48 protein-coding genes, 1 rRNA gene and 1 other RNA gene (1 of these 50 running past the window's edge) are annotated in these 57,671 nt (G+C 54.1%); 13 read left to right on the top strand and 37 right to left on the bottom strand.

The window, feature by feature from the left end; genetic code table 11:
* From FNT36_RS18870 to asnB, 13 genes are all read right to left on the bottom strand, one after another.
* On the bottom strand, nucleotides 1–767 hold the 5' portion of the coding sequence (locus FNT36_RS18870; protein ID WP_144850895.1) for a glycosyltransferase. 763 nt of this gene lie to the left of the window's left edge; the window shows 767 of its 1,530 coding nt (coding positions 1–767); it begins with the start codon at nucleotides 765–767; the stop codon falls past the left edge of the window.
* Nucleotides 768–875: 108 nt separating this feature from the next.
* A complete protein-coding gene (locus tag FNT36_RS18865) occupies nucleotides 876–1,880 on the bottom strand; it encodes a glycosyltransferase family 2 protein (protein WP_233636061.1) in 1,005 nt (334 codons plus the stop codon).
* A 36-nt stretch (nucleotides 1,881–1,916) separates the two neighbouring features.
* On the bottom strand, nucleotides 1,917–2,528 hold the full coding sequence (locus FNT36_RS18860; protein WP_144850892.1) for a DapH/DapD/GlmU-related protein: 612 nt from the start codon (nucleotides 2,526–2,528) through the stop codon (nucleotides 1,917–1,919).
* Between the two features lies 1 nt (nucleotide 2,529).
* Nucleotides 2,530–3,801 carry an ABC transporter ATP-binding protein gene (locus FNT36_RS18855; RefSeq protein ID WP_144850890.1) on the bottom strand — a complete coding sequence of 424 codons (1,272 nt, stop codon included), beginning with the start codon at nucleotides 3,799–3,801 and terminating at the stop codon, nucleotides 2,530–2,532.
* A 129-nt stretch (nucleotides 3,802–3,930) separates the two neighbouring features.
* Nucleotides 3,931–4,827: an ABC transporter permease gene (locus tag FNT36_RS18850; RefSeq protein ID WP_233636060.1), complete on the bottom strand. Its 897-nt coding sequence runs from the start codon at nucleotides 4,825–4,827 to the stop codon at nucleotides 3,931–3,933.
* Between the two features lie 149 nt (nucleotides 4,828–4,976).
* Entirely contained in the window at nucleotides 4,977–5,912 is a 936-nt protein-coding gene (locus FNT36_RS18845; protein ID WP_144850888.1) for a GDP-L-fucose synthase family protein, read from the bottom strand.
* Between the two features lie 86 nt (nucleotides 5,913–5,998).
* Nucleotides 5,999–6,967, bottom strand: a complete 969-nt coding sequence (locus FNT36_RS18840; protein WP_144850886.1) for a glycosyltransferase family 2 protein — start codon at nucleotides 6,965–6,967, stop codon at nucleotides 5,999–6,001.
* Between the two features lie 10 nt (nucleotides 6,968–6,977).
* Nucleotides 6,978–7,976, bottom strand: a complete 999-nt coding sequence (locus FNT36_RS18835; protein WP_144850884.1) for an STELLO glycosyltransferase family protein — start codon at nucleotides 7,974–7,976, stop codon at nucleotides 6,978–6,980.
* A gap of 149 nt (nucleotides 7,977–8,125) precedes the next feature.
* The gene (locus FNT36_RS18830) at nucleotides 8,126–9,241 is read right to left on the bottom strand and encodes a DegT/DnrJ/EryC1/StrS family aminotransferase (protein WP_233636059.1); all 1,116 of its coding nucleotides are present in this window, start codon (nucleotides 9,239–9,241) and stop codon (nucleotides 8,126–8,128) included.
* 605 nt (nucleotides 9,242–9,846) lie between these two features.
* The gene (locus tag FNT36_RS18825) at nucleotides 9,847–10,269 is read right to left on the bottom strand and encodes a sugar 3,4-ketoisomerase (protein ID WP_144850882.1); all 423 of its coding nucleotides are present in this window, start codon (nucleotides 10,267–10,269) and stop codon (nucleotides 9,847–9,849) included.
* A 60-nt stretch (nucleotides 10,270–10,329) separates the two neighbouring features.
* Nucleotides 10,330–11,277 (bottom strand): UDP-glucuronic acid decarboxylase family protein, encoded by a 948-nt coding sequence (locus FNT36_RS18820; protein ID WP_144850880.1) that lies wholly within the window; start codon nucleotides 11,275–11,277, stop codon nucleotides 10,330–10,332.
* Nucleotides 11,278–11,363: 86 nt separating this feature from the next.
* Nucleotides 11,364–12,704 (bottom strand): UDP-glucose dehydrogenase family protein, encoded by a 1,341-nt coding sequence (locus tag FNT36_RS18815; RefSeq protein WP_144850878.1) that lies wholly within the window; start codon nucleotides 12,702–12,704, stop codon nucleotides 11,364–11,366.
* A gap of 119 nt (nucleotides 12,705–12,823) precedes the next feature.
* Nucleotides 12,824–14,728: an asparagine synthase (glutamine-hydrolyzing) gene (gene asnB, locus FNT36_RS18810; protein WP_144850876.1), complete on the bottom strand. Its 1,905-nt coding sequence runs from the start codon at nucleotides 14,726–14,728 to the stop codon at nucleotides 12,824–12,826.
* Between the two features lie 162 nt (nucleotides 14,729–14,890).
* Here asnB and FNT36_RS18805 point away from each other — a divergent pair, with 162 nt between their 5' ends.
* The gene (locus FNT36_RS18805) at nucleotides 14,891–15,391 is read left to right on the top strand and encodes an acyl-CoA-binding protein (protein ID WP_144850874.1); all 501 of its coding nucleotides are present in this window, start codon (nucleotides 14,891–14,893) and stop codon (nucleotides 15,389–15,391) included.
* A 68-nt stretch (nucleotides 15,392–15,459) separates the two neighbouring features.
* Here the strand turns inward: FNT36_RS18805 and FNT36_RS18800 are convergent, their stop codons facing one another.
* The 7 genes from FNT36_RS18800 to pheT form a co-directional block, all read right to left on the bottom strand.
* Nucleotides 15,460–16,320, bottom strand: coding sequence for an N-acetylmuramoyl-L-alanine amidase (locus FNT36_RS18800; protein WP_144850872.1), 861 nt, complete (start codon nucleotides 16,318–16,320; stop codon nucleotides 15,460–15,462).
* Between the two features lie 157 nt (nucleotides 16,321–16,477).
* Complete coding sequence (rny, locus tag FNT36_RS18795) at nucleotides 16,478–18,178, bottom strand: ribonuclease Y (protein ID WP_144850870.1); 1,701 nt, start codon at nucleotides 18,176–18,178, stop codon at nucleotides 16,478–16,480.
* A gap of 124 nt (nucleotides 18,179–18,302) precedes the next feature.
* Complete coding sequence (locus FNT36_RS18790; RefSeq protein ID WP_144850868.1) at nucleotides 18,303–18,596, bottom strand: cell division protein ZapA; 294 nt, start codon at nucleotides 18,594–18,596, stop codon at nucleotides 18,303–18,305.
* Nucleotides 18,597–18,633: 37 nt separating this feature from the next.
* Nucleotides 18,634–18,933, bottom strand: a complete 300-nt coding sequence (locus FNT36_RS18785; protein WP_144850866.1) for a hypothetical protein — start codon at nucleotides 18,931–18,933, stop codon at nucleotides 18,634–18,636.
* A 233-nt stretch (nucleotides 18,934–19,166) separates the two neighbouring features.
* Nucleotides 19,167–21,710, bottom strand: coding sequence for a zinc-dependent metalloprotease (locus FNT36_RS18780; protein WP_144850864.1), 2,544 nt, complete (start codon nucleotides 21,708–21,710; stop codon nucleotides 19,167–19,169).
* A gap of 204 nt (nucleotides 21,711–21,914) precedes the next feature.
* Nucleotides 21,915–24,968, bottom strand: a complete 3,054-nt coding sequence (locus FNT36_RS18775) for a M16 family metallopeptidase (protein ID WP_144850862.1) — start codon at nucleotides 24,966–24,968, stop codon at nucleotides 21,915–21,917.
* Between the two features lie 246 nt (nucleotides 24,969–25,214).
* Nucleotides 25,215–27,632, bottom strand: a complete 2,418-nt coding sequence (pheT, locus tag FNT36_RS18770) for a phenylalanine--tRNA ligase subunit beta (protein WP_144850860.1) — start codon at nucleotides 27,630–27,632, stop codon at nucleotides 25,215–25,217.
* A gap of 359 nt (nucleotides 27,633–27,991) precedes the next feature.
* On the opposite strand from pheT, the gene FNT36_RS25650 reads away from it, so the two are divergent.
* Nucleotides 27,992–28,153 (top strand): hypothetical protein, encoded by a 162-nt coding sequence (locus FNT36_RS25650; protein ID WP_233636058.1) that lies wholly within the window; start codon nucleotides 27,992–27,994, stop codon nucleotides 28,151–28,153.
* A 15-nt stretch (nucleotides 28,154–28,168) separates the two neighbouring features.
* Here FNT36_RS25650 and FNT36_RS18765 read toward each other — a convergent pair whose 3' ends face one another.
* Together FNT36_RS18765 and radC are read right to left on the bottom strand one after the other, a co-directional pair.
* Nucleotides 28,169–28,789 carry a DUF1684 domain-containing protein gene (locus FNT36_RS18765; RefSeq protein ID WP_144850857.1) on the bottom strand — a complete coding sequence of 207 codons (621 nt, stop codon included), beginning with the start codon at nucleotides 28,787–28,789 and terminating at the stop codon, nucleotides 28,169–28,171.
* 131 nt (nucleotides 28,790–28,920) lie between these two features.
* Entirely contained in the window at nucleotides 28,921–29,664 is a 744-nt protein-coding gene (radC, locus tag FNT36_RS18760) for a RadC family protein (protein ID WP_144850854.1), read from the bottom strand.
* 115 nt (nucleotides 29,665–29,779) lie between these two features.
* Here radC and FNT36_RS18755 point away from each other — a divergent pair, with 115 nt between their 5' ends.
* The 5 genes from FNT36_RS18755 (at nucleotide 29,780) to FNT36_RS18735 (ending at nucleotide 34,198) form a co-directional block, all read left to right on the top strand.
* Nucleotides 29,780–31,024 carry a metallophosphoesterase gene (locus tag FNT36_RS18755; protein ID WP_144850852.1) on the top strand — a complete coding sequence of 415 codons (1,245 nt, stop codon included), beginning with the start codon at nucleotides 29,780–29,782 and terminating at the stop codon, nucleotides 31,022–31,024.
* 90 nt (nucleotides 31,025–31,114) lie between these two features.
* Nucleotides 31,115–31,834, top strand: a complete 720-nt coding sequence (locus tag FNT36_RS18750; protein ID WP_144850851.1) for a hypothetical protein — start codon at nucleotides 31,115–31,117, stop codon at nucleotides 31,832–31,834.
* A gap of 114 nt (nucleotides 31,835–31,948) precedes the next feature.
* On the top strand, nucleotides 31,949–32,647 hold the full coding sequence (locus FNT36_RS18745; RefSeq protein WP_144850849.1) for a carboxypeptidase-like regulatory domain-containing protein: 699 nt from the start codon (nucleotides 31,949–31,951) through the stop codon (nucleotides 32,645–32,647).
* A 111-nt stretch (nucleotides 32,648–32,758) separates the two neighbouring features.
* The gene (uvsE, locus tag FNT36_RS18740) at nucleotides 32,759–33,823 is read left to right on the top strand and encodes a UV DNA damage repair endonuclease UvsE (protein ID WP_144850846.1); all 1,065 of its coding nucleotides are present in this window, start codon (nucleotides 32,759–32,761) and stop codon (nucleotides 33,821–33,823) included.
* A 33-nt stretch (nucleotides 33,824–33,856) separates the two neighbouring features.
* Complete coding sequence (locus FNT36_RS18735; RefSeq protein ID WP_144850844.1) at nucleotides 33,857–34,198, top strand: hypothetical protein; 342 nt, start codon at nucleotides 33,857–33,859, stop codon at nucleotides 34,196–34,198.
* A 77-nt stretch (nucleotides 34,199–34,275) separates the two neighbouring features.
* Here the strand turns inward: FNT36_RS18735 and FNT36_RS18730 are convergent, their stop codons facing one another.
* From FNT36_RS18730 to FNT36_RS18715, 4 genes are all read right to left on the bottom strand, one after another.
* Nucleotides 34,276–34,701 carry a hypothetical protein gene (locus FNT36_RS18730; RefSeq protein ID WP_144850842.1) on the bottom strand — a complete coding sequence of 142 codons (426 nt, stop codon included), beginning with the start codon at nucleotides 34,699–34,701 and terminating at the stop codon, nucleotides 34,276–34,278.
* Between the two features lie 192 nt (nucleotides 34,702–34,893).
* Nucleotides 34,894–35,274 (bottom strand): hypothetical protein, encoded by a 381-nt coding sequence (locus tag FNT36_RS18725; protein ID WP_144850840.1) that lies wholly within the window; start codon nucleotides 35,272–35,274, stop codon nucleotides 34,894–34,896.
* A 226-nt stretch (nucleotides 35,275–35,500) separates the two neighbouring features.
* The gene (locus FNT36_RS18720) at nucleotides 35,501–35,905 is read right to left on the bottom strand and encodes a hypothetical protein (protein WP_144850838.1); all 405 of its coding nucleotides are present in this window, start codon (nucleotides 35,903–35,905) and stop codon (nucleotides 35,501–35,503) included.
* Between the two features lie 340 nt (nucleotides 35,906–36,245).
* Nucleotides 36,246–38,804, bottom strand: coding sequence for a T9SS type B sorting domain-containing protein (locus FNT36_RS18715; RefSeq protein WP_233636057.1), 2,559 nt, complete (start codon nucleotides 38,802–38,804; stop codon nucleotides 36,246–36,248).
* A gap of 69 nt (nucleotides 38,805–38,873) precedes the next feature.
* Between FNT36_RS18715 and FNT36_RS25645 the strand changes: the two genes are divergently transcribed.
* A complete protein-coding gene (locus tag FNT36_RS25645; RefSeq protein ID WP_233636056.1) occupies nucleotides 38,874–39,098 on the top strand; it encodes a hypothetical protein in 225 nt (74 codons plus the stop codon).
* Nucleotides 39,099–39,587: 489 nt separating this feature from the next.
* Here the strand turns inward: FNT36_RS25645 and ssrA are convergent.
* Nucleotides 39,588–39,959, bottom strand: a transfer-messenger RNA (tmRNA) gene (gene ssrA, locus FNT36_RS18710).
* Between the two features lie 280 nt (nucleotides 39,960–40,239).
* Between ssrA and FNT36_RS18705 the strand changes: the two genes are divergently transcribed.
* Nucleotides 40,240–42,291 (top strand): DNA polymerase III subunit gamma/tau, encoded by a 2,052-nt coding sequence (locus tag FNT36_RS18705; protein ID WP_144850834.1) that lies wholly within the window; start codon nucleotides 40,240–40,242, stop codon nucleotides 42,289–42,291.
* A 78-nt stretch (nucleotides 42,292–42,369) separates the two neighbouring features.
* Here FNT36_RS18705 and FNT36_RS18700 read toward each other — a convergent pair whose 3' ends face one another.
* The 3 genes from FNT36_RS18700 to FNT36_RS18690 form a co-directional block, all read right to left on the bottom strand.
* Nucleotides 42,370–43,263, bottom strand: a complete 894-nt coding sequence (locus FNT36_RS18700) for a 1,4-dihydroxy-2-naphthoate polyprenyltransferase (protein ID WP_144850833.1) — start codon at nucleotides 43,261–43,263, stop codon at nucleotides 42,370–42,372.
* A gap of 162 nt (nucleotides 43,264–43,425) precedes the next feature.
* Nucleotides 43,426–44,001 carry a glutathione peroxidase gene (locus FNT36_RS18695; protein WP_144850831.1) on the bottom strand — a complete coding sequence of 192 codons (576 nt, stop codon included), beginning with the start codon at nucleotides 43,999–44,001 and terminating at the stop codon, nucleotides 43,426–43,428.
* Nucleotides 44,002–44,068: 67 nt separating this feature from the next.
* Complete coding sequence (locus tag FNT36_RS18690) at nucleotides 44,069–46,243, bottom strand: biosynthetic peptidoglycan transglycosylase (protein ID WP_233636055.1); 2,175 nt, start codon at nucleotides 46,241–46,243, stop codon at nucleotides 44,069–44,071.
* Between the two features lie 151 nt (nucleotides 46,244–46,394).
* Between FNT36_RS18690 and purB the strand changes: the two genes are divergently transcribed.
* The gene (purB, locus tag FNT36_RS18685; RefSeq protein WP_144850827.1) at nucleotides 46,395–47,726 is read left to right on the top strand and encodes an adenylosuccinate lyase; all 1,332 of its coding nucleotides are present in this window, start codon (nucleotides 46,395–46,397) and stop codon (nucleotides 47,724–47,726) included.
* Nucleotides 47,727–47,762: 36 nt separating this feature from the next.
* On the opposite strand, the gene FNT36_RS18680 is transcribed toward purB, so the two are convergent.
* Nucleotides 47,763–48,494 carry a helix-turn-helix domain-containing protein gene (locus FNT36_RS18680; protein WP_144850825.1) on the bottom strand — a complete coding sequence of 244 codons (732 nt, stop codon included), beginning with the start codon at nucleotides 48,492–48,494 and terminating at the stop codon, nucleotides 47,763–47,765.
* A gap of 328 nt (nucleotides 48,495–48,822) precedes the next feature.
* Between FNT36_RS18680 and FNT36_RS18675 the strand changes: the two genes are divergently transcribed.
* The 3 genes from FNT36_RS18675 to FNT36_RS18665 all read left to right on the top strand — a co-directional run bounded on the left by FNT36_RS18675 (nucleotide 48,823) and on the right by FNT36_RS18665 (nucleotide 52,006).
* Nucleotides 48,823–49,104: a hypothetical protein gene (locus FNT36_RS18675; RefSeq protein WP_144850823.1), complete on the top strand. Its 282-nt coding sequence runs from the start codon at nucleotides 48,823–48,825 to the stop codon at nucleotides 49,102–49,104.
* 30 nt (nucleotides 49,105–49,134) lie between these two features.
* Nucleotides 49,135–50,742, top strand: coding sequence for a DUF5723 family protein (locus FNT36_RS18670; protein WP_144850821.1), 1,608 nt, complete (start codon nucleotides 49,135–49,137; stop codon nucleotides 50,740–50,742).
* Between the two features lie 136 nt (nucleotides 50,743–50,878).
* On the top strand, nucleotides 50,879–52,006 hold the full coding sequence (locus tag FNT36_RS18665; protein ID WP_144850819.1) for a glycosyltransferase family 9 protein: 1,128 nt from the start codon (nucleotides 50,879–50,881) through the stop codon (nucleotides 52,004–52,006).
* Between the two features lie 2 nt (nucleotides 52,007–52,008).
* On the opposite strand, the gene FNT36_RS18660 is transcribed toward FNT36_RS18665, so the two are convergent.
* The 6 genes from FNT36_RS18660 to rrf all read right to left on the bottom strand — a co-directional run.
* Nucleotides 52,009–53,145, bottom strand: coding sequence for a glycosyltransferase (locus FNT36_RS18660; RefSeq protein ID WP_144850817.1), 1,137 nt, complete (start codon nucleotides 53,143–53,145; stop codon nucleotides 52,009–52,011).
* Nucleotides 53,142–54,116 (bottom strand): glycosyltransferase family 2 protein, encoded by a 975-nt coding sequence (locus tag FNT36_RS18655; RefSeq protein WP_233636054.1) that lies wholly within the window; start codon nucleotides 54,114–54,116, stop codon nucleotides 53,142–53,144. The genes FNT36_RS18660 and FNT36_RS18655 overlap by 4 nt, the downstream gene beginning before the upstream one ends.
* Nucleotides 54,109–54,639 (bottom strand): DUF4199 domain-containing protein, encoded by a 531-nt coding sequence (locus tag FNT36_RS18650; protein ID WP_144850815.1) that lies wholly within the window; start codon nucleotides 54,637–54,639, stop codon nucleotides 54,109–54,111. The genes FNT36_RS18655 and FNT36_RS18650 overlap by 8 nt, the downstream gene beginning before the upstream one ends.
* 42 nt (nucleotides 54,640–54,681) lie before the next feature.
* On the bottom strand, nucleotides 54,682–55,239 hold the full coding sequence (locus tag FNT36_RS18645; protein ID WP_144850813.1) for a DUF4199 domain-containing protein: 558 nt from the start codon (nucleotides 55,237–55,239) through the stop codon (nucleotides 54,682–54,684).
* A 51-nt stretch (nucleotides 55,240–55,290) separates the two neighbouring features.
* The gene (locus FNT36_RS18640; protein ID WP_233636052.1) at nucleotides 55,291–57,357 is read right to left on the bottom strand and encodes a BatA domain-containing protein; all 2,067 of its coding nucleotides are present in this window, start codon (nucleotides 57,355–57,357) and stop codon (nucleotides 55,291–55,293) included.
* Between the two features lie 223 nt (nucleotides 57,358–57,580).
* Nucleotides 57,581–57,671 (bottom strand): 5S ribosomal RNA (gene rrf, locus FNT36_RS26100); the annotation flags it as partial.

The following is a 57,671-nucleotide window of genomic DNA, read 5'->3' as shown; positions in this document are numbered from 1 at the left end:
CTAAGTAACCCCTTGCCTCCAGCTGTGGCAACACTAGTAGCAGATGTATCTGACTGTTGGTTTTCTACTGATATAATTGATGGAAATTCGTTTTTTATTTTAAAGTGCTCAGTTCCCATAAGGTGAATATTGGATAACTTATACCAATTACCACTTCTGTTGACCGAAATAATTGCTACACAAACATCTTTATGTATGTATTTTTCTTTACCAACTAATACAGCTCTAGCTATGAATGCCCATGCATGCAAGTAGTTTATATTATTATCGAAAAAATTATACTCAATCAATAAATTTTTGCGAACTAAAGCAGCTAGCAAAATATTGAGATTTATATATGTAAATAAATCAGGAGTTAATGCAGAAGGCAATTGTTCTGTATCCTGCTTTCCATCCGGAAATAGGCGAGCTATGTTTCCATAAATTATTCCATATTCCGAAAGCCCTGGACTCATCAACTGTGTTATACTATCAACACTGTATAATGTATCCCCAGCAGTTAATAATAGAATATAGTCACCGGTAGCCTCTAGTACTCCCTTCTGTACGAGAGCAACGCCACTTGTATCGCTAATCAACAACTTAATTTTATCATCACCCAATTGCTCAAATGAATTGATATTACTATCTAATTCATTGTTACTTACTACTAAGCACTCTAAATTAGTGTAGGTCTGTCTTAAGACTGATTGTACAGTAGACAATAGTTGATTGGTGTTACCATCAGCTGTAATAACGACAGAAATTTTAACTTCAGCTGGCTTCATAATTGTTTTTGTTTGCTTATTAGTTGACAATCTAATGCTGGTGCGTAGCTAAAATTATAGTTAGCACTCACTAAACATACCAGACTGACATCTTAAAATTTTAGCGCTCTAGCCCTTATAACTATCTCTTAATGACCGCATCTTATTCCATAATTTAGTTACCCTAATAATACCATACTGTACTTTTATATAGTAAGCAGGGCTGATTTTAATTATTTCAGATATCATATGCAGCATTTTACCAGGCTGCTTTATATTATTAAATAAATGATATTGCAACTCTTTAAGCTCAATGCTCGCATAATACAACATAGTGTCAGTCGAGACTTTATCTAATGCACTTGATTTATAAACGTAAGCAAAACATTTTTGCCGCTCAAATAATTGGCTTCCATCACTAAAGGATTTCTTACTAGCATTCACTTCGTGTTCACGGTAATTATTAAGACATTCGGCTCTATAAGCTATATTACCTATCAAACTTAATTTAATATACATCATCCAATCACCCGTGTACCTAAAGTTGGTATCAACTCCTCCTACTTCGTCGATACTACTACGACGAAACAAGACAGCGCTGGCATTGTTGACTGTGCATTGTAATGATAGGTACTGACTTAATTCCTGTTTACCATCAGAAACAAAATCATGATGCCAATGCTCTGTATTAAATATTCTTTTTTTTAATTCAGATATTGGCTCTTTAGCACTACCTTCACTATCTACTACTAGTGAATTTGAATAAGCAAAAGCCAGTGTGCTATCTTGCTCTAAGATTGGTACGAGTGTAGATAGAAAATTAGGTTCTGCAAAATCATCGCTCTCAGCAATCCAGACATATTTTCCTTTGGCAAAGGATAAGCCTTTTGCCCATTGTTTGAAGACACTACCACTATTACTACTATTGAATACTGGTCTAATTCTAGAATCGATTTTCGAATATGTTTGGATTATTTCAGAGCTATTATCCTTTGAAAAATCGTCTAATAAAATAACCTCGATATCGGAAAAAGTTTGTACGAGAACGCTATTTATCCTTTGTGCTAAATAAGTAGCATGATTATAATTAGGTATTATAACAGAAACTTTAGGTACAGTTTCGTCTCTAAGCACACTACTCATAAAGGTCATTCATTATATTTTTATAAACTACTGTAATTTCCTCAATAACTTGGCAGGGCTACCTGCCAAAATTGAATTTTCCTCAAAGCTTTTGGTTACAACCGAATTAGCCCCAATAACTGAATTGGCCCCAATTGTAACACCCGGCATAATACAAACTCCCTCCCCTATCCAAACGTTATTCATCAATATAACTGGTCCCTTAGAAAACAATTTTCTTTCTGTTGGTGCAATTCCAATATCATCTTTTGTAAGATTTCCATGATAATGGTCAGTTATGAATACTCTACCTGCAATCAATACATTATCACCTATAGTAATGTGATTAATACACCCAACATGAAAATCAGCTCCTATACTTACATTGTTACCTATTACAATACTTGGGGAAAACTTTTGGCCCATATATTCATCAATAGCCTCCATCCTTAAATTATGCCAACTAGCAAAATTATCACCAATGGAAATATATTTAGGATTTCCAATATAAGCTGAAGGGGGAATAAAGCAATTTGAGCCTGCTTTTCTAAATTGCACAATTATGTCATTGTCTTTATGACTTTCTTTATGCAATAGTTTTGCAAACAACTCAAGACGAGTTAATTTTTTTATAAAAAATTTATAGCTTTTCTTTAACATATTATAAACTCCCAGTTTTTACTTTACTAAAATGTGACAGCTCTCTTAATATTCCCGTAACTGATTCAGAAAGGACTGTGTCCTTTTCTTTTGATAATAATTCAAGCCGTGTTTTAGAAATCCAATGGTCTACTATTGTATCATTTTCGGCAATTGCGACATCAATTTCATAATTCCCGTCTCTTATTGGCAGTCTAACATCAAAAACAAATTTATGTATTCCTGGCGTCAATTCGAAATACAACCCATTTCTATCTCTACTATTGGTTCCATATACAATTTCTCCATCATTACCCCTAATTTGAAATCCTACTTCAGCCTTATTTAATTTGACTTTGTTAACAAATTCAAAGCAAAAAGATAACTCCTGCCGAGGTTCACAATAATGTCTCTGTTCATCTCCTACCTGCAAATACCATTTTAAGAAATAATTATCCTTTTTATTCTTATTTATTTCTCTACCTCCATCCACTTCATCATTAGGAGTAGAGAAATAGTCATTTAAAACAGTAGAGATATCAGCAAAGGATTCAACCCTACCTTGATTTAAGAGAAGTCCGTTAGTGCACAATCCTCTAACAGCTGCTATGTTGTGACTTACAAATAGTACTGTGCGGCCATCATTGACACTTACATCTTTCATCCGCCCTAAACACTTCTTTTGAAACTCGGCATCACCAACAGCCAATACTTCATCTACGATTAGAATTTCCGGTTCTAAAAAAGCGGAGACAGCAAAGGCTAAGCGTACATACATGCCACTGCTGTAGCGTTTTACGGGTGTGTCAATATAGCGCTCTACACCTGAGAAATCCACAATTTCATCAAATTTATTGCGTATTTCTATCTTAGTCATACCCAAGATTGCCCCGTTGAGAAAAATATTTTCCCTACCTGTCAACTCTGGGTGGAAGCCTGTACCTACTTCAAGTAGCGAAGCAATCCGCCCTTTTATATTAATACGACCGGTAGTAGGAGCCGTAACTTTCGACAGAATTTTGAGTAGTGTTGATTTACCAGCCCCATTGCGGCCGATAATGCCAAGCACTTCGCCAGCGCGCACCTCAAAATTGATGTCTTTGAGCGACCACACGAAGTCACTACTGCCTTTAGTAGTGCGGTCATTAGTATCGCCAATTTTAGCAAATGGGTCTTCTTTACCTCGCAATCGTGCCCAGGCCCGATTTAAATCGTGGCTAAGAGTGCCAGTTCCAATTTCACCTAAGCGGTATTGCTTGCCTAGGTTCTCTACCTTAATAACAGTATTACTCATAATTTTTAACTAAGCTTTTTTGTTATCATTTTTCAATGATAAGTTCATCGAGCATTATCTTAGGTTACAATAAGCTCTAATCAATTATTCTCTATTTGCCAAAAAAAGGGACAATTGGAAAATCAATTGTTAAACTGTATCAGTAAAGCTTTTTTCAACTTTGTTAAATATGACAATTCCAATAAATAATATAATAAAACTAGTAACAATACTATAACTTAAATAAGCACCGTTGAGTGTACCAGAACCCAAAAAGCCATAACGAAAGGTTTCGACAATAGCGCTCATTGGGTTAGCCACCATAATCCATCGGTACTTAGGTGACACATTGGCTAGGGGAATAATAACGGGGGTAGCATACATGAGGAGTTGCACCCCAAAAGTGAGCAACATAGCTAAGTCTCGGTATTTAGTAGTCAAGGCACTAAATATCATGCCCAGCCCCAATGATAGCAATCCCATTAATACTACCAGCAATGGTGTGAGCATGAGCAACCAGTTGGGGTGTAAGGCAGAGCTAGTAGTAAGGTAATACGCCCATACTATTAAAAATAAGCCAAATTGAATGCCAAAACGCACCAAATTGGAAAGTACAATAGACAGCGGCATAGTGAGGCGTGGGAAGTATACTTTGCTGAACATAGCCGCATTAGTCACGAACACGGTGGATACGGCCGTCAAACTTTGCGAGAAGTAACTCCATACAGTAATACCGGCCAGATAAAATACAAACGGCGGCAAACCACTAGTATCAAGTTTGGCCACGCGGCCAAAAATGATGTAAAACGTGATAGTGGTAAGTAGAGGTTGAATAAAGAGCCAGATGGGACCTAGGATAGTCTGCTTGTAATTGGAAACGAAATCACGCCGCACAAACAGCATCACCAAGTCGCGATAGCGCCACACATCGCCAAGACGTAGGTCGAGCAAATTGGTGCGGGGCTCTATGATTTCAGTCCAATGCTCTTGGTCAGGAGCAGTTAACCTAGCGGACTCGGCCGACTTAATAGCTTCTACAGTTTGCACAGAATAAAATTCTAATTATCAGATTAGTTAATGAAGAGTAGCTATCGAGCACTAATAGCAAATAGCCGTGCTTTATAGCTACGCAAAGATAAGGCGAACCGAAGTGCGGCCTCGGCTGCTTATCATACTGAAGCTTGTTGCCGGAACTTTTAAGCTGGCTGCTGGTCTTTGAAAGCACTAGCATACACGCCAGCAACGCCTTCTTCTAACCCAATGCTGGCTACCCAACCATGCCCAGCTAGCTTGCTTACATCCATTAGTTTGCGAGGTGTACCGTCAGGGTAGTCCGAATTGAAGCGAATGTTACCATCATAGCCTACAGTGCGTTGCACTAGCTCGGCCAGTTCACGAATACTTAAGTCAGTACCAGTGCCAATATTTACTAGGCCGGGCTCATTATAATTTTCGAGCAACCAGTAACAAGCATCGGCTAAGTCGTCTGCGTGCAGGAACTCGCGGCGCGGCGTACCGGTACCCCACACTTCAACTTCAGGCACACCAGCCTCTTTCGCTTCATGAAATTTACGCAGCAGTGCTGGCAGCACGTGCGAGTTCTTCAAGTCGTAGTTATCGTGCGGGCCATAGAGATTAGTTGGCATGGCCGAGATGTAATTGCAACCATACTGGCTTCGGTAGGCATCGCACAGCTTGATGCCAGCTATCTTGGCGATAGCGTAAGGCTCGTTAGTGCTCTCTAGCTCACCAGTTAGCAGCGCTGTTTCCTGCAGAGGTTGCGGGGCAAATTTTGGATAGATGCACGACGAACCTAGGAACAATAGCTTTTTCACCCCATTGAGATAGGAAGAGTGAATCACGTTGTTCTGAATCATCAAATTATCATACAAAAACTCGCCTCGGTAGATGTTGTTGGCATTAATGCCGCCTACCTTAGCTGCAGCCAGCACTACATAGTCGGGCTTCTCCTGCGTGAAAAAGTCCGCTACAGCCTGCTGATTACGTAGGTCGAGCTCGCTAGAAGTCCGAGTTACAAAGTTGGTGAAACCCGCCTGCTGCAAGCGGCGGAGCATAGCCGAGCCTACCATTCCACGGTGACCAGCAATATATATTTTGGCGTCTTTTTCCATTATGTAGTGCGGAGCGCAAATAAAATCAGTTAGTAGTTTACCAAAGCTTAGCTTTGGTCAGACTCTTCTAAGTTATTTAAGTTATATTACTGCTTCCACCAGTCTAAATTAGGCCGAGAAGTATTTATTGTAGCTGGCTGCATTGTGCGTAATAATCCTTTGGGAAGGAGCTTTTTTAGCACTGGATTAATGCTGGCCCCTAATATCATGCGGCGAGTGCGAGGGCTGTAGCTGAGCAAGCCCGGTAGCTTGGCAAAGGCAATGGGCCGGGCCAACTGCATGTCGCGCTTACCTGTCCAGTTGATTTCCCAATACGTGTACAGGTTGCGGCGCTCCTCGTCGGTGAGGCGAAACTTGGTGCCATACCGCGGTTCCTGCTCACACAGTTCCACCATCTTTACCAGGTTGGGGTACCATTTGTCGCTGGTAACGGTGCGTTGGTCGGGGTGTAGCTGGTATACAGCCAGCATATCGGGGATGTAGTGGCCCGGCGCGAGGTGCGCCACCCGGTACCACTGGTCGATATCGGCGCACATATCTACTTCGCGGCGCATTCCACCGGTTTCCTCAAAATAGTGGCGCTTCACAAACGTGGCGTGCTGAGGCGGTACCGTTTGAAACAGAATGGTGCGCGGGGTAATCTCGCCGACCGGATTGCTACTACCTATCACGTTGCCTTGCAGGTCGATAGAGTACTCGCCTCCCGAAATAAAGCTGGCCTCGGGGTATTGTAGGAAGGCCTTAGCCATCGCCCGAAATGCGCCCGGCAAGTAGTAGTCGTCGGAGCTTTGCACCGCCAATATTTCGCCTGTGGCCCGGGCCACACCTTTCGTTACCGCATCTACAAAGCCTTTATCCTTGGCCGACCACCAGATAAGGCGGTCGCCGTAGCTCTTAAGCACGTCCACAGTTTCGTCCGTCGAGCCGCCGTCCGATACAATAATTTCGATGGAGCCAGGATAGTCCTGTTTTAAAATACTATCGAGCGTGCGACCAATGAACCGCCCCTGATTCCAGGACGGGATGACAACCGAAACAGAAGGGAATTCCTGCATTGCGAGTGTACTACTTAGTAAGGGCCACTACATCGGCCAGCCAGAGGTCGAGCAGCTCGATTTCCTGAGCGGTCACAATGTTTTCTTTCGCCAGCTCGGCATAAGCTAGGCGTAGGTTCTCCCCTACCGTGTTGGCGGGGTTGATGGCGCGCTGCACAGCCGCAATCACACGGTTGGGGTGCAGATAGCAGGGGATTTCCGACTCAAAATCCTTGACGTAATCGTGCGGGTTGCGAACTTGGATTACTGTGGCCTCAGTGAAGCCTAGTCGGTAGCCGTGCGCCCACATAATGGGCTGGGCTACCAACCCACGCAGAATGTCAGTAAAGCGAAACGTAACGTAGGCCGGCAGATAGAGCAGCGGAAACAGCTCGCTGCGTATGGCCGTGTTTTGCGAGTTGAAGGGGCAAAGCGTGCCCTCAGCCAGTACAATCGGCGCACGTTTATTAAAGAAAATCTCCGTATTATCGACCAGGCGATAGATGGCATCCACATCGGGGTCACTATCGGCCAATCCCTGCCAGATACCGATTCTAGCGGCCTCCTGTGTTAGCTCTTCCTCTTTCAGGTTGTGGTCCTGGTTGAGAATAAGGTCGAGTGGGTAGCCACGGGGCCAGATGTGGTGGCTGGTAAAGTTTTTGTAAATATTAACGAAGCCTTTGCCGGCCGGCGAAGTGGCAAACGTACCTTCCGTAGCCGGAAACTCCCAGCCTTCATACGGAATATTATCATCATCGGTATCAACGATTACCTGCGCGCCACCCTTGATAGCATGCAGATAGCCTATCATTTTGCGGCCATAGTGGTTGAATGGCAGTTTTTCGCTCAAGCGAAAGCCAGCTGCTTCCTGGTCGGCTACCGACAGATACGTTACGTTGGGCTCGTTCCAGTCGACCGGCGACTTTTTATCACCGGCCACTACCAACTGATAATCAGATAGTGCGGCGAATTTAGTAACGGCCTCAGTAGGCGCAAAAATGGACGTAATGACGATGCTGGATGGTGCCATAAATAGCAAAACAGGGGCGTTGGCCTTTGAAAAAGCTCCGCAAGCAGTTGGTTAGCGGGTGCAAAGGTACGCTATTTAAAGCAGCGGCGGCGACAGCCGGGCTTTGACTGGTATTGGGGTCGCTGCTTACTCATTTTATCGCCCGGTGGCTACCTCTCATAAAACCTCCGTATCGCTTGGGCTACGGTTACTACTGTTGCCTCCGTCATGCCCGGCCACAGCGGCAGGCTGAGGCTGGTAGCCGCTAATTCTTCTGCGATGGGCAATGCACCGGCCGGCAGCCCTAGGTGGGCGTAAGCTGGCTGCCTGTGCGGCGGCACAGGGTAGTGCACCAGTGTCCCTATGCCCTGAGCGGCCAACTGCTGCTGCAAGGCATCGCGCCGGGCCGTATGCACCACGTAGAGATGCCACGCCGACTCGGCTCCTGCCGCTAGGGCTGGCAGCTGCAAGCCGGAGAGGCCAGTGAGCTGCTCGGTATACCAGGCAGCCAGTTGCCGGCGTTGGCTGGTCCAGGCAGCTAAGTGGCGCAGCTTTACCTGCAGCACGGCGGCTTGTAGTTCATCGAGGCGCGAGTTGTAGCCTAGGAGCGTGTGGTGGTTTTTTTGCCCTGAGCCGTAGTTGCGAAGCAATTTGATATATTCTGCAAGGTCAGCATTGTTGGTGGTGATAGCTCCAGCATCGCCTAGGGACCCCAGGTTCTTAGTGGGGTAAAAGCTGGTGCCGCTCGCGTCGCCAAAGCCACCGGTCGGCTGGCCGTTGAAAGAGGCCCCCTGTGCCTGGGCATTGTCTTCGACCACCAGCAACCCGTGCTGCCGGGCCAGAACCATAATCTCCGGCATCCGGCAGGGCTGCCCATATAGGTGCACCGGCATAATGGCACGGGTACGGGGCGTTAGGGCTGCTTTGATGCGAGTGGGGTCGAGGTTGCTTGTAGCAGGGTCAGGCTCCACCGGCACTGGTGTGGCCCCAACCTGCGACACGGCCAGCCACGTCGCGATATAGGTATTGGATGGTACTAGCACCTCATCGCCGGGACCGATACTCAGGGCCCGTAGCGCCAGCGCCAATGCCTCTAAGCCATTACCAACTCCTACGGTGTGTTTGACTTGATTAAAATCGCTGTAAGCTTGCTCAAAATGTACTACCTCGGGCCCTAAAATGTACCACTGCGAATCGTACACACGGCACATGGCTTCCAGCACCTCGTCGCGGATAGCCGCGTGCATTGCCTGCGACGAAAAGAACGGAATCGATAAGCTACTCACCAGGGCAAAGTAACTGATTTTACCGCACACCAGCCGCTGCGCAAAATTTGAAGCTATTTAGCGAAGTCGCCTAATTATGGCTGGGGTGGGCAGCTGACTCCCTAAACAGCTTCGTTAGCTCAAGCCTTCTTCTACTTAAAAAAAGTTGGCTAAAAGCTAGTCCCCCTCTGTTACCTTATGCTGAGCGTGAAAAGGCATAGCGCATGGCGTAGTACTTGATAGCCTTTTTTACTATGTGCAGAAATTTTGCGGCAGATAGATAAGGCTCTAAACAACTTTCCGCATACCGACAACAACGTATTCTATTCCAAGTAAAACTTAACTTTCCCAATAAATTCACAAATCAATCCTACTATACTGCCCGGTAATGTCATATTTTACCTTACCTGTAGCATGATTTAACCTTACTGTAATTGGGGCATAATTACAAATTAACTAAAAATCAACTTTTTAATTAGGTTTTATACAATTATGCAAACGAAACTGACCTTGCAAAACTTGTATTTTGCAAGGTCAATTGTTTCATAGCCAGGCTCTCGCTTTCCGAGCTTTTCCTACAAATGTGCCTCTATGCTACCTTTTCAAAAATTAGCCAAAATACCAATTTACTTCGCTTCTCGCCACACCCGCTTAAACTCTTGGTAATCGCGAATATAATCTTCTTCGGCAAAGGGCTGCGACGCCAGTGCTAGCTGCACCGCGCCTGGCGAGTACTGCATGGTATGCCACACATTGGGCGGTACGTATAGCCCCACGTGCGGGTTCTCAAGCCGGAATACCTCCAGTGTGCCATCGGCACGCTCTATGTTCACCACTATGCGGCCCGCTACTGCCAGCAGTATGTGCTCGGTGGCATAGTGTGCGTGGCGGCCCCGCAAAATATTATCGGGCGTGCAGTAGGCCCAAAATACCCGGCGTACCGCAAAAGGTAGCGGTGGTACTACCTGTTCCGATACAGACAGATAGCCGACATCTGTATCACCAATTTGCGAAAAATTTAGTATGTGCGGCGCTGGGTAAGAAGACATTACAAAAAAAGCGGAGCTGGCTCATCGCCAACTCCGCTCCTAAGATAGTAAGCTCCAGGCTTACTTCACGTGCTCTTTAAAGTACTCCAGTGTGCGCTTCAAGCCTTCAGCACGGTCTACTTTGGGCTCCCAACCTAGGATTTCTTTAGCCTTAGTGATGTCGGGCCGGCGCTTCATGGGGTCGTTTTCGGGTAGGGCCTGATAAGTTGGTTTAAACTCTACACCAGTGAGTTTGGCTATTTCTTCCCCAAACTCTTTGATAGTGATTTCCGCAGGATTACCAATATTCACTGGCAAGTGGTAATCGCTCAGTAGCAAGCGGTAGATGCCATCTACCAAGTCGTCGACGTAGCAAAACGAGCGCGTTTGCGAGCCGTCGCCAAATACTGTTAGGTTTTCGCCTTTCAGTGCTTGTGAGAGGAAAGCTGGCAGTACGCGGCCATCGTCCAAGCGCATGCGCGGGCCATAGGTATTGAAAATGCGGATGATGCGTGTTTCTAGGCCATGGTGGTTGTGGTAGGCCATCGTAATCGCCTCCTGAAAGCGTTTGGCTTCGTCGTAGCAGCCGCGTGGGCCTACGGGGTTTACGTTGCCCCAGTATTCCTCTATCTGTGGGTGAACTTCAGGGTCGCCGTAGACCTCCGACGTGCTGGCAATCAGCATGCGGGCGCCCTTCACGCGGGCCAAGCCTAGCAGGTTGTGGGTACCTAGCGAACCTACCTTCAGCGTCTGAATCGGAATTTTGAGGTAGTCGATGGGCGAAGCAGGCGACGCAAAGTGCAGAATGTAATCGAGCTTGCCGGGCACGAACACAAACTTGCTAACATCGTGATGATGAAACTCAAAGTCTTCGCGCTTGAACAAGTGCTCGATATTAGCTAAGTTGCCCGTCACGAGGTTATCCATCGCGATGACGTGATAGCCTTCGGCTAGAAATCGGTCGCAAAGGTGCGAACCTAGAAATCCGGCCCCGCCGGTAATAAGTACGCGTTTTTTTTCTTCAGCCATTTTTTGGTAAGCTGTTAGCTTCTTTTAAATTTGGAAGGACGTCACTGATAGCTACTGACTATCAGTCAGTAGCCAACAGCTCAGTATTAAGCTACTGGTTCCTTATGGTCGGTTTTTACTCCAATGCAGTGGTAAGCAAAGCCAACCTCTCTTAGCTCAGCCGCGTCATAAATATTGCGGCCGTCGAAAATGACCTTTTGCTTGAGCAAGCGACCTACCACCTCAAAAGAGGGAGAGCGGAACTCAGGCCACTCCGTCACTACCAATAGGGCATCAGCATCTACCAATGCCTCAAACTGGTCTTTGGCGTAGGTGATAGTGTCACCTAGGGTATGCTTAGCTTCCTTCACAGCTACTGGGTCGTAGGCTGATACCGTAGCACCCTCAGCCAGCAGTTTTTCGATAATAACGAGCGAAGGAGCTTCGCGCATATCATCAGTTTTGGGTTTAAATGACAGACCCCAAATAGCAAACTTTTTGCCCTTCAAGTCGCCACCAAAGTGCTTCTTCACTTTGCTAAACAGCACTTCCTTCTGGGCTTCGTTCACGCCCTCTACGGCTTGCAGTACCTGCATTTGGTAACCATTTTCCTGTGCCGTTTTTATGAGGGCCTTCACGTCTTTCGGAAAGCAGGAACCGCCGTAGCCAATGCCAGGGTAGATGAATTTGGTTCCAATGCGAGCATCAGAGCCGATACCTTGGCGCACTTTGTTCACATCGGCGCCCATGATTTCGCATAGATTAGCGATATCGTTCATGAAGGAGATTTTAGTAGCCAGCATCGAGTTAGCGGCATACTTAGTCATCTCGGCCGACGGAATATCCATGAAGATAATCGGGTGGCCATTCAGCAAGAAAGGCTTATAGAGACGGCGCATTACTTCCTCGGCCCGCTCAGAGCTGATGCCTACCACGATGCGGTCAGGTTTGAGGAAGTCGTCAATTGCGGCGCCTTCCTTTAGGAATTCTGGGTTAGAAGCCACATCAAATTCCACGTCAGCATCGCGCTTCGTGAGTGCGTTTTCTACCTCAGCGCGCACTTTGGCAGCGGTTCCTACAGGCACTGTGCTTTTGGTAACGACCACACAGTAGCCATCTATATTCTCACCTATGCCACGGGCCACAGCTAGCACATACTTCAGGTCAGCCGAACCGTCTTCACCGGGAGGGGTACCCACTGCAATGAATGCCACATCAGCACCCTTGATACTTTCTGCTAGCGACGTAGAAAAGTGCAAGCGACCAGACTTTACGTTGCGGGCCACCATTTCTTCTAGGCCTGGCTCGTAGATAGGCAGGATACCGTTGCGTAGGTTGTCAATTTTCTTCTGGTCGATGTCGATACAGGTGACGTCAATGCCTACTTCGGCAAAGCACGTACCTGTTACCAACCCAACGTATCCGGTACCTACTACTGCAATTTTCATTTAAAAGTCAGGTATTTAGTCAAGATTTAGCTCAGTTTGCAAGCAATATAAACAGCTCAAAGTTAACTATCCAATCGATTCGGATAGCTAAGACAAATCTCGCTGCCAATATTCATAGACTAGAGCATATATTTCTTCCACCAATACTGGAATACCAGCAGCGCCCAAATGCGCGCGTGTGCATCGCCCGGATTATTGGAAAAGAGCTGTTTCTTGAGTTGCTGCACGCCCGCCACGTCGAAAATACCTTGGCTAGCTATGTAGTCATCAGCCAGTAGGTCTTGCTCGATAAGGGGGCGCAGCTCGCCACGCATCCATTTTAGCAATGGTACTTCGAAGCCATGTTTGGGGCGGTCGTAAAGCTCGGGGGGCAGCATCGGCCGAAAGGCGTCCTGTACGATTTTCTTTTTCATCGTGCCATCGACCTTACTGCTCACGGGCAGTGAGAAAGCGAAGTTGACTACCTTATAATCGAGGAAAGGAGTACGTACCTCCAGCGAGTTGGCCATGCTCATGAGGTCAACCTTGGTGAGCATGTCATAGGGCAGCACCAGCAGCGTGTCGGTGAGCAATACCTCATTGAGGTCACCATCGGCATGGATGTGCTCTAAGATGTCCTTGCGGCGCTTGGCAGCCAGCTTCTTACCTACTTTGCGGCGGCTATCGGGGCTCAGCAAGTTGTGCGCTTCTTTCTCCGAAGCAAAGCTGGCCCAGTCCCAATACCGGTCTTTGGGTCCGCTGAGCATACCGCGCGAAAAACGCTGAAACTGCCGAATTTTGTTACCTAGGTACGAATTGCGCGACTTGGGCAGTATGTCCCAAAGCAGGTTCAAGCCAGTCACGGCTTCGGCCTTGAAGCCGCCCTGCCGCACCCGGAAGTCGCCCATATGCTTGTTATAACCGCCAAAAATCTCGTCGGCTCCATCACCGCTTAGCGCCACCGTTACGTGCTGGCGCGTGCGCTGACTAAGCACGTGCACGGCCAAGGCCGATGAATCGGCGAAAGGCTCGTCGAAGTAGTCGAGCATCTGAAACAGATGCTCATATAAGTCGTTGTTGCTTAGCGAAAACACCGTATGGTTGGTGTTGTGCATCTTCGCTACCAGGTTAGCGTACTTGGTTTCGTCGAAGAACGGCTCATCGCGGAAACCGATGCTAAACGTATTGAGGTGCGGCGTGTGGCGGGCGGCCAGCGCCGTTACCACGCTCGAGTCGATGCCACCGCTCAAGAAGGACCCTAGGGGCACGTCGGCCACGAGTCGGCGCTCTACGGCTTCGTCCATCAAAGTCACCAGCTTTTTCTGCTGCTCCTCGTAGCTCAGCTTGTTTTTAGCGACTTTCTTGGGGTCGTAAGGAACCTTGTACCAGCGCTTGCGCACTACCTTATCGCCTTTGATAAAGAGATAATGTCCAGGCAGTAGCTTCTTTACTCCCTTGAAAATAGTGGCCGGGCCCGGTATATAATTAAGTTGCAAATACTGGCTCAAGGCCACGTAGTCGAGCTTGCGCGGCACACCTAGGGCCAGCAATGACTTGAGCTCGGAGCCAAACAGCAAGCGGTCCTCATCGCGGTACACGTGCAGGGGCTTTACGCCGTAGCGGTCGCGAGCAATGAACAGCGAATTTTCTTCTTTATCGTAGATGGCAAAGCCAAAAAAGCCATTTAGCTTTTTGATGAAGCTGCGTCCTTCGCTAATATACAGATTCAGGATAACTTCGGTATCCGTCTGCGAATGAAAGCGATAGCCTTTTTTCAAAAGCTTTTCGCGCAGCTCGCGGTAGTTGAATATTTCGCCGTTGAAGACGATGGTATAACGACCCGATTCGTCGGTCATAGGCTGATTACCATCGGCCGAAAGGTCGAGAATGGCTAGCCGGCGAAAACCTAGGCCACACTGGTCGTACACAAAATGTCCCTGCGAGTCGGGCCCGCGGCGCTCAATGGCGTCGGTGGCAGCTTGCAGACGGGTCAGGGCCGAGCGGCCCGAGTCGGAGAAGGCGTAAGCGCCGGTTATTCCACACATAATATAGCTAGTAAGCAAAGATACACGGAGGCCCGACTTAGCCGCCCGCCGACACCGGAAAAGCCGGATTTGGAATAGTACGCAACCTGCGGCTTGCCAGCGTAGTACAGCTACTAGCCGGCAGTTTGCCGACTTAGTTCGATTTTTACCCTCCCCCACCCCATGGAGTTACAACAGCAATTTGAAGCCGCTGCACAGCAAGTAAATGCCCTACCCGACGCCACGGCGGCCCAACACATGACCGAGCTTTATGGCCTGTACAAGCAAGCTACCGAAGGCGACGTAAATATGAAGTCCGGCGAGGTTGATGCCGATGAAGCCGACCAGGCCAGCGGCCCTGCCGGCCTCTCGCAGGCCCAGTGGGAGTCTTGGGACAAGTATAAAGGTGTGCCCGAAGAAGAAGCTAAGCGCCGCTACGTAGCCAAAGTAGCCGAAATAACCGGCGGCCAAGCCAATGGCGGCACCAACGCCGATGCCGTACCTACCGACGCTCTCACCAATGCGCCTATGGCGCCCGACGCACCGCTGGTATCTGAAAAGGAAAACGATACAACGTCAGCGCAACCTGGCTTCGGCCCTGGCCAGAGCACTGGTGGCCTGCGCGGTGACATCACGGCCGGCGCACCTTACGGTGGCGAGGACAAGCTGAAGGGCGCGCAATAAGTTTCCGCGCTGTAAGAGCCAGCCTAGCTAGCCCTAGTGACCTAGGGCTAGCTAGGCTGGCTCTTACTTTATAGCCATTTACGGTAAAGATTAAATAATATGCGGCGGTCACGCTCTGTTATTTCGGCGCTGCTATCGTAGGGCACAAAATGTCGCTTGAAGGCTCGAATAGCCGCGGGCATATCCTGCGTGTCGTAGCCAATAATGCGCAGGGCTTCACGGGGCGTGATGCCTGGCAGAGCCAGCCCGAGCGAATCGGTAGCAAAAGGCGCAGCGGTGGTATCACTTAACACTAGCTCATCGTACCAGAGCCCGAAGCCTCGTGCCGCCAGCCGCTGCCACGGAAACAGCGCGCTCGGGTCGTTTTTGCGCGTGGGCGCGATGTCACCGTGCCCAATAAAATTGGCCGTCGGAATATTATACGTGCGCTTTAGACTACCTAGGACCCGCAGCAGGCTTGCAAGTTGCGCTTCTTGAAATGGCTCGGTGCCGTCGTTGTCTAACTCAATACCGATTGATACTGAATTGATATCAGTAACGTTACCCCAGCGAGCAGCCCCGCCATGCCAGGCTCGCAGGTAGTCATTAAGCATGTGAAAGGTTTGGCCATCGCGCCCAATTACATAGTGGGCGCTCACCTGCGTTTTGGTCAACGTGAAGGTTTTGAGTGTCTGTTCAGTACTGTGCTGTGCCGTATGGTGAATGATGACATAGTTAGGCTTGCGCAAATTAAAATTGACGGTACCAGCCCAGTATGGTGCTGGTGGCAGGCTATCGGCAGCCAATGTTGGCTGCTCCCGCAGCTGCTTGGCCAAGTCGCGGGCCTGACGCTTGTAAACCTTGTTTGTAGCCGCGTAGGGCCCAGCAGCGCAAGCTGTAAGAAGCGCTCCAGCAGCCACCACTATGCCAAGAAAATGTAGTTTGTACATACTTAGTGCGTTACAACCGTTAACTCGCTCGATTATTCTTCATTTCCCAAGCAATATGCTTCGCAAGCTCGGTAGGAAGGATACAACAGAAGGACTACCCAATAAAAAGCCCTTGCAGCTAGTAGCTACAAGGGCTTTTTATTGGGTAAGCTAGGGCTTACTTCGCATAGGCCACCGAGCGCATCTCCCGAATTACAGTCACTTTAATCTGACCGGGATATTGCATTTCTTTCTCGATTTTCTGTGAAATTTCGAAGCTTAGCTCGCCAGCACGCTCATCACTTACATTCTCGGCATCAACGATAACGCGTAGCTCACGGCCAGCCTGGATGGCGTAGGTCTGGTTGACACCTTTGAAAGCACCAGCTGTTTCTTCCAGTTGTTTGAGGCGCTTGATGTAGCTCTCCATCATTTCGCGGCGGGCGCCGGGGCGCGAGCCTGAAATAGCGTCGCAGGCCTGCACAATAGGCGAAATCAATGCTGTCATCTCCATCTCGTCGTGGTGGGCGCCGATGGCGTTCACTACGTCAGGATGTTCCTTGTATTTCTTCGCCATTTCCATCCCTAGGATGGCGTGGGGCAGTTCAGGCTCCTCGGTACTCACCTTGCCGATGTCGTGGAGCAGGCCGGCGCGGCGAGCGTGCTTCACATTGAGGCCAAGCTCGGCGGCCATGGTGGCGCATAGGTTTGCTACCTCGCGGCTGTGTTGCAGCAGGTTCTGGCCATACGACGAGCGGAAGCGCATGCGGCCTACCATCCGAATCAGCTCGGGGTGCAAGCCGTGAATGCCTAGGTCGATAACAGTACGCTCACCAATCTCAATGATTTCCTCCTCTATTTTCTTAGTGGTTTTAGCCACAATTTCCTCTACACGGGCGGGGTGAATACGGCCGTCTTTCACTAGCAAGTGCAGCGAAAGTCGCGCAATTTCGCGGCGCACTGGGTCAAAGCCCGAAATGATGATGGCCTCGGGCGTGTCGTCTACGATAACTTCCACGCCAGTCGCGGCTTCTAGCGCCCGGATGTTGCGGCCCTCACGGCCGATAATCTTGCCCTTGACATCGTCGCTTTCAATGTTGAACACTGACACGCAGTTCTCGATGGCATGCTCCGAAGCCGTACGCTGAATGGTTTCTAGCACCACTTTCTTCGCGTCTTTGGTGGCCGTGAGCTTGGCCTGCGCCACGGTGTCCTTGATGTAGGATGAAGCTTGTAACTGCGCCTCATTTTTGAGACTTTCTACTAGTTGCTCGCGGGCTTCGGCGGCAGTGAGGCCGGCCACTTTTTCAAGCTGGCCTTGCACTTCGTGCAGCCGCTCTTCGGCTTCCTGCTGCTTGGCTTGTAGTTCGGCCACGGCGGCTTCGTGCTTGGCTTGGCGCTTTTCTTCCTGCTGCTCGAAGCGAGTGCGTTGGTGTTCGGCATCGGCCTGCACTTTCTCGCGGGTGGTTTCCAGCTCTTTTTCTTTGTGCTGGAGCACTTCGAGTTGCTTCTGGGTCGTGTCAGTGAGGTGCTTAATGCTCTGCTCTTGGGCTAGCACGCCCTGGCGCCGCTCAGTCAACTCCTGCTCTAAAGCGGTTTTTAAGCGCTGGCTTTCGGCTTCAAACTCACGACGCTGGCGCTTTTGCTCCTGCTCGTACTCGTTCTTCAGGTTACGAAACTTATCCTTCGACTGCTGGATGCGCTCGTCGCGGGTGCGGGTGGCCTGTGTTTCGGCCTCTTCTAATAAGAGCTGAGCCTTGGCTCTAGCTTCGGCTTCGTGGTCTTGGCGGGCCTTACTGGCCAGCTGGCGGCCAATGACCAGTCCGCCAATTAAGGCAATGACGGCCGTCAGCACGCAATATAAAAGAATGGATGACATGAAGTTATGGAAGTGAAGTGACTCAAACCATAGCCATGCGCAAGTTACCAGGCCAGGACTAGTGGGGCCGCTTGCCCCATCTGGCCCGGCCGGGCCAACGAAATACGGGTGCTACTCGGCCGCCCTAGGCAGCCAGCACCACGCCAGACAGCAGCTCATCGAGGCGCGCTAGGCGCTCGGTAAGGGCTGCATCGGTTCCATCCTTTTCTTTGCTAACTTTCAAAGAGTCAGCCATGGTGGCGAGGGCTACCATCGCCAGCAGGTCTTGTTTGTCCTGAATGCCATACTTTTCCCGATACTCGCGCAGCTGTTCGCTGAGCTGCCGGCCGGCTAGGCGCAGACGCTCTTCGTCGGCCACAGCTACCCGCATGGGGTAATCACGGTCAGCGATGCGAATTTTGATAGCTAAGTCGTTCATAGGAAGGTAGTAGACAGTTCAAATAGGTGAAGGCAAGTTATTCCCTCAAATAGGCAAGGCACTTATCTATTTCGCGGATGTATTCGTTGAGGCGTTGTTTCAGCTCGTTGGCCTGGGTGGGTTCCCCGCCGGCTATAGTCTGGACAAGTTTAACAATATTTTCTTGGTTTTGGTACTCTCGCAATTGCTTTTCGCGCTCGCGGCCATCGGCGCGCAAGTGCTCGATGGTGGTGCGGGCGTCGGCCAGTTCTTCACGCACCTGCTGATAGGCAGCCACTAAGGTGGTTACCTGCCGCTCTAAGCGGTCGAGTTGCGCGTGTTGCTGGGACGATGCCACGAGAAAATAGGAATTGCTCCGCGAAGTTAGCGCCTAGGTTGCAAGAAACGACGCAGTTTTAGACAGTGCTTCTTGCTGACAGGCATCTCAAAAATCGTTTAGCCAGTGGGTTGTAAGGCGTATTTCTTTGTAAAGCTGCCTGCTTGTTTAGCTAGCTAGCCTTTCCAGAGCGCTGTGCGCCGGACAGTCCTTAGCTACAGCACAACAAAATTTCTTCATAATTAACTAAGAAATCAGTGCGCTACATCATCGCCCAGAAAATCTAGGCCTGGCATACCGATAGGAGCACCAGGCGGCAAGTCTAGCGCTGGGGCAGGCGTAAATTTATTGGGGTCTTCCTCAAACTTACCGATTTGGGCGAGGCCAAACAAAAGATTGGCCTTTTGGCGAGACTCTGCGCCAGCCAAGCGGCTGGTCATCCATTGCTTAAGGTCAGTTATCGCAAGTAGGCTCTCGCCACGCACGCTTTCGGCTGCATTGGGGCTAGCTGCTAGCTCCAGCAGCGACTTGAGAGCAAGATTGTTGACCACTACCTGAATCTGACCGGCGTAGCCGGCTACCAAAGGTGTCTTCCAGGTTTGGGCTAGCAGCTTGTCGACTACCGGCAGGAAACCGGGCTGCTGGGCATCGCGGGCGTGGTACTCGACTAGGCGCGCGGCGCGGGCAGGGTCAAGTATTGAGGAGATACTAGGCGCAGCGGCCGACTCAGCGGCGGCAATGGGGTCGAAAGTAGGACCAGTGTGGCCTGAGAAGGTTTCGAGGCTGCTGGGGTAGCCCACGGGCCGCGGCGGAATCTGCTGCAGTAGTTTTTCGGGCAAGGCCAGGGCAGCGGGCGTCACGGTGGCCATCAGGGCATCGAAGGCCCGCCACTGCTCGGCAGGCTCCACCATTTTAGTAATCACTTGGCCGTCGCCTTTCACGGCGTGCGTGAAGTACAAGCCACCTAGGGACTTAGCGGCGGCCTCTACTTGGTAGCGGTGCAGCAGGTAGATAGGTACCAGCACTTCTTCGAGCGTGGCCATGGGCGCGCCGGCCGGAATGGCATTGGCCGAAAACGTGTCGAGCACGTGCCGCCTCACAGCCATCAGCTTGTTGAGCTGCGCAATGGCATTTTCGCCATCGTCCCACTGGTTAGCAAGCGGGTGCACGTAGCCCCCAATGTCGGGGATGAAGATGTGGCCTTCCTTCAGCGTTTCCTGCATGATGGCAGCCAGGCCTTTGTGCTCATCGGTCCCCTTCGGGAAGTCCTGATACCCCCACAGGATGGCGCGCTTGTCCCAGCTGCCGATACCAGTGGCATAAGCCTGCGATACGTCGATAGTACCATCCGACTTCAGCGAGAAGCGTGGGAAGGGGTAGTCCATCACCGAGCCGCGGCCGTGGGTGCTAGAAGTAAAATTGTGATACAGCCCGAGGGTGTGCCCAATCTCGTGGGCCGACAGCTGCCGAATGCGCGCCAGCGCCAACTCCTCCATCTGCTTAGGCACCTTCTGGCCGTCTTTGTATGGTTGGAGCAAGCCCTCGGCAATGAGGTAGTCCTGCCGGTGGCGGTCGGAGCCTAGGGTCACTACCCCCTTGATAATTTCGCCGGTACGGGGGTCGATGTACGACGAGCCGAAGGAGAACGCCCTAGGATTGCCCGCGCGGTCAACCCAGTTCACCACGTTGTAGCGAATGTCCATAGGGTCGGCACCCTCCGGCAATTCTTTTATGATGAAGGCATTGCGGTAGCCGGCCGCCTCAAATGCTTGGTTCCACCAACCGCCACCCTCAATAAGCGCGCGCTTGACATCGGGCGGCGCGCCACGGTCTACATAGTACACGATGGGCTTCACCGGGTCGCTGAGTTTGGCGCCGGGGCTCTTCTTTTCAAGGCGGTGGCGGCGGGTGTAGCGCCGCACCTGCGGCTCGCTCATGGGCGCCGAAAAATCTTGGTAGGTAAACTGGTTGAAGCCCGAGCGCGGGTCAAACTCGCGGGGCTGGTATTTGTCGTCGGGCAGTTCCACAAACGACTGGTGCATGCGCACGGTCACGGCGTTGGGGTCGGGCGCAATGCTGGCGCCACCTAGGCCAAAGTCGCGGGTGCCGCTAGGCCCACCCACAAAGGTCACAAGCGCTTCAAACTCTGAGTTCTTTGGAAAATTCTTCGTGTTGCTAGGGTCTAGTGCCGAGCGCGTTTCGTCGAAGCGGTACGGGGCGGGCGCTGGCCCCGCCGCTCCGCCGCGCAGGCCTGCAAAGTTGCGGCGGCCCAGCTGGTCGGTCAGCTTCTGGCTGTCGCGTACTAAGAAGGGAGTCAAGTCAATCAGCGTTTTACTGCCCTCCACGGCCACCGGCGAGAAACCCCAGATAACCGACTTGGCGAAGGCACTTTCCACAGCGCGCTGCTCGTCAGGATTTTTACTGGTGGCGCGATAAGCTAGGTTAGGCTCTATCAAAAAAACCTTAGGGCCGATTTTACTGAACTTGGCAATGGCTGAGGAAGCTGCCCCGCGCTCGGGGCCTCCTAGGCCTACCCCATCGGTAAGCGAGCTGAAATACAAAAACTCTTGGTCAAACCGCTCGATTTCGAGGTAGATTTTGCCCGTTTTATCGTCGTAATAAAAAGGGAAGTACCCGTCGAACTTCTTCAATCCCTGAGTGATGGTGCCAAGGCTGGTAGCCGCCGGGCGGGCCTCAGCGCGCGGAGCAGAAGCAGTATTGCTAGGAGGCGCCGTCTGGGCTGAAGCAAAGTTACTGGCAGCTAGCAAGCTACCTAAGAGTATAGAAGTACGCTTCATTCAAAGGGGCTAGTGGATTAGAAGCCGTAGTATAGCAGGCAAACCAGATTATAGTGGCCTATTCATATAAACTTTTGTCCTAAAACATTAAAAACTAATCTGGGAAAGCGTCTATTAAAGAGTATAATCGCTACTGCTTAAACGCAAAAAAGCCCGCCGCGATTAGCGACGAGCCTTTAGTATTCAATGCATTACGCTAAGCACCTAGGCGCCGCGCTTTTTCTTGGTTTTTACCTTTTGGCCATTTTCTTCGGTTTTGGTTTTGCCATCGGGCATGTCAGCCGAAGTAGCGCCAGGAGCGGCAGTTGGTGCGGCGGCAGGCGCTGCAGCGGCCACAGGCTGACCGTTCACGTCCAGTTCTACCACGTCGTAGCCGAGTTCTGACAGGCCAGGGAAAGCCTTGGCGCGGTCGCCCACTACCACGATGTACATTTTGTCGCCGGGTAGGTATTTCTGCACTGAGGCCGTCACGTCTTCCTTCTTTAGGGCCTTCAAGATATCCGCCTGCTGGGTCACGTAGTCGGGCTTGAGGTCGTACTCTACGAGGCGCGACAGGAAGCCGGCTTTCTGCTGGCCGGTTTCGTAGCGCAGGGCGTCGCTTTGGCCCACCGAGCTTTGTAGGAAAGCTAACTCCTCATCCGAAATGCCGGTGCGGTAGTTGTTGATTTCCTTCATAAACTCCTTTACCGAGGCGGCAGTGGCATCGGCGCGTACGCCAGCCTGAGCCGTGAAAGGCCCGGCAAAGCGCGTGCTGCGGTAGCCCGAGTTGGCACCGTAGGTATAGCCTTTGTCCTCGCGCAGGTTCAAGTTGATGCGCGAGTTGAAGGCGCCACCTAGGAGGTAATTGCTTAGGTAAGCGCGGTAGTAGTCGCCGGTGGCATCATAGGGCAGGGCGGTGAGGTAGCCCACCCGGATTTCGGATTGTGCCGCACCGTCCTTATTGATGAAGTAAATCTTGGTCTTGTCGGGCTGGGCCTGGGCTACCGGAGCAGTTGGCAGGGTCACGTTTTTCTGCGGCCACGCCTTCAAGAAGGCCAGCGGCTGCTCGGCGGCAGCTTGGTCGAGGTCGCCCACTATGGTGAGGTAGCTCACGTTGGGCGCATAGTACTGCTGGTAAAACTGCTTCACGTCATCGAGCGTGATGCTCGTCACGCTGGCCGTAGTGCCATTGCTGGGCACGCCCATGATGTCATTCTGGCCATAGAGCAGCTTCGAGTAGGCGTTGTTGGCAATTACTACCGGCTGCGTCACTTGGTTAGCAATGCCTTGCAAGGTTTGCTTTTTCACGCGGTCGAAGTCGGCGGCATCGAAGCGCGGGTGCAGCAGGCGCTGCTCGAGCAGTGCCATCGTAGCAGGCAAGTTTTTGGTGAGCGTTTGCACGTACACCGTCGTGTTGTCGGCACCGCTAAACACTTGGATAGCGCTACCTAGGCGGTCGAGCGCAGCGGCAAATTCCTCGCTCGTGTACTTCTCCGACCCTTCGTTCAGCATTTGGGCCGTGAGGGCCGCAATACCAGCCTTGCCAGGGTTGGCTTGCTCGAGCCGGTGCCCGCCCCGGATAGTGAGCTGCATGGTAGCCGTCGGAATTTCCGTGTTCTTGGTTCCGATAAGCTGCAAGCCATTGGCAAACTTATCCTGCCAGATAGCGGGCACTTTCACAACCGGGTTGGCACCGGCGGCAGGCTGCTTGCTGCGGTCGAAGGTGTCCACAGCCTTCACGTATTTCAGGCCGTCGTAGCCGTAGTTGGGCGCTTTGTAGCCCGCAGCCGAAGCCGTGTAGTTGTCTTTGCCAGCTACCTCGTCGAGCTTGCCCTTAGGCACCACGCTCAGAATTACAGCATGTTTGCCCTGGATATACTTGGCAAAAACGCGCTGCAAGTCGGCCTTGGTGATGGCGCGCAGCTCCTTCAAGTCAGTAGGCAGGCGGTTGGGGTTGCCAAAGAACGTTTGGTTGGCAGCAAGTTGGCTCACTTTGCCCTGCACACTGGACAGGCCGTTAATGAGCTGCGCCTCGGTGCTGGCTTTGTACTGCGCCACTTGCGCATCGGTCACGCCGTTTTTGGCAAACTCGGCTAGCGTCTTGCGGAAAATGGCTTCTACGCTATCGAGGCGCGTGGTGGGCGCATTAAGCGAGATTAAGGCAAGTTGACCACTCAGCTCAGAGTTTTGCTGATAGGCCTGGGCCTGCACTGCTTTCTGGGTTTTCACCAGGTTTTTGTAGAGCAGCGACGTCTTGCCGCCACCAATAACGTCGGCCAATGCATCGAGCGCGGCCTCGTCGGGGTGGCCGTGCGGCACCGTCGGAAACACCATTTGCAGCATCGGAAAGCGCACATTGTCCTCGTAGCTCACGTAACGGTCGGCGGTGAGTACGGGCGCGGGTAGCTTCTGTACTGGCACGGCCGGCCCGCGCTTGATGGGTCCAAAGTACTTCTCGGCGTATTTCAGCACCTGCGCCGCGGTTACGTCGCCACCCACGGTCAGGGTCGCGTTATTAGGCCCGTACCAACGGAGGAAGAAGTTCTTGAGGTCGTTGACGTTTGAGTTGTCTAGGTCCTTCAAGTAGCCGATGGTCAGCCAGGAGTATGGGTGGCCGTAGGGGTATAAGGTCTTAGCAACATACTCGCCAGCCAAGCCATACGGGCGGTTATCGTAGTTCTGACCACGCTCGTTCTTTACCGTAGAGCGCTGAATCTCAAATTTCTTCTGGCTTACGGCATCCAGCAAAAAGCCCATGCGGTCGGCTTCGAGCCACATGGCCGTTTCGAGCTGGTTGCTCGGCACGGTTTCGTAGTAGTTGGTGCGGTCTTGGTTGGTCGAGCCGTTGAGGTCGCCACCGGCCGCTGTCACGAGCTTGAAGTGCTGCTGGTCGCCGACGTGGTCGGAGCCCTGAAACATCATGTGCTCGAAGAAGTGTGCAAAGCCCGACTTGCCAATCTGCTCGCGGGCCGAGCCCACGTGGTAGGTCACGTCTACGTGCACCAGCGGGTCGGAATGGTCTTCGGCCACCACCACTGTCAAGCCGTTGGGCAGCACGTACTTCTCGTATGGGATTACCAGCTCGCCGGGCTTTTTGGTTACTTTTTCGACCAGGCGGGCGCCGGTAGCACCCGTAGGCGCCTTCACTGTGGGCGGTTTGGGCGTGGTCGATTTGGCGCCAGCTGGCTTGGCCGCTGGTTTTTGCTGCGCCGACGCAGGCACCACGGCCAGCGCCAGGCCCAGCCCGCACAGCCACGGGTAAAGAGTAGGTACTTTCATAAGAAGAAAAAGGATAAAAAAACCGGCCAAGGTGGGTAACCGGCCTGCAATGTTACTCGCCAAGTGGCCTTTAACATTACATCTAATCACCTTTTTTTACTGCGTAACGACTGTTCCAAACCCCTAGGTCACTCAAAATGCCATAACGCAAATAAGCTCCGCAGCAAAGGCTGCCAACGTTGATTAACGTTAGCTACTTCTGCCACGGAGCTTATCTGCGTCCTGCGTCTTCTTAAGAGAGCGCTATTACTTTCGAATCAGCGCACCAGCTTGTTTCTCAAACTGCTGGATAAGCTTCTGCATCACCTGGTCGATGGCTTGGTCGGTGAGCGTTTGAGTAGGGTCTTGCAGGGTGAAGCTTACCGAGTACGACTTTTTGCCCGCTTCGAGGCGGTCGCCAGCATACACGTCGAACACGTTGATATCGCGCAACAGCTTCTTCTCGGTGCGCTGCGCGATGGTGCGTAGCTGGTCGAAGGTCACGCCTAGGTCCACTACCAGCGACAGGTCGCGGCGCACCTCCGGGAACTTGGGTAGTTCGCGGGCCACCAGGGTAGCCTTGTATTTCTTGAGCAGCCAGTCCCAATCCAGCTCGGCGTACCACACGGACTGGCTCACGTCGAGGCGCTTGAGCACGGCCGGCGACACGGCGCCTAGGTTCACTACCGGCTGGTTTTGCACCAGCAGCGTGAGGCCGCCCGCCAAGTACGGGTGCTGCGTGGGCTGCGAGCCCGGCTGCGGATGCCCTAGCGCCGCCAGCACCTGCTGCACCGCACCCGCTACATCGTGGTACGCCGCCTTTTGCGAGGCGTGCTGCCAGGTTTCAGCAGTGACATTGCCAGTCAAGTAGATGGCCAGCACATTCTTCTCCTTGTACTTGCCGTTCTCGCCGAGCTGGTAGGTCTTGCCGAACTCGTAGAGCTTGAGGTCGCGCTGGCGGCGGTTGAGGTTGTGGCGCACCACTTCCAAGCCCGACGTCAGCAACGTGGGCCGCATGATGTTCAAATCCTGGCTGTTGTAATTCAGAATCCGCACCAGCGACGCATCGGGCGCGTCGGCCTTCTCGAAGTACTGCGAGTTGGTGAGCGAGTTAGTTAGAATCTCCGAAAAGCCCTGGCCACTGAGCAGGTCGGCCACTTTCTGGCGCACCACTTCGGGGTCGGGGTTGGGGAAACCCGACAGGAACGACGCTGAGTTGTGCGGCTTCAGGGCCACGTTATTGAAGCCGTAGATACGTAGAATCTCCTCGATTACGTCTGCCTCGCGGGTCACGTCCACCTTATAGGGTGGCACGGCCAAGGTCCACTCATTGCCCGTGGCGACCTCGATTTTGATACCTAGGCCTTCCAGGATTTCGCGAATGCGCTCCTCCCCTATCTCCTGGCCGATAAGCCGGGTCACGCGGTCAAGGCGCAGGTGTACTTGGTTATTGGGGATGAGGTGCGGAAACTCGTCCACCACTGGCGCAGCGATACGAGCGCCAGCCACTTCTTGTAGCAGCAGCGCGGCCCGCTTCAGCGCGGTGGGCACCATGTAGGGGTCGGTGCCGCGCTCGAAGCGGAACGACGCATCGGTCTTGAGCCCGTGCAGCTGGCTGGTGCGGCGCACCACGGCCGGCGCGAAGTAGGCGCTTTCCAACATTACGCGGGTCGTGGCATTGCTCATACCCGAAGTTTTGCCCCCGAACACGCCAGCTAGGGCCATTGCCGCGCCATTAGCATCGGCAATCACTAGGTCCTCGGCTTGCAAGCTGCGCTCCACCCCATCTAGGGTCACGAACTTCTCACTGGCTTCGGCACGCTTCACCCGGATTTTGCCACCCGTAATCTGGTCGGCATCAAAAGCGTGCAGCGGCTGACCCAGCTCGTGCAGCACGAAATTGGTTACATCCACCACATTGTTGATGGGCGAGAGGCCGATGCTGCGCAGGCGGCGCTGAAGCCACTCGGGCGACGGGCCCATTTGCACATTATCAAGCAGCAAGCCAGCATAGCGCGGGCATGCCTGGTCGTCCTCAATGGTGACGGTGATAGTCTCGCCGCTCGCAGGCGCGGCGAAGGCGCTCACGTCGGGCAAGTGGGCGGGCTGGCCCAGCAGGGCGCGCAGTTCGCGAGCCACGCCATAGTGCGAGGCCGCGTCGGCGCGGTTGGGCGTGAGGCCAATTTCAATCTCCGTATCCGACCCTAGGCCGAAATACTCGGCGGCTGGCGTGCCATCGGGCAGGTCAGTATCGAGCACCATAATGCCGGCGTGCGACTGGCCCAGGCCAATCTCATCCTCGGCGCAAATCATGCCCTCCGAGGCCGCGCCGCGGATTTTTGATTTCTTGATTTTGAATGGCTCGCCGGTGCTGGGGTGCAGCATTGCGCCTTCCAGGGCCACTACCACGCGTTGGCCGGCGGCCACATTGGGGGCGCCGCACACGATTTGGCGGGGCGTATCGTCGCCCACACTTACGGTAGTAAGGCTCAGCTTGTCGGCGTCAGGGTGGCGCTCGCAGGTGAGCACCGTGCCCAGCACCACGCCGCGCAGGCCACCGGGCACGCTTTCCAGCTCAGTCAGGCTCTCTACTTCGAGGCCGGAGCTGGTGAGCAGCGCGCCAATTTCGGCGGCCGGAAGCGTGGTGGGAAATAAGGTTTTAAGCCAGTCGAAAGAGATAGTCATGTCGAATCAGCCGCGGCAGTTGGATGGGCCGGGCGCTTCCGGCAAAGGTAGGGCCTACTTCTAGGTAGGTGTATCGTGGCCGCTACGCGTCGGCGCGTGGGCAGTAGCCAGCCGATACAACGTGTGGGCTCGCAGCAGCCACGGCACGCCTACCTAGGCTGCAACCTAGCTACTTACAGTTCACTAGCAGTCCGTCACCCCGACCAACAACCTAGCTTTTTTTAAACTTCGCATTAAATTAATAAAATTATATATTAAAAATAACATGTATATTGTATGTATTAATCTTCAAGCGACTGTTCTGCAAGAAGGTAGAAGGCCGCCCTTATCACAAATCTCACCCCTACACCATCACGCGTATGCTACCCAGTTCTTTTGCGCCGCACGCGCCCGCCGTCACTAATCGACCTGATGCCCTACCTGCTACATCCGTGCCAGCCGGTACCCACTGGCTTTGGTGGCTGTTTTTGCTGGGCGTGCTCGCCTGCGCCAGCGTGGGGCCTACCTGCGCCTATCATTAAAACAGCGGCCGCCAGCTAGGGCTGAAATGTCTGCTCACCGGCCGTCACGGGCACCGTTAGGCGGTTTTCGGCTAGCGGCAAGGGACAACTATACTGGTGATTGTAGGCGCAGTATGGGTTGTAGGCTTGGTTGAAATCTAGCTCGACTTCGTTAGCCTCGGCGGGCGGCAGCGGCACATCGATGTAGCGACCGGCGCCATAGGTCTGCTCCCCATTGGTGGGGTCGGTGAAGGGCACGAACAGTTGCTTATCACCAGCTTTCTGCAGCAGTGTCAGCTTCTGCGGCTTGCCATTCAGCTCAAATTCGGCGGTGCCCCAGCGCTGGTAGTTCTCGGGCTTGCCCAGGCTCATGGCCAGCGGCTGTGGCAGCAGCACCGGCTGCCGCACAAGGCGCGCCGTGACCCGAAACCCAGCCTCCGGCGCAAAGTAGCGCAGCCCGGCAAACGTGGTACGCTGCGCATCTGGGATGGGCGAGTCGGCGGCGGTGTGTAAGGTTTGGTCTTTCTGGCGGCGGGCTTCGCGCAGGCGCCCTAGGTAGGCTTCATCGAGAGCTTGAGCCGGCTGCGTGCCCAATATGCTATAGAGCACTAGCCCAAGTATGACCAGCACGAGGCCAGCAATCCAAATTTTTCGCATAAACAAAATACTTTCCCTCCGTCATGCTGACGGAGGAAGCATCTTGTCAGGGTAATGAATGAACCGTGATGGGATGCTTCCTTCGTCAGCATGACAGACGTAATGGGCACTACAAACGTAACCTAGGGCAGTTACAGCAGCCCTTCATCGGAAAAACTGTAGTACCCCATATCAGTATAGATAAGGTGGTCGAGCACCGGCAAATCGAGGAAGCCGCCGGCTTCTTTCAGTTTCTTAGTCAGGCTAATGTCGGCGCTGCTGGGCTGGCGATTGCCACTGGGGTGGTTGTGCACCAAAATGATGCTGCTGGCCAGATTTTCGAGGGCGTGCTTGAAAATCATTTTAGGGTCGGCTACGGTGCCGGCCACGCCGCCACTGCTCACTTTTTCAGTGCGCATTACCACGTTGGCACGGTTCAGCAGCACTATCCAAAACTCCTCGTGGGGCAGGTCTTGCAGTTGCGGGCGCATCACATTATAAATGTCCCTAGAGCTGGTGATGGTAGTGCGGCGGCCCGCACCGCTTTCCTTGCGGCGCCGACCTAACTCCAGCGCGGCCATTACGGTGATGGCCTTGGCCGGGCCAATGCCAGGGTGGCGGCATAGCTGCTTCATACTCAGGCGGGCTAGCTCGTTGAGGTCATTGCCTACGGCTTGCAGCATGAGCTTGCCCACGTCTACGGCCGTAAGCTTAGTGGTGCCCGACCCTAGGAGGATGGCGATGAGCTCGGCATCGGACAGCGCCGCGCGGCCTTTTTGCATCAGCTTTTCGCGGGGTCGGTCTTCCTCAGCCCAGCTCTTAATGCCGAAGCTAGTGGGCGTGGCATAGGCTTCGGGAGTAGTATCGTCTTCGGGCAGAAAATCAGCAGATTCCATAAAGTGCTAGCGCAAGCAAGTCCAAAAGATAAAGTAAAATTTCGGGGCGTGCGTTAGCCGCCTTAGCTTGCGGCGGGCCAACTCTAGCGCCCGGCCGCCCGTTGGGGCTATCATCATGCGTAATCGCTTTCTATTTCGGATTCTTTTAGTGGCCATTTTAGTGGCCGAGGTATACGGCTACCTAGCCGTGCGCACCGCGTTTGCCCCGGCCACCACGGCGGCGCGGCGCGGGTTTGCCATCAGCTACTGGCTGCTTACGTTGGGTATCTGGGCGGTGGGTCTTTGGGCCGTTTTCACGCGTCACAAGGGCGAAAGCGAGCTCAAAAGCTACCTATTCGTGCTGCCACTGGCTTTGCTGGCGGGCAAGCTGGTCGTCATTTTCCCGCTGCTGCTCGAAGACATTACGCGACTGGGGCGCTGGGCGGCGCGCGGCTTTAGCAGCCCAGCGCCTGCAGCGGGCGTGGCGCCGCTCACCCGCAGCGAGTTTATCAGCCGGCTGGCGTTGGGGCTGGGGCTGGTGCCGATGTTAGCCATACTTTGGGGCATGGTGAAGGGCAAAACCGACTACACCGTGCGCCGCGTAGTATTGCGCTATCCCAACCTGCCGGCCTCCTTTGAGGGCTTTAAAATTCTGCAAATCTCCGACTTGCACACGGGCTCCTTTAACGGCAACACCGAGCCCATGGAGCGGGCCGTGGCCCTGATAAACGCCCAAAAGGCCGACCTCATCGTGATGACCGGCGACCTGGTCAACAATGTCGCCCTAGAGGTCGAGCCGCACATTCCAGCACTGGCGGGTATCAAGTCAGATTTGCCGATTTTCTCCATCCTCGGCAACCACGATTACGGCGACTATGTGCAGTGGCCCAGCACGGCCGCCAAACGCGAAAACCTGCAACGCTTGGCCCAAAATCACGCTAAAATAGGCTGGAAGCTACTGCTCGATGAGAGTCATACTATTCGGCGGGGCGATGACGAATTTGCTATCCTAGGGGTGCAAAATTGGAGCGCCCACCCACAGTTTCCGAAGCATGGCAAGCTGGCGCAGGCGCACGCGGCCAGCGGCAACGCACCCTTCAAACTGTTGCTTTCGCACGACCCCTCGCATTGGGAGGCGCAGGTGCTCGACTACAAGGATATCGACCTCACGCTCAGTGGCCATACCCACGGTATGCAGTTTGGCATCAACCTACCTTTTTTCAAGTGGAGCCCCGTGCAGTACTCTTACCCACAGTGGGCTGGCCTCTATGAGCAGGGCCGCCAAAAGCTGTACGTAAATGTGGGCCTAGGCTACCTAGGCGTGCCCATGCGGGCGGGCTTCTTGCCCGAAATCACGGTGCTAGAGTTACGTCGGGCCTAAGGTTGGGGCTAAAAAAACCTAGGCTCAGCTTAAAAAAACCTCGACCCGGTTTTTTCGTTAAAGCGCCCCACACCCTATCCTACTCTTGTCATGAAAAATTCCTTGTTGCTTTTCGTGGGCGCCGCTGCCCTTTCGCTGGCCTCGTGCTCGCAAGAAAAAACGACTGACACTACTACTTCGACCACCGCGCCAGCCGATGCTACGGCCGTAGCGATGCCCGACACGGCAGCTTATCGCTCGCGCTCGAACCGGGTATCGGAGAAGTTCATCTCGGACATGAAAATCACCGACCCTGCCATGCAGGGTAAAATTCGCACGGCTTACTACAACCGCTCGAAGCGCTACGGCGAAATGACGAGCAAGTATGCTAGCGATACCACTGGCATGGGTGCCGCAATGCGCCAGTATAATACCGATACTGACACCGAGTTTCAGAGCGTGCTGACCGACCCGGCGCAGTACCAGTCGTACCAGTCGTCGCGCTCGACCTATGACGAGTCGAACTACATGGACAACGCTAACTCGACCGATGCAGCCTCGTCGGCCACCATGCCTTCCGATGACAGCAACATGAGCAGCGACAACATGAGCGGCACTGGCGCCGCCGTGAAGGAGTCTAAAACCAAAATGGAAAACGGCGCTAAACTCAAGCTGAAAGACGACGGCACCGTGAAAACCAAAGGTGACCTATCCGGCGCTGAAGAGTTGAAAGACTCGAAAACCAAGCTAGAAGATGGCTCGAAAATCAAAGTAAAAGGCGACGGCACCGTGAAGGTGAAAGACGCCAACGGTGACAAAACTAAAATGTAGGCCCGAACGCCGAGAAGGCCTTGTTTGTCTATAAAAAGTCCGCGTCTGCAACGGCGCGGACTTTTTTTGGTTCTTTCGGTAGCAGCTTTGTAGCCTCATTGCCTTTTCGGGTCCGTGCGTCGCCTTTTTTCCTGTCCTTTCTTTCCACCGCACCTAGGGCTTTTCCTGGTGCTTATCAGTAGCTTACTGCTGAGCCGAGCGGCCCTAGGGCAGGCCGGTGCGCCTACGCCCACGGTGCGCGTGAGCGGCACTATCTCGGCGGCCGCCACCCGCGAGCCTATTCCGGGTGCGACGGTGCAGGTACAGCGCACACGCCGCGGCGTGGCCGCTAATGTAGATGGCGATTTTTTGCTAACTGCGCTGCCGACTGATACGCTGCTGTTTCGCGCCCTAGGGTTCAAGCCCAAGCGCTTTGCCCTTAGTGGCACTTCACTTTCGCAGCTTGTAGTGCAGGTGGCATTGGTGCGCGACTCGGTGAAACTCAGCGAGGTAAAGGTGACAGCCGACCGCCCCGACCGGGCCAGCATCAACCGAGCGCTGCGCAATATCAAGCGTCCGGCGCCGGCCGTGGTAAAAGTGCCCAAGAAAGCTCCGCCACCCAAGCCGCTGTTTGCCGTGGACTCGACCGCACCTAAGGCCGAGAAGCCCACCGTAGCCGAGTCAAATGTGGACTGGCTCTACGACCAGTTTTCGCACGAAGGCAAGGAGCGCCGTAAAATGGAGGCAGTGAAAGCTGCCGAAGCTGCCGAAAAAGCTCGCCAAGCCCGCAGCCAATACAATAAGGCCTTCCGCGATAATAGAGGGTACGAATAATCGGTGTATGAGGTAATGAGTGTCATACCGAATACCTTACACTCATTACCTAACGCGCCAATTAATTATGCACCCAACGCGGTGCCCGCTTCTCGCGTAAGCTGAGAAGACATGAAAATCGGTTATCCCTGCGTTAATGAGACGCTGCCGTGCAGCGCGGCACGCACCTTTCGGCTAGCTTCGTACACGCCCGAGCGGCTGGTCGAAACAGTGGCTGCCAACCTCGCTTGCCTGCGCGAAATCCTGGAATGGAACGTGCAGCACGGCCTCCTTTTCTTCCGTATGGGCTCTGATATCGTGCCTTTTGGGTCGCACGAAATCAATGACTTTCCGTGGCAAACGCACTTCGCTGATGAGTTTCGCGCTATAGGTGATTTTATCAAGGCTCATAACCTGCGTATATCGTTTCACCCCGACCAGTTTGTGGTGCTCAACTCGCCCGACCCAGACATCGTGCGGCGTAGTGTCAACGAGCTCATTTACCAAGGCTCAATGCTGGACTTGATGGGGCTCGACTCTACAGCCAAGCTCCAAATTCACGCTGGTGGCGCGTATGGCGACAAGGGCTCGGCGCTGGCACGCTGGGTTGACACCTTTCATACCCGGCTGCCTGAAGCAGTAAAAGTGCGGCTAGTTGTCGAGAACGACGACCGCCTATATAGCCTGCGCGAGTGCCTAAGCCTGCATGACGAAACGGGTGTACCCATCCTTTTCGACAATTTTCACCACGAATGCCTCAACCATGGTGAGCCTATGCGCGAGGCCCTGCGCCTGGCTGCCGCCACTTGGCACCCCACCCGCGATGGCGTGCTGATGATGGACTACAGCTCGCAGTCTATGGGCGAGCGCAAAGGAAAGCACACCGATAGCCTCGTGCCCGAGCTATTTCGCAGCTTCCTCACCGACCTAGACGGCCTAGAGGTGGACATGATGCTAGAGATAAAGGATAAAGAGGCTAGCGCCGTGCAGGCCATCGGCATTCTACGTGAGCTAGGCTTGGTGCCAGCCGCTCCGGCTGGCTACGAGCCACCCGTGTTTGGCCCGCGCCCTGCCCCACCCCTCCCTAAACCTCGCAAGTCGAAAGCAACGCCCGAGGCAACTGCCACAGCCACCGAGTCTACAGTCCCAGTCAAGGCCAAACGCGCACCTAGGGCTCCCAAATCGCAACCACAGTAACTTTTACTACTTCCCTGTTTTTCGCTTTTCTCTATGAACGACTTACTTCAAGCCACGCTTTCGGGCCTGCAAAACGGACTTACCAGCTTGCCCCTAGGCTCGGCAATGGACAATACTGAAACCTGGCAACAGCAATTCTTGCAAAGTGGCCAGCCCGAGTTTCAAGACATCGCCCGCGAAATCGGCAACTTACAGTCGCTGCTCAGCAGCGGCAGCCTTAGCCCCACTGCCATCGGCAACTCGCTAGCCATGCTCGGCGACCAAACCAGCCAGGCCAGCCACCACGCCCCCGCCGACCTTAAAGCTGATTTGCTTAAGCTTGCTGACACCTTGCGCCGCCATAGCTCCGAGCTATTAGCGCACGCCGCTAAGTAAGCTCTGCCCCTTTTAGAAAAAGCCCCGCCTGCCGTATTGGCAAGCGGGGTTTTTTACTTTAACAGGTTCTTCTCTTTCTAGTAAGGTCCGGCCGGTGTGAGGGGTGCCTGGGCCGGGCGCCGATAGTTTTGCAGCACGTTGCTAGAGTTTGACACGCGACTGCGCGTAGGCACTACATCGCTCGACTGGCGGCGGCGCTGCTGCGGTATCAATGGCTGCTCACGCACATCTGGGGCACTAGTAGGCGAGAGTTCGGGAGTGCCAGCTAGCGGCGTCGAGTCGATGGGCAGGCGGCTAGGTTGCGCATCGTTGCTCGTGAGCGTGCGCTGCACCTGGGTGGGACCCTGAATGGTGCTTTGGTTGAGAGCAGGGTTCACGGGCGGCACCACGGTCTGGTTTTGGGCCCCGCCCCGCATTGGGGCCGAAGGGTCAAAGGATACTGTTTGAGCCCGCACAAGCACGGGGGCGGCCCCTAGGGCCAGCAGGAGTAACAACGTTTTCATAATTGTAGCTTTAAGAGCAGTGGGTTGAAGCAAGATTTTTCACCTAGTGCAGCTAACTAGCCGCGCAGTGCTAGCATTGCTTATTTGATACGTATTTGCCACTACAACGTTCTTGAAAAACAATACTTTACGCAAAAGGCCGGCCACCTCTAGAGGTGGCCGGCCTTTTATGGTTTTAGCTAAGCTAAAGGACTACATGGTGCCAGTGCCCGTAGTCGTCGTTTTGGATTTCCGCGTGGCTTTGCGGTTGTTCATTTTGGTCTTGCGGTCCATTTTGTCCATTTTGCCGGTGCCGTCCATGGTGCCGGTGCCGTTCATGTTGCCCTGGCCCATCGTGCCATTCTGCATGGTGCCGCTAGTAGTGCCGCTTTGCATGGTGCCGTTCTGCATCGTGCCAGTGGTGCCCGAAGTAGTACCGCTCTGCATCGTGCCGGTAGTACCCGAAGTAGTACCGCTCTGCATGGTACCAGTGGTGGCCGGAGTAGTAGTGGTAGTAGGCGTGGTCTGAGCAAAAGCTACAGTGCTCAAACAAAAGGCGCAGGCGGCGGTCAGGAGGAATTTGGTGGCTTTCATGATGATGTCAAATTAAAAGTGGGTGGGTAAAGCCACTAGCTACAGGTAGCGGCTTTGTTGCGGACTGTATACGTTGCTGCGCTAACTAAGGGCTACTATAAGCCAAAATTTTATTAGAAATAAAACAGCTTAACGTGCAGGTAACGTGACCTTGATAAACGAAAAAAGCCCGGTTGTGCTAGCACAACCGAGCTTTTTGCAGGCTATTTAGCCAGATTCATACTACCTAGGGGCGTACCGTTTTGGTAGTGGTGTTGGTGCGGCTACCAGTGGTAGTCCGGCGCGTGTTGCCTGGCGTTGTGGGTACAGCACCAGCGGGGCGAGTAGCATCAAGCGTGGCATTGGGGACAGTGGTAGTACCTGCCGAGTTTATGGTACCTGGCACGGTGCCTGCAGGCGTAACACCTGCGGGCGTAGTCAGGCCGCCATTCACAGTGCCAGTGGGTACTGTGCCGCTAGTGGTTCTGCCAACAACACCAGGCTGACCTGGAGCCATTGTACCCGGAGCCATCGTACCGGGGGTCGTGGGTACCGTGGCAGCACCAGGCGCTACAGGTACAGTTTGGGCGAAGGCGGTGGTGCTCAGACCTAGCCCAAGCAGGGCGGCGAAGGCAAATGCAGTGGTTTTCATACGTGAATTCAGGATAAGGAATGGACGAAAAAAGACGTCTCGCCGAGCTGCCTAGGCTAGCTCAGCGCGGTCGTTTTTACGAGAGCCACCTCATTTAGTCCATGAATTTTCAGTGAATTAAACTTGAGCGCACAAATAGCCTGGGCATTTACTAAAATATAAATTACTGTATAACAATAAATTGAGCCCAAATCAAAATTTCTCGAAAATTACTCCAGTTTTCTAAAAGGACATTCCTCATACGCTACGAATACCCTACAGGAAAACAGACTTATTATAGCTAAGAGCTACCTCAAACACTTAGGGCACCTAGTCAATAAGTATTGTATCACGTGCGAGGCTAGCGAGCTACTTCTACCCAGCCCTTGTATGTGCGCTTGGTGCCGGCAAAGTCGGCAAATTCGACCTCGGCTAGGTAGTAGTAGAGGCCATTCGACACCTTGCCATTGGCCCCTGTCTCGCCGAGCGGGCCACCGCCATCCCAGTTGATGTAGGGGTCTTTGTCGCTCTCGTACACCTTGCGGCCCCAGCGGTTGAATACCTGAATATGGGTGCGCGCAATGGGGCTGGCTGTCTTGGGCCGGAACTTCTCATTGATATCATCCCCATTGGGCGTGAAGATATTGGGCAGCAAGAAGAACACGCAGTTATCCTGGCAAGCCACATTGCTCAAGGCGCTGCGCACCTTAGCCGCCGTCACAGCCTGCACTACATAGCAGCCCGCCCCGCCTGTGTTGCCAGCGGTGTTCAGCGGTACTTGGTGCAGGTAGGTGTACTGGGTCGTGGAGTCGATGAGCGTGAAAACACCCTCGGCAGTGGGGCGGAAGAAGATGCGGAAGTACGCTACATCCGAGCTGCAGCCGGCCGGCGTGCTACCTAGGGTCCAACGCAGGCGGTTCTGGTAGCGCTGGTTAATGAAGTCGAAAGTCGAGGAAGTCTGATTGACATCGGCTAGGCTGTCACAATTGGGCGGGGCAATGGTGAGCACCGGCGTGCAGGGGGTGGGAATAAGCACGGCGCACTGCTGCTGGCTGCGGTTGAGCAGGTTAGTCAGGAGTGGCTGGCCCAGTGAGTTGGTAGGCGTGGCGTACTGCCCGTTGGTTTGCACGTAGTAGCAGTACGTTTCACCCTTGGTCAGGCCACGGTCGATGTAGGTGGCGCTGGTAGCCCCGGCGCCGGGCGTGAGCGTAGCTACCTGTGTGTAAGGGCCCGTGTTGGCGCTACCCGTGCGGCGAAAAATGAGCGTGGGCTTGCTGCTATTATCCCACGGCACTTGGTAAGTCCAAGTCAGCGTGTTCAGGCCCGCGTTGCCGTCGGGCACTAGGCGCAGGCGCACACTACTGGCCAGCGGCGAGGTCTCGGTGGTTTCGGCGCTGCCCGGCTGCGGGGCCGCCGCACTGAAGAACACCAGCTGATAGGTGTACTGCACATCCTGCGTGTTTAATGCCGGGTCGCTGTCCACGTAGGTAGTATCGGCCAGGCTGGTTTTGGTCGTCACTAGCGTAAATGGTGCTGCGCCCGTGGCACTGCGGCTCAGGCGATACCCTAGGGGCGCATTGAAACTACCCGAATTGGCCCGCGGTTGCGTCCACTTGATGGCAATTTGCCCATTGGTGGCCGCCGTCGTGAGCACGTCCACGTTGGTGATTTGCGCTGAGCGGCCCGATAAGGTTAGGCACGCTTCATTCGAGGCCAGGCTAGCCCCGCCCGCTGGCAGCGGGAAGGTGACGTAGATACGGTAAGAATAGGTGCGCCCCCGCGGCAGGCCGGCACCACCGTTGTCGTCGGTATAGGCCGTCAGGTTGGCCGGAATGCTGGCGATGCGCGTGTATCCTGCCGCCGCCGGAAGGCCCGTTTCACAAGCACTTGGGGTAAATGGATAGCAGTTTTCGCGCCGGTAAATCTGAATGGTAGGCAGCACCCCGGGTTGGCTAGAAGTCAAGCAGGGGTAATTGTTCCACGTCAGCAGTACCCGCTCGCCAGCCAAGGGCCGTGCTTGCAAATTGGTAGGCGCGGGGCCTACCACGGTCACGCGCCACGCTTTCTCATCTATCAGCGGTGGGTCGGTAGGGGCAGTGGGCGGCGTATCCTGCGCTTTAAAAACCACGATATAAGGCTGATTGGCAATATTCTCGCACTGTGTAGCCCAAGTAAACCGGCCCACCGCCCGCGGCGGCCCTTGCGTGGATTGAGTAAAGGTGGCCGGGGGGAGTGGTCCCCCGTATGCCGCGAGTTGCACTGCTGTGGCCGGCGAGTTTGGGCCGCTGCCGTCTACCGCCGTCACGCTCTTGCTCAGCACGGTGCCAGCTACCACGCAGGTGTCTTGCGGGATGGTAATAGTCGGGCGCAGGTTGGTTGTCGCCGATACTATTATCTGCATGTCGCGCAGCACTTCCCCCCGCTTAATATAGGCACCTAGGGGGTTTTTGCGCCACTCTTCCACTATAAAAGCAACGTTATAGGTACCTGTGCGCAAGGGAGCATTCCAGACTATCTGGCCGGTGCGGGCATTCATCTGGAAAATAGCCGTATCGCCAATCTGCGCCAGCTCTACCCCGTTGTTGTCCTTATAAGATACTTGAACTGGACGCTGCGTACCTACGCCATAGGCTTGGTTATTTGGATACTGAAACCCAGCGCATATCACGTGGTCAGGATTGTAGGTAGGGGGCAGCGCGCTTACGTTGGTGTAGGTCAGCGACCGCTGGCTGTACATCCGCCGGAAAGCCAGCGAGTCGCCGTCAGCATCGTAAGCGGCCGGGTTGTGCAAGAACACCTGGCCCGCCGCCGCCCGGTCGATGGCGGGTGCCCGCAATACCGGCAACTGGTTGGCCCCTAGCCCTGGGTCAACGGTAATAACGGTACTGAGGTAAAACGTCTGCGTATCCGAGGCCGTCATATTGATAACCCCCCTTGGGCGGTTTGCCTCAATAAAGCTCGCAGTATAGCTACCCGACCCTGGATAGGTGTGCTCGAAGTAGAATATTATCCGAGTCGTTTGAGGGCCAACAGTAACCTCACTGGTTTTTCTGACAGGGTCACTGCGTTTGCCGTCACCGAAGAAAAGCGTCGCTTCATCCTGCAGCGCATTACCTGGGTTCGAATCGCGGTAGAGCGTGAGCTTAAAGAAAATCCGATTCGGGTTGCGCGTTGGGGTAGTATCAACTTTCGCTTGAATATCGCCGGCCCGTAGGTGCGACGCGTGCGCTGCCCTAGGTAGCATCCCTACTAGCCCAGCCAGTAGCATGACCCAAAGCCACAAATGATACTGATTAACCCGTTGTATAGAGGAAAAAGGGAGCATAAAGCAAAAATTGTATGATTTCAAATCAAATTATTCTCTTGTTAGTGCAACAGCCAAATAGGCTATTATTCTATCAGCTTCTCACAAGTGTTTAACCGAGATTATTACGAAACGTCCGTCCTTCATTTAAATTTCATGAACAGCCATAACATAATCTCCTTAAGCTCTAGCCCTTTTTGCTAAGCTGCTGTATAGCCATGCGTGCCTCCTTAGAGCTATCTGGCAGCGTTCTGCCTTCTCTTCTTACAAGTTAGTCTACAGACAGCGTTGCGCTAGGATAGTCGCAGCACTTGCCAGCGGTAAGTCGCCTACCTAGGATTTTGCTCAGCGACATACACAAACAAAAAAAGGCCTCTGGCAATACTGCCAGAGGCCTTTCAGTGGAGATGCAGGGATTCGAACCCTGGTCCAGACAAGGAAGCCAACGTGCTTTCTACGTGTGTATCTATGCTTGAATTTTCGAAGCGTTCCAGGCGCACATCAGACCCTTGAAACTCCCTTAGCTGCAGTTGATTTTCGCCCCCGAATCACAGCTCTCCGAAGGCTAGTTTCTACTTACGACGCGCCGAACTCCCAGGTGTAAAAACTTACCCGGGCGGCACGATGGCAGTGCGTAGTTCTAAACTAGGCAGCCATGGCGTACGAATAGTCGCCGATTGTTTTTTGATAGATTTTTTGGCAGGAGAGCTTCCATCAACTCCCGACACGCTTACCCGTGACTTGCACAAGCTGTCAATTCCGGTCATCCCCAATTTAGAAAGAACGAGGTCCGCCTCCGAAGAAGCGGGGCGCAAAGATACGCGCTGTATGAAGTAAATGTTTTGGGGCGCCTTTTTGTTCCTTATACACTACCTATCCGGGCCTAGGTGGCCGGCGCCATGGTTGGCTGCTCAACCAACGCTCGCGGGAAATTCTAGTCACCCCGAAGTTGTTGTAAGAGCGCCTACTTAGCTAAGCGCCTAGGTCGGGTGGCCAGCAAGTAGGCTGGCATTGGCCCGGCCGGAAGGGTATCTTTGTAGGAGTATCTCGTATGGAAAATTTTGTTGTTTCGGCCCGCAAGTATCGCCCAGCCACGTTCAGAAGCGTGGTGGGGCAGCAGCACGTTACTACCACGCTGCAAAATGCTATTCAGAGCCAGCACTTAGCGCAGGCGTTCCTATTTTGCGGACCTAGGGGCGTGGGCAAAACCACCTGTGCCCGCATTCTGGCCAAGACCATCAACTGCACCAATCTTACGCCCGAGGCTGAGGCCTGCGGGCAGTGCACGTCGTGCGTGGCATTCCAGGAAAATGCGTCTTTCAACGTGCACGAGTTGGACGCCGCTTCTAATAACTCGGTTGAGGACATTCGCTCGCTAGTCGAGCAAGTGCGCTACGCACCACAGCAGGGCCGCTATAAGATTTATATCATCGATGAGGTGCACATGCTCTCCAATGCAGCCTTCAACGCGTTTTTGAAGACGCTGGAAGAGCCGCCGGGCTACGCCATCTTTATCTTGGCCACCACCGAGCGCCACAAGATTATCCCCACCATCTTGTCGCGCTGCCAGATTTTTGACTTCAACCGCATTCGAGTTGAGGATATTCGCGAGCACCTGCGCTACGTGGCTACTAGCGAGGGCGTAGCGGCCGACGACGATGCCTTACACCTGCTGGCCCAGAAAGCTGATGGCGGCCTGCGCGATGCGCTATCGATGTTTGACCAGCAAGTCACGTTTGCGGGCAACAATCTGACTTATAAGGACGTGGTGCAAAACCTCCACGTGCTGGATTACGACTACTACTTCCGGCTAGTCGATGCCTTGCTGCGCGAAAACCTGTCGGCCGCGCTGCTGCTCCTCGATTCGGTGATGCAGCAGGGCTTCGACCTACACAATTTTGTGGTGGGCACCGCCGAGCACCTGCGCGGCCTGCTGGTGTGCAAAGACCCCGTGACGGTGCAGCTGCTCGAAGTGTCGGATAACATCCGGCAGCAGTATGTGCGTCAGGCGCAGGCGGCGCCGCTGCCCTTCCTGCTCTCAGCCCTGAACTTAGTAAGCCAGTGCGACCGCGACTTTAAGCAAGCCAAAAACCAGCGCCTGCACGTCGAGCTCACGCTCATGAAGCTGGCTTACCTAAATGGGGCCGTGCAGTTTGTGCGCGACCTCACACCTGCTGCCAACGGCGAGGCTAAAAAAAAAACTAGTAGCCTAGGTGATGGGGCCGCAGCCCCACTAGCGAGCAGCAATGGCCACGCGGCTCCGGCTGCCTATGCACCCGCTCCTAGCCCGCCCACACCTAGCACCTCTACCCCACCCCAGGCCCCAAAACCTGAGCCTCAGGCGCCTCCATTAGTCCATGCGCCAGCGCCGGCCGATGGCCCTGAGCCGCTCCCCGTTGAGAATGGAGTAGCTGAACTGCACGCTACCCCCAGCATCGAGGCGGCCCCCTCGGAGCCTGTGACGCCGCGCCACCAAGTGCGCGACACACTGCCGCACGTCGAAACTGGCCGCCCCAGCATGCAAGGCTTGGAGCCGAACCAGCGCCCTACCGATGTGCGGCCTGGCACGGTGCCCGCGCCGGCCCCTTCTATTCCGGCACTGCCAAAGCTACCCAGCCTAGGTAGCCGCCTACCCAATTTGCGGGATGTAGGCACGGCCATGGCCTCCCAGCCCAAGGCGCCAGGCGCCAAGGATAAAGACCAAGCGCTAGAGCCAGCTTCTACTGGTCCGTTGGCGCCTATCGACCCGGAATTATTACGTAGCGTGTGGCAACAGCTCGCCGACGAGCGCCGGGCCCAAGACAAGATGAGCGATTATATGGTGCTGAACCGCGCCGTATCAGCCGATGCTAACCACGTCATTCTGCTCACCGTGGATAACCCGGTGCAAGTGGTGCAATTCAACGACTTCCGAGCTGAATTCATGGCCGAGTTGCGGCGGCGCACCGGCCACCCCGGCCTCATTGTGCAGACGGAGGTAGCGGCTGCCGCCCCCACCGGCCGCAAGCTGTATACCTCCAACGACAAGTTTGCCTACTTAGCCGAAAAGTATCCTGCCTTGCAGGAGATGAAGCAACGCCTAGGGCTAGATGCGGATTTCTAGGTTACTATGACATTAAGAAGGGGCCAGGAGCAGACCAAAATGAGTCTGCTCCTGGCCCCTTCTCTATTGTTTACCGCCTTAAATAACTTGCCCTAGGCCAAACAACAGCGTAAACACCAGCGTGCTCAAGGCCATTTGCTTGAGGAGCGGGTCAAGGTGCATCGACTCTTGACGAGCCCACACTTGTCGGCCATTAAAGAGGAACAGCGGCAAGCTCACGACGAACAGCCACTGCCAAGGCGAGTGATAATTGAGGGCTACATATATCACGGCCGCGCCCACACCCAGCACGAGTAGCAACCAGTGGTAGCGGCGGGCGTGCTGCGGACCTAGCCGCACCGGCACGGTTATTTTACCTGCCAGCTTATCCGAAACAATATCCCGGATATTATTGACATTCAGCACGGCGGTAGCAAAGCAACCTAGGGCCGCGGAGGGCAGCAATACTGCCAGCGGCAAAGTGCGGGTTTGTAGAAAATAAGTGCCGCACACCCCCACTATACCAAAGAATAGGAACACAGACACGTCGCCTAGCCCCGCGTAGCCGTAGGGCCGCGAGCCTGCCGTGTAGTTCACCGCCGCCCAAATGGCGCTGAGCCCAAGCACAAAAAAGGCTAGCAGCACCCAAGCAGCCTTGAAGCCTAGGGCCACGAGCAGCAAGGCCACCCCGCTTACCAGCGCTGCCAAGCCAAAGCCCCACATAGCACGCTTCATTTCAGCGGGCGTGATGGCGCCGCTCTGCACGGCGCGCAGCGGACCTTGGCGGTGCACGCTGTCGGCGCCATTCTGCGAGTCGCCGTAGTCGTTGGCCAGGTTGCTAAGTATCTGTAGCAGAATAGTAGTAAGGGCTGCCAGTGCTACTACCGGCCAATTAAACTGCCCGGCCGACTTAGCCAAAAATGCGCCCGTGAGAATGCTGGCCAGCGCGAGCGGCAGCGTGCGAGGGCGGAATGCGGAAATCCAGGGAGACATTAAAGAAATAGCAACTAATAATGAGTAGATACTAAAACTGTCATGCTGAGCTTATTGAAGCATCTCATGCGAGACTCCAACGCTGTATATCAGCAGTTAGCGCACTCCACGAGATGCTTCGACAAGCTCAGCATGACAGTTTTTAACTTTTAAAACTCAACCTTACTTGGTGATGTCAGCCACCAGCTCTTCGCTTAGCGGCTTCACTTTGGAGGGGTAGAACTTTACTACCTGCCCCTTTTCGTTAACTAGGTATTTGCAAAAATTCCAGCTCGGCGCTTCGCTCACGGCACCGTTCTTTTCTTTGTCCGACAAGAACTTGAATAGCGGGGTAGCATCATCGCCTTTCACCGACACGGTAGAAAACAGCGGGAACGTCACGCCATAGTTCTTTTCGCAGAACGACGACACTTCTTCGTTCGAGGCTAGTTCTTGGTTAAAGCTGTTGGATGGGAAGCCCAATACCGTCACTTTACCGGCGTACTTTTTCGACAGCTCTTCCAGCTCCTTATACTGCGGTGTGTAGCCGCATTTCGATGCGGTGTTCACGATAAGAATTTTCTTGCCTTTATACTTGCTCAGTTTCACATCTTTGCCGTCGATGGTCTTGACGGTGAAGTCATAGACAGTGCCGGGGGCAGCCACGGGGGCAGTAGGGTTCATCGGAGCAGGCTGAGGGTTGGTAAATGCTAGGCTGAACGTAGTGGCGGCAGCCAGGGCAAACGCAATAAATTTCATGGGGTGCTGAAGATTGAAGGTGGTAAGCTGCTGATAACCAAAACCGGGCCGGGAAGTTTAGTTGCGGCTAAGGGCGTGGAGTTTGAGGTGGGGCTTCGGTACCAGCAGGCGGGGCAGTGCCAGGGGCAGGAGCCGCTGGAGCAGACTGCGCGCCCGTGTTCAGCAGGTCGATGAGGTTGAGCGGAGCAAATTGAGCCGTGTCGCCTGGCTGCACACTGCGAGTGGTATCGCGGGCCGTGACGATGTACGTGCGGGCTGGGCCATTCAGATTTACCGAGTACCCAATGCTGTTGCGCTGGCTGCTCGTAATCAAGCCTTTCTGCTCCATCAGGTCGCCGATGAGGCGGAAGAACCAGCGTGTAGAGCCGCGCAACCCTCCATAGCTGTCAAACGACTGCCGGTAGTACTTGGGCTTGGGAATGATGCTGATGAGGTACAAACTCTCGTCGAGGTTGAGTTCGCTAGGCCGTTTGCCGTAGTAGAACAGTGCCGCTTCTTTCACCCCATACACGCCGCGCTTGCCGCTAGGCCACTTGTATTTGCTAGGTCCCCACTCCACAATGTTGAGGTATATCTCGAACATCCGCTCTTTGGTCAGCGTCTTGGTGCGCTCAACCAGCCAGTTCTCGATGAGCCACACAATCAGCATTTCCTCCGCCTTGCGGCCAATGGTTTTCTGGCGATTCAGAAACACATTCTTGACCAGCTGCATGCTCAGCGTACTGCCGCCGCGCGCAAAGCGTCGCTCTTTAATATCGGCAATGGCGGCGTTGACAAACGCTTTTTCCATAAAGCCGTGGTGGGTGAAAAACCTAGGGTCTTCCGACGTGAGGATTGCCTTCCAGAGGAAGGGCGACACGTTGGCGAAGGATGTGAAGTCGGGGTTGCTAGGCCCCACCTGAAAGGTGCGCAGCGAATCGCCCTTGTCGTTGTAGGCTGTGTAGGGAAACTCGCGCTCTAGCATACTCAAGTCCTCGGTGCCGAAGCGCTTGATGCTAAAATCTTTGCTGGGAGTCAGTGACGAGCTGAGCTTAAGGCTATCAACCTGAGCCATATCCACACTGGCTTGCAGGTGGTAGCTGAGCGTGCCCGTGCCCTCGGTGCCGGCCACTACGTCGAACATGCCGGTGGGCAGCGAGTTAAAAAAGGCAGTGGTGGCCGTGGGGTCCGAATCAACCTTGAGGCTGACGGCCAGGCGCGGTTTGAGGCGCACTGCTATTTCGGGGTGCACCACAATCTGGTTGAGGGTAGCGCGCGTGCCAGGGTCAAGTGAGAGAGTGCCCCGCCCTAGGGTAGCCACAAACTCTAGCTGGCCATAATGCACGATGATATCTTCCGAAGCTAGGCGCTTGTGGAAAAAGCTAAAGTTGGTAGCGGCCACCGAACCGCGCACCGTAAGCTGCCCGCCCGTCTGGTCGTCGCGCGTGAAGTCTTTTCCCGCCAGCTGCACCCGGATGGTGTCAAATGACACCAGCGCTCCGAAGCGCCGCGCCACGTAGGGCACCTGCACCGAGTTTTTGACTCCAAACAGCTTGAGGTCGGTGGCAAAGTCGCCGGGCTCGATGGAGCCGCTCACGCCCAGCTCGTTCACTACTGAATCGACTACCGCGGTAAGTTGCCCGCGCACCTGGCCATCTTCAAAGCTCAGCCGCGGCATGGTAAGTTGCACTTGGTGGCGTGGGCTAGCATAGGTCACCACTGACTGCCGAAAATCGGCCTGGCCCGGCACGCTGCCAAAGCCCGCATCGAGCACTTGGTTGAGCAGTAAGCCATAATTGCGACCTAGGGCCGTATCGCGCCGCACTACCGGCGTCTTGCTTTTGCGCAGCAAAAAAGAAAAGTTATTGGCTCCGCTAGCGTTTTTGCGCGCTGTGAGATGGGCTCGGTCTATTTGCAGCTCGCTAAATACTGGCCGCCCCGCAAACAGTGAGCGCACGCTCAGGCCGGCTTGCAGACGCCGGGCAGTGAGCAGTGTATCGCCGGCCGCGCCGGGCCCAGCCGCCGCGGTAGGCACTAGGCTCATCCCGCTTATTTCGACGGTGCTGAACCCCGTGAAGCGCGCCGGCCCTAGGGTGAGGGTGGCGGGGTACTTACGCTCGACGCGAGTTTTGACCTCGCTCAGCGCGTAGTTCAGCAATTGCTGGCGCTTCCACAAGAACAATAGTACGGCCAGCAGCAGCACGACCAACAGGCCGCCTACCGTGTAAAGGATTCGTTTTTTGGCAACAACGGATAAACGCATTGCCGCAAAGTTAGTGCGTAGTGCTTGGTGCGTAGTGCCCAGCCTGTAGAGTAGGTGATGCCTGCGGGTAGCCATTAGCTTTGTGGCCTCATCGCCTGTGTGCCTCAAAACAAGTAGCAAGCACTAGGCACCACGCACCACGCACTCCTTCATGCTCACTGCCCTTTCGCCCCTCGATGGCCGCTACCAGCGCCAAACTGCCCCACTCGGCCCCTATTTTTCGGAGCTGGCTCTGATGCGCTACCGGGTGCGGGTCGAGGTGGAATACTTCATTGCACTCTGCGAACAGCCGCTGCCGCAGTTGGCGGCTGTACCCGCCACTGTCTTTCCAGCTCTGCGCGGCCTCTACGAGCAGTTTGGCGAAGCCGAAGCCCAGGCCATCAAGAATCACGAAGCCGTGACTAACCACGACGTAAAGGCCGTGGAGTACTACCTGCGCGACGAGTTCACGAAACTAGACCTAGGCAACTACTTAGAGTTTATCCACTTCGGCCTGACCTCGCAAGATGTTAATAATACGGCCATTCCGCTGAGCCTCAAAGATGCTATGGGCGCCGTGCTACTACCTCGCTTTGCGCAGCTGCAGGCGCAGCTAGGTGGGCTGGCGGCGGGCTGGGTGGGCGTACCCATGCTGGCGCGCACCCACGGGCAGCCGGCCTCGCCCACGCGGCTGGGCAAGGAGCTACAGGTGTTTGAGGCTCGACTAGCCGGGCAGCTGGCGCTGCTACACCAAGTGCCCTACGCGGCCAAGTTTGGGGGCGCCACCGGCGGCTTTAACGCACATTTTGCCGCCTACCCCAGCACCGACTGGCATGCATTTGCCGAACGGTTCGTGCAGGATACCCTAGGGCTCACGCGCACCTTTCCCACCACCCAAATCGAGCCCTACGATAACCTGGCGGCTTTTTGCGACGGCTGGAAGCGCCTCAACAACATTCTTATCGACCTGTGCCGCGACGTGTGGCAGTACATTTCGATGGGCTATTTCAAGCAAACGCTCAAAGCTGGGGAAGTAGGTTCGTCGGCAATGCCGCACAAGGTTAACCCTATCGACTTTGAGAACGCTGAAGGCAACCTGGGCGTGGCTAATGCCTTGCTGGAGCACTTCGCGGCCAAGCTGCCCATCTCACGCCTGCAGCGCGACCTCACCGACTCTACAGTGCTGCGCAACCTAGGCGTGCCCCTAGGTCATATTCTTATTGCGCTCAACGCCATTGGGCGGGGCCTGGGCAAGCTAGCGCTCGATGAAAGCGCCTTGCAGCGTGACCTCGATGCCAACTGGGCGGTGCTGGCCGAGGCAATTCAGACGATTTTGCGCCGCGAAAACTACCCCGACCCTTACAATGCTCTCAAGCAGCTCACGCGCACGGGCGAGGCTATTTCAGCAGCTACCATAGCAGAGTTTGTAGAAGGCTTGGATATGCCCGAGAGCGTAAAAGCCGAGCTGCGTCACCTCACGCCAGCCAACTACGTGGGGCGTTAACTGCCGCTACGAGATAATACTTAGCGCGCCTTCGGCCTAAATCAGGTCGAAGGCGCGCGCATATTGGCCTAGCTCAAATTGCGATTCGGCGTGCAGCTTGTGGCGCAAGTTGCGGCGGTGCGTCTCAACAGTTTGGGTGGCCAAGAATAGCTCGGCGCCAATTTGGGGCGCGGTATGGCCGAGCGCTAGCAGGCGGAGCACCTCACGCTCGCGGCGAGTGAGAGACGCAAAAAGTGGCGCGTGCTGCCGCAAAAAGTTATTTTCTTCGAGCAGCCGACTCACCTTGTGAGTCACGTGGTGGAGGGGGTCGATGGGGCTAGCAGTGGTAATCAGTAGCAAGGGGCCTAGTTCGGCCTCGCGCAGCAGTATCCGCGTGGTGGAGAAGTACCAGGTATACTCGGGGTTCTCGGTGGTGCGCACCTGCTGAAAAAAGCTAACTACGCACGTGGGGTCGGCTGATTCTAATAACTCATAGATGCGCGGCACATAGTCTTGGGCATCAACCGGATTGAAGAAGCGCAAGTAATAATCAGCGCCTAGGTCCCGTAGCGCCGGCAGCGAAATTTGCAGTAGCTCGAGGCCCCGGCGCGACATGTACTCGATGCCGTCGGTAAGCAGATTGTGCACGATAGTAACGCCCGGGTGCAAGTCGGCCGTAGCCGCTACTTCGGCTACGGCTTGGGTTATACTTGCCTGCTGCGCCGCCGTGGCGGGCGGCAGGCGATTGGGCGGCCCTAGGAGGACACGCCGTGTAGTGGTAGCACTCATGCAGTAAAAGTGTTGTCCATTAAGATTTTTATAGAATAAAGCAGCGCTTTAACGCTTTGCGGCCAGTGGGTGGCCCTTGCTGTACCAGCTTCACACGCACACATAGCCCTTTCGTACAATTAAAGCTGACAATAAGACAAGGTAAGCCTTATTGCTGGCCAGTGCTACTACTACCTAAAAATACCTAACTTAGGGTATTGCTACTAGCGGCGCGCTGGCATGTAGGCACTTGGCAATCTGCTAAATACCTAAAAATAGGTATTGTTAAGTATATGCGGCGAAAAGACCTTTGAGGCTGTTATCCACCTCCACTTTTCTCCGCTTTCCTATGAACACATACCTTACTACGTATGCTGACTATCCAATTGGTCGTTGGCTCGCTGCCTTCACCATTAGCCTTGTGCTGCTGGCGCTTGCTTATGCCCAAGCCCCAGACCCAGCCGGCCTATTGGGCTTAGACGCGCCTAGCGCCCCTACCCTAACAAATAGCCACCCGATGCTTGGCCAGCAGCGCGGCCAGCACCTAGCAGCAGACCAGGCACCGTCGCTGGCTACTGCCCAACTGCGCCAGCCCACCGGTACGCCCCCGCGCTCACAGTTCGCTCGGTAGCCACTAGTCTGCCTTATCTGCTAGCTACCGATGAACTACGCGACCTTTTCACCCGGCGCCTGCGCTGGGATGCTATTGCTTGGGCTACTCGCTGGCCAGCCGGTGGTGGCCCAAGGCTGGCTAGGCCTAGCCCAAAGCAACTACGGAGGCACTAACGCGGCCTATACCAACCCAAGTGCTATTGCGGATTCCCGGCACCGCGCCTATCTCAACCTAGGTGGGGCAAATGCCAACTTTTACAACACGTATTTGCAGCTCGACTTGCCCCAGCGGCCTTGGGCTAAGGGCTTTGAGTTTCGACGCGAATACCTAAGCGAGCAACTGACGGGCGATGCCAAATTTGGGAGCGCGAGCGTTGAAGCACGCCTACCCTCACTCATGCTAGCAGTGGGACCACACTCGGCCATTGCGCTCACCAACCGGGTGCGGGCCTTCGTGCAAGTTAGCCGAGTGAGTGAGAACCTAGCGCGGCTGGCGCGCCACGGCCTCAGCGATGCTGAAAGCCTAGGCTTAGGCAACCGTATACTCACAGACGATGGCTTTAACGTGGATGCCAACAGCTTCCATGAGTTTGCTTTCACCTACGCCCGCACATTCACGCCCAATACCACGCACTTTTTCAAGGGCGGGCTTACCGTAAAGTACCTCGTAGGGCTTGGCGGAGGCTACGTGCACAATACCGGCACCGACTACCAAGTGTATGGGCGCGATAGCATTCAGCTGCGCAACCCCAACATAAGCTATGCCTACACCGGCGATGACTATTACCAGCAAAGTGGCTTTGGGGTAGGCACTCTCTACGGAAGCCAGCGCCTAGGCCGCGGCTACGGCGCCGATATTGGCATTACGTACGAATGGCGGCCCGAGTACGAGCGCTACAACTACCACATGGATGGCACTAACCTGCCCGACGACTCGCGCAACAAGTACCGTCTGCGCCTGAGTTTTGCCCTCACCGACCTAGGGGCCGTGCGCTACCAGCACGACCAGTATGTGCGCCAGGCTGCCTTGGCTAACAACCGCACTGTGCAGCTTGGGCAGCTCGATACCATTTCTTTTACCAACCTCGCCACACTCACGCCTACCATCGAGCGCTTGGTGGGACTACGCGAGCAAAGCCATCGCTTCACAAGCTACTTGCCAGCTACTCTGCGCCTCACAGCCGACTATCGCTTGCTCAACCACGTGTATGCCGGCTTGCTCTGGACGCAGAACCTCCTGCCAGCGCGCACCATTGGCAGCCGCAGCATCAGCTCGCTGGCACTCACGCCCCGCATCGAGTTTAGCCACCTCGAAGTAGCCGTGCCTGTTATTCTGGCCAATAACTACCGCAAGCTGCAAGTGGGCGCCATGCTGCGCCTAGGTCCCCTCATCTTCGGCTCCGACAACCTAGGCGGCTTGGTAGGCCTCACGAGTGCTACTGGCGCCGATGTGTACATGGGCCTAGGGCTGGCGCTACACCGCCACCGCCGCAAAGACCGCGACGGTGACCTAGTAAGCAATAAATACGACAAGTGCCCTCGTGAAAAAGGCGATTGGACACGTAAGGGGTGCCCGGCGCCTTTGCCAGTAACCTCGCTGCCCGAGCCGGCACTGCCTCCGCCCGCTAGCCCCGCCCCCGCCCTAGTTTCTCCGTAGCGCCTCTTAATAGCCATCTTTCTACTTTCCGAAAACACCTTGCTAACCTTCTGCTGCCCCCGGCTATTTCCCTCCCCTTGGCGAGAGCGATGGCTGGGGGTACTATTTTTGAGGCTTGCAACCTTATTCTTGCCGCGTGCCTGAGTTCCTTCACGACATCCCCGTCCGCCCCGATTGCCGCTTCTACCGCGGCGACCTGCCCTGCCGCCCTAATAAGGAGCATGGCTATATGTGCGGCGACTGCCCAGTTTACGAGCCAGTTATGAAGCGTATTCTGCTCATCAAGCTAGGGGCCATTGGCGATGTTATTCGCACTACGCCCCTACTGCGGCGGCTGCGGCAAGAGTATCCGGGCTGCTACATTACCTGGCTCACGCTCACGCCCGCCATCCTGCCTCAGCGCGAAGTCGAAGAGATTTTAAAGCTTGACTACGCTAGTGCCTTGCAGCTACAAGCTCGGCATTTTGACATCGCCATCAACCTAGATAAGGAAAAAGAAGCCTGCGCGCTACTGCTCAACGTGCAGGCCGAAGCCAAGTTTGGCTACACCCTACGCCCCTACGACGGTATACCCTGGCCCATCAACAACCTAGCCGACCACAAGTACCTCACCGGCGTATTCGACCAGCTAAGCCTAGGCAATACCAAACCCTACGTGCAGGAAATATTCGAATTGTGCGGCTTCGATTTCCGGGGCGAGGAGTATGTTTTTGACACGCACGAGGACAAAGGCTATGACTGGCGCGCCCTACCACCAGCCGCAGCCGGCCCGCGCATTGGCCTCAACACTGGCTGTGGCGACCGCTGGACTACCCGCCTCTGGAGCACCGAGAAATGGATTTCGCTCATCACTGAGCTACAAGCTGCTGGCTACGCCCCCGTGCTGCTAGGTGGCGAAGCCGAGCACCCACGCAACCTAGAGCTGCAAGCTGCCACTGGCGCAGCCTACCTAGGCACTTTCCCCTTGCCTCAGTTCATCAACCTTATGAACCAGATGGCCGGCATCGTAACGCAAGTCACAATGGGTATGCACATTAGCATCGCCCTCGGCAAGCCGACCATCTTGATGAACAACATTTTCAACCCGCACGAATTTGACCTCTACGGCCGCGGCCAAATCGTGCAGCCCAACCGCCAGTGCGTGTGCTTTTATCGGGGCACCTGCCGCCTAGGCACGAGCTGCATGGAAGAGCTACCGGCCGAGAAGGTATTTCAAGCTGTGCTGGAGAGTGTACCAGTGCAACCGTCTGGTGTTCTGGCGTGAGCTTAAGGATGCTTAGCCGCTACCTCTTTTAGCGCGGCCACCATCACTTCCCACGAGAACTTACGCGCTTCTTGCCGCACGCCAGCCGCAAAGGCTTCTTCACGGTCATTGGCGTAAAAGTCTACCACTGCATCGGCAATAGCTGGGGCTGTGGGTGGCACTACGTAGCCCACCACGCCGTCGGGTATCAGCTCAGCAAGCCCACCTACATCGGTCACCAGCATGGGACGGCCAAAGTGATACGCCACCTGCGACACACCACTCTGCGTAGCATGCTTATAAGGCTGAACCACCATATCGGCTGCACTAAAGTAATTAACCACCTGCTCATTAGGAATGAAGTCGGTAGCTCGCACCAAGCGGTTTTCTAGGTTGTATTTTTGAATGAGCGCCTCGTAAGGAGCCGCATCTTCGTAGAATTCTCCCGCTATGAGCAATTTCACGGGCAGCGCAGCCACCCGCGGGTCAGCCATGGCTTCTAGCAAAATATCCAGCCCTTTATAAGCCCGAATAAAGCCGAAAAAGAGCACGTATTTAAACTGAGCAGATAGCCCTAGCACCACTAGCGCATCCTGTTTAGGCTTTGCCGGCCCAAAGTTGTCGTATAGCGGATGTGGCCGGTACAGTGCGGGCTTACTAGCATAGCCTAAGCCTTGCAAATCAGTGAGTACGCTCCGGCTCATCGTCACAAAGCCATCACAGGCGCTCAAGAAGTAGCGCGTCAGCGGCCTATCGCCCGGCCGCTTCTCATGCGGAATCACGTTGTCAGTAATCGCGACCACGCGCGTATGACTATTACCGCGCACCAGCCGCGCTATTGTACCTAGGGCCGGCCCCATAAGGGGTAGCCAAAAGCGAAAAATGACTATATCGGGCCGCTCGCGCCGCAGCCGACGGCCTACCTTCCACCAAGTCAACGGGTTTACCGAATTAATACTTACCTCAATGTCAATATCTGTAGGCCCCGGCTCGGTACTGAACTGCGTTTGACCCGGAAATAGAAACTCAGGATATTGTAAAGAAAACGTGACGATGCACACCTGGTCGCCGGCTGCCTGAAAGGCTCGCGCTAGCCGCTCATTATATGTTGCTAGGCCGCCCCTCAGTGGATAGGCGGGGCCGATGATTACAATCTTCATCGCAGGGTCTCCCGCACTAGGTAGTCATTGCGTTTAGGTCCGTTTAGCTGCACCAGCTCACCTAGGAAGCCCGCTAGAAAGAGCTGCATCCCCACTATCACTGCTACCAAGGCAAGAAAAAACAACGGTTGGTCCGTCACGTTGCGCGCTTTGAGGTTATGAATGGCTAGCCACCATTTTTCGCCCACCAACCACAGTGTCAAGATGGTGCCGATGAAAAATGACAGCGTACCCAGCGTACCAAAAAAGTGCATCGGCCGCCGCCGGAATTTTCCCACGAAGGTGATACTGGCTAAGTCCAGAAAGCCGAAAATAAAGCGCTCTAGCCCAAACTTGGTCACGCCATATTTACGCTCCTGGTGCTGTACTACCTTCTCACCTATCTTTTTGAAACCGTTCCACTTCGCGATTACAGGAATGTAGCGGTGCATCTCGCCATATACTTCTATGGCCTTCACTACGCGTTGGTCATAAGCCTTTAGGCCGCAGTTGAAGTCGTGTAGCTGAATCCCTGAGATAGCCCGCGTAGCCGCATTAAACAGCTTGGTTGGAATAGTCTTTGACAATGGGTCGTACCGCTTCTGCTTCCAGCCACTAACCAAGTCATAGTGGTCCTCTGTTATCATGCGGTAGAGCTCGGGCAATTCCTCGGGCGAGTCCTGCAAGTCGGCATCCATCGTGCACACTACCCGCCCTAGGGCCGCGGCAAAGCCTACATTCAGCGCCGCCGACTTGCCATAATTACGGTTAAAGCGAATGCCTCGTAGCGCCATATCCTGGCCAGCCAGCGCTTCTATCACCGCCCACGAATCATCCGTCGAGCCGTCGTCGATTAAAATAACTTCATACGACAGCCCACGCGCCGTGAGCACTCGTGCTATCCAGCGCGTAAGCTCGGGCAGCGACTCAGCTTCGTTCAGTAAAGGAATCACGATGGAAATCTCCACCGGGAAAGCAGCCAGCTTATTCAAATTCAGGTTTTGGATTTTTAAGAATGGCCGCCGTTATCAGCGACACTATTAAGCCCATAATCAGCCCTCCTACTAAGGCAATAATCACCAAAGCCGGGCCTTGCACAAACATAGCCGTCCAGTGCATAGCTTGGTCGATTTGGGCGTCGCTCATATTACCCTTAGCTTCTAGGTCTGCTCTACCCTTTTCCAAGATGCGCGCGGGCATTTCAGGGTCGATAAATGCGACGTAGAAATATGAAAAAATAGCACTTAGTGCCGAGGAAACAGCGGCGAGCACCATGCCGACGCCCAATCCTTGCCCATAGCTCATAAACTCTCCGTTGGCACGGCGGAAAGCTTTCTGCGCCAGAATAATACCACCGACCAGCACCACTAGCGACAGCCACTTAGCTGGCGACTGCTCCAAGTGCGTCACATTAAGCAGAAAGGAGATAATGATGCTCACTAGCCCTATCAGTAGGCCGTAGCGCATACCTACGCTAGTAGGCGTAGCCAAAGGAGAAGCAGTAGATGTTTCCATACAACAGGGTCTAAGAGTGAAATACAGTTTTTTACTCCAAAATTATTTGCGCAGAAATATACCAGCTGGTATTGCTCCCATCATCCCTAGAAGCACTGTCCAAGTAAAGGTACCCCGCGCTAAGTCTGCCTTTGAAAGCGCTGCCGCTTGTTCAAGCTCCTTTCTTTCAAACTCCGCATTACGCTTTTCCTTGGGTCGTATCTTTTGCTGTACCCGGGTTATTTCAACCAGCTCAGCACGACTATAAGCTAAGGCTTTATCGCCTAAAGCAGTAGCTAAGCCCCAGGTGCTACCGGCTGCCAGCAACGCTGCTAGCAACACCGTTAAACCACCTACGGCAAGTGAGCGCCCTACTCCTGGCCGCCCCGGCGCAGCCTCACGGCGTAGTAGCCACTGGCTAGCCGCTGCCGCAAATGGCACGACCAACAACCCCATTATTTGTTTAGGGCTGAATGGCTCATTGCCAGTAAAATGCAAAAACAACAACCACAACCCACACACTAAGCCAGCTGCTAGCCCAAAGCGCAAACCCAGGCGGCCTACGGCTCCTGACCGCACGGCAGCTACTGAGCTACGAGCAGGTTCATTAGAAGGCAACATACAATAAATGCTATCGAGCCGGCAAGATACGACTGCCACCCGCTGCAATGTCTAGGCTGCTACTATAGGCGGCACCACCGCTGCCTTGGGCCGGCCAAATCGCAATAGCATTCCCTCAGCAAATAAACACGCTAATGCTAGCAATAGGCAGTAGCGCCATAACGGCTGTCCTGTCTGCTCAGCTTGGTAGCGAGCCACTGCTTCCGGCTGACCATTATCCAGCACACGGACATTAGGATGGTTTGGCCCAATTAACGCACGCAACTCATCCGCCGAATAAGCCGACAATTCTGATTCATGCCGGTCAGCATTGAAGGCCAATGTTGCTACGCGTTTTCCTTGTCGCTGTACCTCGTAGAAGCCAGGCGAAGTCATTTCAGTCGGAATGCTGAATCTTACCTCCGCACCTTGCACACGTTGTGCTGGTATAAATACAGCACTGTCCCGAACCAAGCGAACGGCTGTTTCTCCTTTCACCTCAGCTTGGTCACGCTGCTCTCTAGGTACATCTACTACTACGCTAGGCGCTGTTACCCGATAAGCTAGTTGCTGATTAGTATCGTAGCTAAGCATACCCAAGCGGTATAGCACCGGTACTAACAGTGCATGCGCAGTAATATCAGAATATGCCGGGTCAAACGGAGCAGCAAAGACGAATACTTTACCGCTACCACTTTCAAACTCGGTAAGGTAGCTGTCACCAGCACGCAGCCGCAAGATATCCGTACCATTACGCTCCCAACTCAAGACAGGTGCCGCCTGTGGCATTGCCACTTGCTTAGGCTGCGCGCCAAAAACATCCTTAAAAAATGGAGTATTTCTATTAGGCAGAGCTACTTCTTGCCGCACCGGATTATTTGTTGCCGCACTATTCCATTGCTCGCCACCAAGACCTAGGGCGCGGAAGAATTCATGATACGATGCGCGATTCAGCGTTTTACCAGTCGGTATCACTACTACGCTGCCCCCTCGCTTAGTCGCTTGCACAAGCGCCTGGCGCAAGCCAGCATCCATTTGCGATAGTTCACTTAGCAGTATTAGGTTTGCCTGCTGCAGCTTAGCGTAATTCACCTGCTGCGGCTTCATGAATGAATAGGCAAACAATGGCTCGTTTGCATAGGCTTGCTGCGCTAGAGGTACTGCACCAATCTCTAATACGCGAATCGCAGTGGCTGGCTGCAAGGTGAAATAATACGTGTTGTCGAAGGTGACTGGCATATCCTCTGTCACAACACGCCCTAGCACCAATTGATTATCGGCTAGCTGCACTTGCACTACACTCGTAGCGGTTTGCCCAGCCGCCACATTTACTCGAAAAGCGGCCACTTGCTGCTGCCCAAGCAACACTTTCACTGGGCAATCGGCAACCTGCTCAGAGCCTCCATTCCGCAAGCGAATGTGCAAACCGAGATTGATTCGAGAACGCACAAAAGCATCATCTAACCAAACACTATCGACATAAATATTGCTAGCGCTACGGCCTTTCTGTGGTACTAACACCACGTTAGCATTAGTAGGTAGCTTAGTTAGTATAACACGGCCCGTTGGACTTTTCTGAAAGTCCGAGAAGATATACAGTGGCTGGTTTTCATTATTTCCTAAGCCATAGTAAGCGCTCTCATTATCCCAAGACGTATTACCTGTACCAGTCTGAATCTCTTCTAGCTTCTGCTTATAAGCGACGCTACCTAGCTTCCCTCCTCGATGCTTAAGCAATAAAAATCGGGCCGTATTTCCGTACGCTTTGCCAAGTAAATGAGCTCCTGCTACAGCCTCCTGTAATAAAGTCCCTCGTTGCGTAGAAGGCGCTTGCATACTTGGCGAATTATCCACTAATACTGCAGTAAGCTGCCCATTGCCTTCTTTCCCACGCTCCTCAGCAGGTATAAAGGGTTGACAAAAAAGCAGTACTAAAAACAGTGTTGCTAGCGCTCTAGCAAGCAATACTAATAGTTCTTGCAACTGGCGGCGACGTACAGTTGTCAATTCCACCGCTTTGATAAAGCTGGTGTTTGTGAATATGATTCGTTGTGGCCGCCGTAATTGCAATAAGTGAATGACTATTGGCACTCCTACTGCCAGTAGTCCCCATAAAAATTCTGGATATAGAAACTGCATACACTATCAAGCCTACCTCGCTATTTGGCAACTATTATCAGCTTAACATTAAAAGTAGTCGGATTATTCTATTTGATTTATGATGAAAGTGACCCAATAGTAAATATTGGACTAACCTTGAGCAACTACTCAAAGGATATTTCATTTCGTGACAGGATTAAATGACAAGAGCCCCCTGCCGAGCGCTGATGAAAGCGCAGGGGCAGGGGGCTCGTTGTTGTAAAGTTGGCGGCGACCGACTCTCCCACCGGTGAAGGCAGTACCATAGGCGCACCGGGGCTTAACGACTCTGTTCGGAATGGGAAGAGGTGAAC

The sequence above is a fragment of the Hymenobacter setariae genome (genome assembly GCF_007713685.1).
Lineage (GTDB): Bacteria > Bacteroidota > Bacteroidia > Cytophagales > Hymenobacteraceae > Hymenobacter > Hymenobacter setariae.
This window is presented reverse-complemented; position numbering and strand designations above follow the sequence as displayed.

Excerpts from the sequence above, each read along its gene's own strand:
- FNT36_RS18860 (WP_144850892.1), bottom strand. The coding sequence starts at position 2,528 with ATGTTAAAGAAAAGCTATAAATTTTTTATAAAAAAATTAACTCGTCTT.
- FNT36_RS18855 (WP_144850890.1), bottom strand. The coding sequence starts at position 3,801 with ATGAGTAATACTGTTATTAAGGTAGAGAACCTAGGCAAGCAATACCGC.
- FNT36_RS18845 (WP_144850888.1), bottom strand. The coding sequence starts at position 5,912 with ATGGAAAAAGACGCCAAAATATATATTGCTGGTCACCGTGGAATGGTA.
- FNT36_RS18840 (WP_144850886.1), bottom strand. The coding sequence starts at position 6,967 with ATGCAGGAATTCCCTTCTGTTTCGGTTGTCATCCCGTCCTGGAATCAG.
- FNT36_RS18835 (WP_144850884.1), bottom strand. The coding sequence starts at position 7,976 with ATGGCACCATCCAGCATCGTCATTACGTCCATTTTTGCGCCTACTGAG.
- FNT36_RS18825 (WP_144850882.1), bottom strand. The coding sequence starts at position 10,269 with ATGTCTTCTTACCCAGCGCCGCACATACTAAATTTTTCGCAAATTGGT.
- FNT36_RS18820 (WP_144850880.1), bottom strand. The coding sequence starts at position 11,277 with ATGGCTGAAGAAAAAAAACGCGTACTTATTACCGGCGGGGCCGGATTT.
- FNT36_RS18815 (WP_144850878.1), bottom strand. The coding sequence starts at position 12,704 with ATGAAAATTGCAGTAGTAGGTACCGGATACGTTGGGTTGGTAACAGGT.
- asnB (WP_144850876.1), bottom strand. The coding sequence starts at position 14,728 with ATGTGTGGAATAACCGGCGCTTACGCCTTCTCCGACTCGGGCCGCTCG.
- FNT36_RS18805 (WP_144850874.1), top strand. The coding sequence starts at position 14,891 with ATGGAGTTACAACAGCAATTTGAAGCCGCTGCACAGCAAGTAAATGCC.
- FNT36_RS18800 (WP_144850872.1), bottom strand. The coding sequence starts at position 16,320 with ATGTACAAACTACATTTTCTTGGCATAGTGGTGGCTGCTGGAGCGCTT.
- rny (WP_144850870.1), bottom strand. The coding sequence starts at position 18,178 with ATGTCATCCATTCTTTTATATTGCGTGCTGACGGCCGTCATTGCCTTA.
- FNT36_RS18790 (WP_144850868.1), bottom strand. The coding sequence starts at position 18,596 with ATGAACGACTTAGCTATCAAAATTCGCATCGCTGACCGTGATTACCCC.
- FNT36_RS18780 (WP_144850864.1), bottom strand. The coding sequence starts at position 21,710 with ATGAAGCGTACTTCTATACTCTTAGGTAGCTTGCTAGCTGCCAGTAAC.
- FNT36_RS18775 (WP_144850862.1), bottom strand. The coding sequence starts at position 24,968 with ATGAAAGTACCTACTCTTTACCCGTGGCTGTGCGGGCTGGGCCTGGCG.
- pheT (WP_144850860.1), bottom strand. The coding sequence starts at position 27,632 with ATGACTATCTCTTTCGACTGGCTTAAAACCTTATTTCCCACCACGCTT.
- FNT36_RS25650 (WP_233636058.1), top strand. The coding sequence starts at position 27,992 with ATGCTACCCAGTTCTTTTGCGCCGCACGCGCCCGCCGTCACTAATCGA.
- FNT36_RS18765 (WP_144850857.1), bottom strand. The coding sequence starts at position 28,789 with ATGCGAAAAATTTGGATTGCTGGCCTCGTGCTGGTCATACTTGGGCTA.
- radC (WP_144850854.1), bottom strand. The coding sequence starts at position 29,664 with ATGGAATCTGCTGATTTTCTGCCCGAAGACGATACTACTCCCGAAGCC.
- FNT36_RS18755 (WP_144850852.1), top strand. The coding sequence starts at position 29,780 with ATGCGTAATCGCTTTCTATTTCGGATTCTTTTAGTGGCCATTTTAGTG.
- FNT36_RS18750 (WP_144850851.1), top strand. The coding sequence starts at position 31,115 with ATGAAAAATTCCTTGTTGCTTTTCGTGGGCGCCGCTGCCCTTTCGCTG.
- uvsE (WP_144850846.1), top strand. The coding sequence starts at position 32,759 with ATGAAAATCGGTTATCCCTGCGTTAATGAGACGCTGCCGTGCAGCGCG.
- FNT36_RS18735 (WP_144850844.1), top strand. The coding sequence starts at position 33,857 with ATGAACGACTTACTTCAAGCCACGCTTTCGGGCCTGCAAAACGGACTT.
- FNT36_RS18730 (WP_144850842.1), bottom strand. The coding sequence starts at position 34,701 with ATGAAAACGTTGTTACTCCTGCTGGCCCTAGGGGCCGCCCCCGTGCTT.
- FNT36_RS18725 (WP_144850840.1), bottom strand. The coding sequence starts at position 35,274 with ATGAAAGCCACCAAATTCCTCCTGACCGCCGCCTGCGCCTTTTGTTTG.
- FNT36_RS18720 (WP_144850838.1), bottom strand. The coding sequence starts at position 35,905 with ATGAAAACCACTGCATTTGCCTTCGCCGCCCTGCTTGGGCTAGGTCTG.
- FNT36_RS18715 (WP_233636057.1), bottom strand. The coding sequence starts at position 38,804 with ATGACGGCCTCGGATACGCAGACGTTTTACCTCAGTACCGTTATTACC.
- FNT36_RS18705 (WP_144850834.1), top strand. The coding sequence starts at position 40,240 with ATGGAAAATTTTGTTGTTTCGGCCCGCAAGTATCGCCCAGCCACGTTC.
- FNT36_RS18700 (WP_144850833.1), bottom strand. The coding sequence starts at position 43,263 with ATGTCTCCCTGGATTTCCGCATTCCGCCCTCGCACGCTGCCGCTCGCG.
- FNT36_RS18695 (WP_144850831.1), bottom strand. The coding sequence starts at position 44,001 with ATGAAATTTATTGCGTTTGCCCTGGCTGCCGCCACTACGTTCAGCCTA.
- FNT36_RS18690 (WP_233636055.1), bottom strand. The coding sequence starts at position 46,243 with ATGCGTTTATCCGTTGTTGCCAAAAAACGAATCCTTTACACGGTAGGC.
- purB (WP_144850827.1), top strand. The coding sequence starts at position 46,395 with ATGCTCACTGCCCTTTCGCCCCTCGATGGCCGCTACCAGCGCCAAACT.
- FNT36_RS18680 (WP_144850825.1), bottom strand. The coding sequence starts at position 48,494 with ATGAGTGCTACCACTACACGGCGTGTCCTCCTAGGGCCGCCCAATCGC.
- FNT36_RS18675 (WP_144850823.1), top strand. The coding sequence starts at position 48,823 with ATGAACACATACCTTACTACGTATGCTGACTATCCAATTGGTCGTTGG.
- FNT36_RS18670 (WP_144850821.1), top strand. The coding sequence starts at position 49,135 with ATGAACTACGCGACCTTTTCACCCGGCGCCTGCGCTGGGATGCTATTG.
- FNT36_RS18660 (WP_144850817.1), bottom strand. The coding sequence starts at position 53,145 with ATGAAGATTGTAATCATCGGCCCCGCCTATCCACTGAGGGGCGGCCTA.
- FNT36_RS18650 (WP_144850815.1), bottom strand. The coding sequence starts at position 54,639 with ATGGAAACATCTACTGCTTCTCCTTTGGCTACGCCTACTAGCGTAGGT.
- FNT36_RS18645 (WP_144850813.1), bottom strand. The coding sequence starts at position 55,239 with ATGTTGCCTTCTAATGAACCTGCTCGTAGCTCAGTAGCTGCCGTGCGG.
- FNT36_RS18640 (WP_233636052.1), bottom strand. The coding sequence starts at position 57,357 with ATGCAGTTTCTATATCCAGAATTTTTATGGGGACTACTGGCAGTAGGA.